This is a genomic window from Cyanobium sp. NIES-981 (assembly GCF_900088535.1).
Taxonomy (GTDB): Bacteria; Cyanobacteriota; Cyanobacteriia; order PCC-6307; family Cyanobiaceae; genus NIES-981.
In genome coordinates this window covers 1,974,077-2,029,702 of sequence record NZ_LT578417.1, presented here as the reverse complement: position 1 = coordinate 2,029,702, position 55,626 = coordinate 1,974,077, and the positions used below count along the sequence as shown (strand labels likewise).

The 55,626-nt window shown below is 71.7% G+C and carries 48 protein-coding genes and 1 pseudogene (2 of these 49 only partly in view); 22 read left to right on the top strand and 27 right to left on the bottom strand.

Annotated elements, in window-relative coordinates; genetic code table 11:
- The 5 genes and pseudogenes from CBM981_RS10320 to CBM981_RS10300 all read right to left on the bottom strand — a co-directional run.
- A protein-coding gene (locus CBM981_RS10320) for an IS3 family transposase (protein WP_369801604.1) occupies positions 1-299 on the bottom strand; the annotation gives its coding sequence in 2 pieces (ribosomal slippage) (positions 1-38 and positions 38-299; 1,116 coding nt in all); it reaches 816 nt to the left of the window's first position.
- A 73-nt stretch (positions 300-372) separates the two neighbouring features.
- A pseudogene (locus tag CBM981_RS15915) lies at positions 373-677 on the bottom strand (transposase); the annotation flags it as partial.
- 328 nt (positions 678-1,005) lie between these two features.
- Positions 1,006-1,740 carry an NYN domain-containing protein gene (locus tag CBM981_RS10310; RefSeq protein WP_087068334.1) on the bottom strand — a complete coding sequence of 245 codons (735 nt, stop codon included), beginning with the start codon at positions 1,738-1,740 and terminating at the stop codon, positions 1,006-1,008.
- Positions 1,737-3,107: a (Fe-S)-binding protein gene (locus CBM981_RS10305; RefSeq protein ID WP_087068333.1), complete on the bottom strand. Its 1,371-nt coding sequence runs from the start codon at positions 3,105-3,107 to the stop codon at positions 1,737-1,739. Before CBM981_RS10305 ends, CBM981_RS10310 begins: the two co-directional genes overlap by 4 nt.
- A gap of 18 nt (positions 3,108-3,125) precedes the next feature.
- Positions 3,126-4,580, bottom strand: a complete 1,455-nt coding sequence (locus CBM981_RS10300; protein WP_087068332.1) for an NADP-dependent isocitrate dehydrogenase — start codon at positions 4,578-4,580, stop codon at positions 3,126-3,128.
- A gap of 68 nt (positions 4,581-4,648) precedes the next feature.
- Between CBM981_RS10300 and CBM981_RS10295 the strand changes: the two genes are divergently transcribed.
- The 5 genes from CBM981_RS10295 to CBM981_RS10275 all read left to right on the top strand — a co-directional run bounded on the left by CBM981_RS10295 (position 4,649) and on the right by CBM981_RS10275 (position 10,702).
- Positions 4,649-5,110, top strand: coding sequence for a hypothetical protein (locus CBM981_RS10295; RefSeq protein ID WP_087068331.1), 462 nt, complete (start codon positions 4,649-4,651; stop codon positions 5,108-5,110).
- 78 nt (positions 5,111-5,188) lie between these two features.
- Entirely contained in the window at positions 5,189-5,902 is a 714-nt protein-coding gene (locus CBM981_RS10290; protein WP_087068330.1) for a heme oxygenase (biliverdin-producing), read from the top strand.
- Positions 5,903-5,998: 96 nt separating this feature from the next.
- The gene (locus CBM981_RS10285; protein ID WP_087068329.1) at positions 5,999-7,018 is read left to right on the top strand and encodes a glycosyltransferase; all 1,020 of its coding nucleotides are present in this window, start codon (positions 5,999-6,001) and stop codon (positions 7,016-7,018) included.
- A 27-nt stretch (positions 7,019-7,045) separates the two neighbouring features.
- Positions 7,046-9,448, top strand: a complete 2,403-nt coding sequence (locus tag CBM981_RS10280) for a UvrD-helicase domain-containing protein (RefSeq protein ID WP_087068328.1) — start codon at positions 7,046-7,048, stop codon at positions 9,446-9,448.
- 9 nt (positions 9,449-9,457) lie between these two features.
- A complete protein-coding gene (locus tag CBM981_RS10275; protein WP_087068327.1) occupies positions 9,458-10,702 on the top strand; it encodes a CCA tRNA nucleotidyltransferase in 1,245 nt (414 codons plus the stop codon).
- Here CBM981_RS10275 and CBM981_RS10270 read toward each other — a convergent pair.
- Genes CBM981_RS10270 through CBM981_RS10250 form a run of 5 tightly spaced genes read right to left on the bottom strand, consistent with a single transcriptional unit; the run spans position 10,699 to position 15,870 of the window.
- On the bottom strand, positions 10,699-11,349 hold the full coding sequence (locus tag CBM981_RS10270) for a HupE/UreJ family protein (protein WP_087068326.1): 651 nt from the start codon (positions 11,347-11,349) through the stop codon (positions 10,699-10,701). The two genes, CBM981_RS10275 and CBM981_RS10270, sit on opposite strands and share 4 nt — an antisense overlap.
- Positions 11,346-11,975 (bottom strand): HupE/UreJ family protein, encoded by a 630-nt coding sequence (locus tag CBM981_RS10265; protein ID WP_087068325.1) that lies wholly within the window; start codon positions 11,973-11,975, stop codon positions 11,346-11,348. Before CBM981_RS10265 ends, CBM981_RS10270 begins: the two co-directional genes overlap by 4 nt.
- Before the next feature lie 3 nt (positions 11,976-11,978).
- Positions 11,979-13,001 carry a HupE/UreJ family protein gene (locus CBM981_RS10260; RefSeq protein ID WP_087068324.1) on the bottom strand — a complete coding sequence of 341 codons (1,023 nt, stop codon included), beginning with the start codon at positions 12,999-13,001 and terminating at the stop codon, positions 11,979-11,981.
- Complete coding sequence (locus tag CBM981_RS10255; RefSeq protein ID WP_087068323.1) at positions 12,998-13,954, bottom strand: peptidyl-prolyl cis-trans isomerase; 957 nt, start codon at positions 13,952-13,954, stop codon at positions 12,998-13,000. The genes CBM981_RS10260 and CBM981_RS10255 overlap by 4 nt, the downstream gene beginning before the upstream one ends.
- Entirely contained in the window at positions 13,954-15,870 is a 1,917-nt protein-coding gene (locus CBM981_RS10250; protein WP_225867345.1) for a DUF3604 domain-containing protein, read from the bottom strand. Before CBM981_RS10250 ends, CBM981_RS10255 begins: the two co-directional genes overlap by 1 nt.
- 447 nt (positions 15,871-16,317) lie before the next feature.
- Between CBM981_RS10250 and CBM981_RS10245 the strand changes: the two genes are divergently transcribed.
- A complete protein-coding gene (locus CBM981_RS10245) occupies positions 16,318-17,715 on the top strand; it encodes a DUF1254 domain-containing protein (RefSeq protein WP_087068321.1) in 1,398 nt (465 codons plus the stop codon).
- A gap of 33 nt (positions 17,716-17,748) precedes the next feature.
- Here the strand turns inward: CBM981_RS10245 and CBM981_RS10240 are convergent, their stop codons facing one another.
- Positions 17,749-19,752: a DUF3604 domain-containing protein gene (locus CBM981_RS10240; RefSeq protein WP_087068320.1), complete on the bottom strand. Its 2,004-nt coding sequence runs from the start codon at positions 19,750-19,752 to the stop codon at positions 17,749-17,751.
- 53 nt (positions 19,753-19,805) lie between these two features.
- Positions 19,806-21,590: a DUF3604 domain-containing protein gene (locus CBM981_RS10235; RefSeq protein ID WP_157665406.1), complete on the bottom strand. Its 1,785-nt coding sequence runs from the start codon at positions 21,588-21,590 to the stop codon at positions 19,806-19,808.
- 272 nt (positions 21,591-21,862) lie between these two features.
- Here CBM981_RS10235 and kdsB point away from each other — a divergent pair, with 272 nt between their 5' ends.
- Positions 21,863-22,663 carry a 3-deoxy-manno-octulosonate cytidylyltransferase gene (gene kdsB, locus CBM981_RS10230; RefSeq protein WP_087069348.1) on the top strand — a complete coding sequence of 267 codons (801 nt, stop codon included), beginning with the start codon at positions 21,863-21,865 and terminating at the stop codon, positions 22,661-22,663.
- A 3-nt stretch (positions 22,664-22,666) separates the two neighbouring features.
- Here the strand turns inward: kdsB and CBM981_RS10225 are convergent, their stop codons facing one another.
- The 8 genes from CBM981_RS10225 to CBM981_RS10190 are packed head-to-tail and all read right to left on the bottom strand — an operon-like array spanning position 22,667 to position 31,887.
- Complete coding sequence (locus CBM981_RS10225) at positions 22,667-23,242, bottom strand: HAD family hydrolase (protein ID WP_087068318.1); 576 nt, start codon at positions 23,240-23,242, stop codon at positions 22,667-22,669.
- Between the two features lie 20 nt (positions 23,243-23,262).
- On the bottom strand, positions 23,263-24,084 hold the full coding sequence (kdsA, locus tag CBM981_RS10220; protein WP_087068317.1) for a 3-deoxy-8-phosphooctulonate synthase: 822 nt from the start codon (positions 24,082-24,084) through the stop codon (positions 23,263-23,265).
- A 34-nt stretch (positions 24,085-24,118) separates the two neighbouring features.
- On the bottom strand, positions 24,119-25,168 hold the full coding sequence (locus tag CBM981_RS10215; RefSeq protein ID WP_172820872.1) for an SIS domain-containing protein: 1,050 nt from the start codon (positions 25,166-25,168) through the stop codon (positions 24,119-24,121).
- A complete protein-coding gene (gene selD / locus CBM981_RS10210) occupies positions 25,165-27,354 on the bottom strand; it encodes a selenide, water dikinase SelD (RefSeq protein ID WP_087068315.1) in 2,190 nt (729 codons plus the stop codon). The genes CBM981_RS10215 and selD overlap by 4 nt, the downstream gene beginning before the upstream one ends.
- 29 nt (positions 27,355-27,383) lie before the next feature.
- Positions 27,384-28,211: a pentapeptide repeat-containing protein gene (locus CBM981_RS10205; RefSeq protein ID WP_087068314.1), complete on the bottom strand. Its 828-nt coding sequence runs from the start codon at positions 28,209-28,211 to the stop codon at positions 27,384-27,386.
- Positions 28,208-30,052: a transglutaminase domain-containing protein gene (locus CBM981_RS10200; protein ID WP_087068313.1), complete on the bottom strand. Its 1,845-nt coding sequence runs from the start codon at positions 30,050-30,052 to the stop codon at positions 28,208-28,210. The genes CBM981_RS10205 and CBM981_RS10200 overlap by 4 nt, the downstream gene beginning before the upstream one ends.
- Positions 30,027-30,962, bottom strand: a complete 936-nt coding sequence (locus tag CBM981_RS10195; RefSeq protein WP_087068312.1) for a hypothetical protein — start codon at positions 30,960-30,962, stop codon at positions 30,027-30,029. The genes CBM981_RS10200 and CBM981_RS10195 overlap by 26 nt, the downstream gene beginning before the upstream one ends.
- Positions 30,949-31,887 carry a MoxR family ATPase gene (locus CBM981_RS10190; protein WP_087068311.1) on the bottom strand — a complete coding sequence of 313 codons (939 nt, stop codon included), beginning with the start codon at positions 31,885-31,887 and terminating at the stop codon, positions 30,949-30,951. The genes CBM981_RS10195 and CBM981_RS10190 overlap by 14 nt, the downstream gene beginning before the upstream one ends.
- Positions 31,888-31,952: 65 nt before the next feature.
- Between CBM981_RS10190 and CBM981_RS10185 the strand changes: the two genes are divergently transcribed.
- Together CBM981_RS10185 and CBM981_RS10180 are read left to right on the top strand one after the other, a co-directional pair.
- Entirely contained in the window at positions 31,953-33,053 is a 1,101-nt protein-coding gene (locus CBM981_RS10185) for an aminotransferase class I/II-fold pyridoxal phosphate-dependent enzyme (RefSeq protein ID WP_087068310.1), read from the top strand.
- On the top strand, positions 33,046-33,987 hold the full coding sequence (locus tag CBM981_RS10180) for a phosphotransferase family protein (RefSeq protein ID WP_087068309.1): 942 nt from the start codon (positions 33,046-33,048) through the stop codon (positions 33,985-33,987). Before CBM981_RS10185 ends, CBM981_RS10180 begins: the two co-directional genes overlap by 8 nt.
- On the opposite strand, the gene CBM981_RS10175 is transcribed toward CBM981_RS10180, so the two are convergent.
- Positions 33,929-35,044 carry a glycosyltransferase gene (locus CBM981_RS10175; protein ID WP_087068308.1) on the bottom strand — a complete coding sequence of 372 codons (1,116 nt, stop codon included), beginning with the start codon at positions 35,042-35,044 and terminating at the stop codon, positions 33,929-33,931. The genes CBM981_RS10180 and CBM981_RS10175 overlap by 59 nt on opposite strands.
- Positions 35,045-35,123: 79 nt before the next feature.
- Here CBM981_RS10175 and CBM981_RS10170 point away from each other — a divergent pair, with 79 nt between their 5' ends.
- Positions 35,124-35,942: a hypothetical protein gene (locus tag CBM981_RS10170; protein ID WP_225867344.1), complete on the top strand. Its 819-nt coding sequence runs from the start codon at positions 35,124-35,126 to the stop codon at positions 35,940-35,942.
- Here the strand turns inward: CBM981_RS10170 and CBM981_RS10165 are convergent.
- Positions 35,932-36,870 (bottom strand): NAD(P)-dependent oxidoreductase, encoded by a 939-nt coding sequence (locus CBM981_RS10165; protein ID WP_087068307.1) that lies wholly within the window; start codon positions 36,868-36,870, stop codon positions 35,932-35,934. The two genes, CBM981_RS10170 and CBM981_RS10165, sit on opposite strands and share 11 nt — an antisense overlap.
- Complete coding sequence (gene pgk, locus CBM981_RS10160; RefSeq protein WP_087068306.1) at positions 36,860-38,065, bottom strand: phosphoglycerate kinase; 1,206 nt, start codon at positions 38,063-38,065, stop codon at positions 36,860-36,862. The genes CBM981_RS10165 and pgk overlap by 11 nt, the downstream gene beginning before the upstream one ends.
- 168 nt (positions 38,066-38,233) lie before the next feature.
- On the opposite strand from pgk, the gene CBM981_RS10155 reads away from it, so the two are divergent.
- Genes CBM981_RS10155 through CBM981_RS10145 form a run of 3 tightly spaced genes read left to right on the top strand, consistent with a single transcriptional unit; the run spans position 38,234 to position 40,580 of the window.
- Positions 38,234-38,605, top strand: a complete 372-nt coding sequence (locus CBM981_RS10155) for a universal stress protein (protein WP_087068305.1) — start codon at positions 38,234-38,236, stop codon at positions 38,603-38,605.
- Positions 38,605-39,618 (top strand): ribosome biogenesis GTPase YlqF, encoded by a 1,014-nt coding sequence (ylqF, locus tag CBM981_RS10150; protein ID WP_225867343.1) that lies wholly within the window; start codon positions 38,605-38,607, stop codon positions 39,616-39,618. The genes CBM981_RS10155 and ylqF overlap by 1 nt, the downstream gene beginning before the upstream one ends.
- Positions 39,618-40,580, top strand: a complete 963-nt coding sequence (locus CBM981_RS10145; RefSeq protein ID WP_087068304.1) for an RluA family pseudouridine synthase — start codon at positions 39,618-39,620, stop codon at positions 40,578-40,580. The genes ylqF and CBM981_RS10145 overlap by 1 nt, the downstream gene beginning before the upstream one ends.
- Here CBM981_RS10145 and CBM981_RS10140 read toward each other — a convergent pair.
- Complete coding sequence (locus CBM981_RS10140; protein ID WP_157665405.1) at positions 40,577-41,329, bottom strand: heparin lyase I family protein; 753 nt, start codon at positions 41,327-41,329, stop codon at positions 40,577-40,579. The genes CBM981_RS10145 and CBM981_RS10140 overlap by 4 nt on opposite strands.
- A gap of 273 nt (positions 41,330-41,602) precedes the next feature.
- Positions 41,603-43,198, bottom strand: coding sequence for an ABC transporter ATP-binding protein (locus CBM981_RS10135; protein WP_087068302.1), 1,596 nt, complete (start codon positions 43,196-43,198; stop codon positions 41,603-41,605).
- Between the two features lie 84 nt (positions 43,199-43,282).
- Here CBM981_RS10135 and CBM981_RS10130 point away from each other — a divergent pair, with 84 nt between their 5' ends.
- Both CBM981_RS10130 and CBM981_RS10125 read left to right on the top strand, forming a co-directional pair.
- A complete protein-coding gene (locus CBM981_RS10130; RefSeq protein WP_157665404.1) occupies positions 43,283-45,691 on the top strand; it encodes a bifunctional (p)ppGpp synthetase/guanosine-3',5'-bis(diphosphate) 3'-pyrophosphohydrolase in 2,409 nt (802 codons plus the stop codon).
- A gap of 162 nt (positions 45,692-45,853) precedes the next feature.
- Entirely contained in the window at positions 45,854-46,042 is a 189-nt protein-coding gene (locus CBM981_RS10125; protein WP_087068301.1) for a hypothetical protein, read from the top strand.
- Positions 46,043-46,045: 3 nt separating this feature from the next.
- On the opposite strand, the gene CBM981_RS10120 is transcribed toward CBM981_RS10125, so the two are convergent.
- Positions 46,046-46,531 carry a DUF2062 domain-containing protein gene (locus tag CBM981_RS10120; protein WP_225867342.1) on the bottom strand — a complete coding sequence of 162 codons (486 nt, stop codon included), beginning with the start codon at positions 46,529-46,531 and terminating at the stop codon, positions 46,046-46,048.
- Between CBM981_RS10120 and mnmE the strand changes: the two genes are divergently transcribed.
- The 5 genes from mnmE to grrM all read left to right on the top strand — a co-directional run bounded on the left by mnmE (position 46,530) and on the right by grrM (position 51,799).
- On the top strand, positions 46,530-48,008 hold the full coding sequence (gene mnmE / locus CBM981_RS10115; RefSeq protein ID WP_225867341.1) for a tRNA uridine-5-carboxymethylaminomethyl(34) synthesis GTPase MnmE: 1,479 nt from the start codon (positions 46,530-46,532) through the stop codon (positions 48,006-48,008). The genes CBM981_RS10120 and mnmE overlap by 2 nt on opposite strands.
- A gap of 83 nt (positions 48,009-48,091) precedes the next feature.
- On the top strand, positions 48,092-48,955 hold the full coding sequence (gene nadC, locus CBM981_RS10110) for a carboxylating nicotinate-nucleotide diphosphorylase (RefSeq protein ID WP_087068300.1): 864 nt from the start codon (positions 48,092-48,094) through the stop codon (positions 48,953-48,955).
- Positions 48,956-49,089: 134 nt separating this feature from the next.
- Positions 49,090-50,034 (top strand): extracellular substrate binding-like orphan protein GrrP, encoded by a 945-nt coding sequence (gene grrP / locus CBM981_RS10105; protein WP_225867340.1) that lies wholly within the window; start codon positions 49,090-49,092, stop codon positions 50,032-50,034.
- A 32-nt stretch (positions 50,035-50,066) separates the two neighbouring features.
- The gene (gene grrA, locus CBM981_RS10100; RefSeq protein WP_087068298.1) at positions 50,067-50,630 is read left to right on the top strand and encodes a GrrA/OscA1 family cyclophane-containing rSAM-modified RiPP; all 564 of its coding nucleotides are present in this window, start codon (positions 50,067-50,069) and stop codon (positions 50,628-50,630) included.
- Positions 50,630-51,799, top strand: a complete 1,170-nt coding sequence (gene grrM / locus CBM981_RS10095) for a cyclophane-forming radical SAM/SPASM peptide maturase GrrM/OscB (protein ID WP_087068297.1) — start codon at positions 50,630-50,632, stop codon at positions 51,797-51,799. Before grrA ends, grrM begins: the two co-directional genes overlap by 1 nt.
- 36 nt (positions 51,800-51,835) lie before the next feature.
- Here grrM and stpA read toward each other — a convergent pair whose 3' ends face one another.
- On the bottom strand, positions 51,836-53,044 hold the full coding sequence (gene stpA / locus CBM981_RS10090; RefSeq protein ID WP_087068296.1) for a glucosylglycerol 3-phosphatase: 1,209 nt from the start codon (positions 53,042-53,044) through the stop codon (positions 51,836-51,838).
- 131 nt (positions 53,045-53,175) lie between these two features.
- Between stpA and glpK the strand changes: the two genes are divergently transcribed.
- Positions 53,176-54,759: a glycerol kinase GlpK gene (gene glpK / locus CBM981_RS10085; protein ID WP_087068295.1), complete on the top strand. Its 1,584-nt coding sequence runs from the start codon at positions 53,176-53,178 to the stop codon at positions 54,757-54,759.
- On the top strand, positions 54,760-55,626 hold the 5' portion of the coding sequence (locus tag CBM981_RS10080) for a glycerol-3-phosphate dehydrogenase/oxidase (protein ID WP_087068294.1). It continues 747 nt past the right edge of the window; the window shows 867 of its 1,614 coding nt (coding positions 1-867); the start codon lies at positions 54,760-54,762; its stop codon lies off the right edge, out of view.

Here is a 55,626-nt window from a genome sequence, read left to right as displayed (position 1 = left end):
CCTGCGACGGCGTTCCGGGCTCAGAAGTTTCCCTCCGCAAGGTCCTTGAGCATCGCCTTCTCCAACTCGGCTTCTGCCAACAACTTCTTGAGCCGGGCGTTCTCCTTCTCCAGCTGCGTCAGCCGGCGGGCCTCCTCGGCCTGCATCCCGCCGTACTGCTGCTTCCAGCGGTGATAGGTCGGCTGTGTCACCTCGATGACGCGGCAGACATCGGCGACGGTCTTGCCCTGGGCAATCAGCTGGTCGGCGGTCTTGAGCTTGCGGATGATCTGCTCCGCTGTGTGCCTGGTGCGTTTCATGGTGAAGTCCCCGGCCCAGTCTGGCCGGCTGAGGACTCTCATTCACCCTGGACCAATTCCCGGGGTCCACGTCAACAGCCCTGCGGCGGCGTTCCGGGCTCAGAAGTTTCCCTCGGCGAGGTCCTTGAGCATCGCCTTCTCCAACTCGGCTTCTGCCAGCAACTTCTTGAGTCGGGCGTTCTCCTTCTCCAGCTGGGTCAGCCGCCGGGCCTCATCGGCCTGCATGCCCCCGTACTGCTGGCGCCAGCGGTGGTACGTCGGCTGCGTCACCTCTATGACACGGCAGACGTCGGCGACGGTCTTGCCCTAGGCGATCAGCTGCTCGGCGGTCTTGAGCTTGCGGATGATCTGCTCCGCTGTGTGCCTGGTGCGTTTCATGGTGGAGTCCCCGGCCCAGTCTGGCCGGCTGAAGACTCTCATTCAACCTGGACCGACTGTTGGGGTCCACGTCACTTCTAAAATGCAGCATTCCTGTTTGTTATGCCCAGTTGGTCATCGGACAGTTCCGTGAACCACTCCCGATCCGGCCTCCCTTTCCGCAAACATCTGCCAGAGGCCCGCGCGTTACCCGTCTGATCCCCGTCCACCACTTCGCTTTCGATGGATCCAGTGAAATCCCAGCGGTGGTTCACGGGTCTGGTATCCACATGTTCATAGTGAACTACTGGCGGTCGATGCATTTACCTTGTGCATAGCGCCCATGGCCTCAGCCCCCGCGCAGCCGCACTGAGAGGTGCATCTGGGAGCTGCCCGGGCTCACCGGCACTTCCTTCACGGTGAGGTAGTTCTGGGCCTTCACCAGTTCGCTCAGTTTGCGGAAGCCGTAGTTGCGGGCATCAAAGGATGGGTCGTTCTTCTGCAGCAGGCTGCCCACCATGCCCAACGGCGCCCAGCCGTCGTCCTGGGTCACGGCCGTGATCGCTTCGCACAGGAACGGCTTCAGCGGCGGTGCGTCGTTGTCGCTCTGGCGGCCGCCGCCGCCTGAGCCGGTGCTGCTGCCCGAGCGTTTGAGGATGTCGGTATAGAGGAAGCGATCGCAGGCGGCCACGAACGCCTTCGGCGTTTTCCGCTCGCCGAAGCCGATCACCAGCAGCCCCTCCTCGCGGATGCGGGTGGCCAGCCGGGTGAAGTCGCTGTCGGAGGACACCAGGCAGAAGCCGTCCACCCGGCCGCCGTGCAGCAGGTCCATCGCATCGATGATCAGGGCTGAATCGGTGGCGTTCTTGCCGCTCGTGTAGCTGAACTGCTGCACCGGCTGGATCGCGTGCACGTTCAGCACCTCCTTCCAGCTGCTCAGCTGTGGCGTGGTCCAGTCGCCATAGGCCCGTTTCACCGTGGCGGTGCCCACCTGGGACACCTCCGCCAGCAGGTCGCTGATCACCGCCGCCTGGGCGTTGTCGGAATCGATCAGCACCGCCAGGTTCGGCGCCTCGCGGCTCATGCTTGCGCTCCGGCCTGCCAGCTTTGATCCAGCAGCTGGATCGGGTGCAGCACCGGCAGCGCCGCGCCTGCCTCGCCATCGAGGTGGCGGCGCAGCTGCATCGTGCAGCCGATGTTGGCGCTGCTCACCAGCTCTGCGCCCGTGCCGGCCAGGTCGGCCGCCTTGATCCGTCCCAGCTCCGCCGCCTCCTCGGGCTGCACCAGGTTGTAGATGCCGGCGCTGCCGCAGCACACCCCCGCCTCCATGGCCTCCACCAACCGCAGGTGGGGGATCGCCCGCAGCAGAGCGCGCGGCTCGGCGCTGATGCCCTGGCCGTGGAGCATGTGGCAGGCGTCGTGGAAGGCCACCGTGAGCGGCCGCTCGGCGCTGGCCGGCGTGCCATTGGGGTGGGCCAGCGGTTGCAGCTGAGCGCGGAAACCCTCGCTGAGCCCCAGCTGCGCCAGAAATTCATGGATGTCGGCCACCGGCGCTGGAAAATCACCGCTGGCCAGCCGCCCGTAGGCCTTCATCGTGTGGCCGCAGCCCGAAGCCGCCACCAGCACCGCATCGAGCGGCTCGGCCCCAGCCGGCCGCTCCGGCCCCAGCACCGCCGTGAAGCTGGCCACCAGGGCATCGGCCAGGGCCCGGGTGTGGGCCTCCTCGCCCTGGTGGTGGGTCACGGCGCCGCAGCAGCCCTGCGCCGGTGGGATCACCACCTCGACGCCGTTGGCGCTCAGCACCCGCACCGCCGCGGCATTCACTTCGGGGTCGAACAGCCGCTGCACGCAGCCCAGCACCAGCCCCACCCGGGCGCGGCGTTCGCCCCGGGCCGGCACCACCACCGGGAAGCCGTCGATGAACGCCTCGGGGGCCAGGGGCGGCAGCAGCCGCTCCATCGCCTCCAGCTGGGGGCCGAGCAGGCGGGTGAGGCCGCTGCGGCGCGCCAGCCCCTGCAGCGGCGTGCCGGCGTAGGCCCGCAGCGGCGTGAGGGCGGCGCGCAGGCGCCGGGGGTAGGGCAGCAGGGCGAACAGCAGCCTGCGGAAGGCGTTCGCCGCCGGGCTGCGCAGCTCCGGCGCGTTGAGCTTGGGGCGGGTGGCCTCGATCAGCTGGTCGTAGCGCACCCCCGAGGGGCAGGCCGTGACGCAGGCCAGGCAGCCCAGGCAGCTGTCGAAGTGCCGGGCCACCGTGGCATCGAGCTCCAGCTCACCGGCCTCGATCGCCTTGAGGGCATGGATGCGGCCCCGCGGCGAATCCATCTCCGTGCCCAGCACCCGGTAGCTGGCGCAGCTGGGCAGACAGAAGCCGCAGTGCACGCAGGGGTCGGTGGCGGAGAGCGCCGCCAGGGGCGGAGCCGCGGGGGAGGGAGCCGGGGAGCCGGTGGCTGTCATCAGGCGAGTCTGCCCCGCTCACCCCCCGAAGTGGCGCACCACGGCCTCGGCGAAGCCCGAACAGCTCACCGGCTCCACCGGCGGTTCCATCAGCCGCGCCAGGTCATAGGTGACCTCCTGATTGGCGATGGCGGCGCTCAGCCCCGCGGTGATCAGGTCGGCGGCCTCCTGCCAGCCCATGTACTCCAGCATCATCACGCCGCTGAGGATCACCGAGCCGGGGTTGATCCGGTCGAGGCCGGCGTGCTTCGGGGCGGTGCCGTGGGTGGCCTCGAAGATGGCGGCGGTGTCGCCGATGTTGGCGCCGGGCGCCATGCCCAGGCCGCCCACCACCGCGGCGGCAGCATCGGAGATGTAGTCGCCGTTGAGGTTGAGGGTGGCCAGCACCGAGTAGTCGGCCGGGCGGGTCTGGATCTGCTGGAAGATGCTGTCGGCGATGCGGTCGTCCACCATCACCATCTGCTTCCACTGGCCGTTGCCGTGGCTGGCGCCGATCGCCTCCAGCACCCCCTGCACCTCGGCGCAGATCGCCTCCTTCTTCTCCGGCGTCAGCGCGTCGTAGCCCGGGTCCACCATGCGGGCGTTGGCCTCGATGCTCAGGCCGGGGTTGCGGTCGGCGTTGTCGAGGATCCAGCTCTCGCGCTCCGTGACGCACTCGCTGCGGAACTCGGTGGTGGCCAGCTCATAGCCCCAGTCGCGGAAGGCTCCTTCCGTGAACTTCATGATGTTGCCCTTGTGCACCAGGGTCACGTGGCGCTTGCCGCCCTCCAGGCGCAGGGCGTGCTGGATCGCCTTGCGGATGTGGCGCTGGCTGCCGTGCTTGCTCACCGGCTTGATGCCGATGCCGGCGCCGGTGGGAATGAGCCGCTTGCCGAGCTTGCCGTTGGCCGGGATCACCACGGTGTTGAGGTGCTCGATCAGCTCCACGCACACCGGATCGGTGGCTTCCCACTCGATCCCCATGTAGATGTCCTCGGTGTTCTCCCGGTACACGATCACGTCCAGATCCTGCGGACGCTTGTGGGGGCTGGGGGTGCCGGCGTAGTAGCGGCAGGGCCGCACGCAGCAGTACAGATCGAAGATCTGGCGCAGGGCCACGTTCAGCGAGCGGATGCCGCCGCCGATTGGCGTGGTGAGGGGCCCCTTGATCGCCACCCCGTAGGTGCGGATGGCGGTGAGGGTGTCCTCCGGCAGGTACTGGTAGGTGCCGTAGAGGTCGCAGGCCTCGTCGCCGGCGTACACCTTGAACCACTCGATGCGGCGCTCGCCGCCGTAGGCCCTGGCCACCGCCGCATCCAGCACCCGCTGGGTGGCGGGCCAGATGTCCACACCCGTGCCGTCGCCGCGGATGAAGGGGATGATCGGGTCGTTCGGCACCACCGGCAGGCCGTCCTCGAAGCGGATGGCGGTACCGCTGCTGGGGGGGGTGAGCTTCTCGAAGCTCACAGGCGCGGTCACGGGGCTGGTAGCCATTCCTGCGGCACTGGAGGTGCGGCGAGCCTAGGTTTTGACTCAGTGCGGTTCTGCTCAGGGGAAACGGCATGAACGCCGCCGACCAGGCCAGAAATCTGGAACTGGCCCAGGCGATCGCCTCGGCGGCGGCCCTGTTCCGGGCCCAGTTCCCCGATGCCCGCGCCAACCTCACGCCCTGGCGCGACGATCCCTGCACCCGCGAGTTCGCCGACACCGAGAGCGTGGACCTCTCCTTCCACCTGCCCGGCTGGAGCCCCCGCAGCCAGTGCCGCTCGTTTCTGGTGCAGCTGCGGCTCGACTGCGCGCCGGTCCGCCACGGCTCCGGCGCGGGGGCGGCCGGGCGGCCGCGGCTGCTCGGCGTGCTGATCCGCGGCCTCACCTATGAATCGGAGCGCTGGCGGCTCGCCACCGTGGGCGACTGGCACCCCACCGGCAGCCATCTGCCCGACGCCGCCGCGGTGGCCAAGCTGCAGCAGTTCTGCCGCGACCTCTTCGATCTGTTCGAGGTGAACGGCGCCTGCGCCGCGTAACCCTTCGCAATCTTGACAGCGCCGCAGCAAACGCCACGCCTACGGTGGCCCCTGCCCGTGTCGCGCTGCCGCCAGGTCATGTCCGTTGCTCTCGCCTCCCAGTTGCGTGAAGGCACCAAGAAGGCCCACACCATGGCCGAGAACACCGGCTTCGTGAGCTGCTTCCTCAAGGGGGTGGTGGACAAGGCCAGCTACCGCACCCTGGTGGCCGACCTCTACTTCGTGTACTCCGCCATGGAGGAGGAGTTCGCCAGGCTGCGCAGCCACCCGGTGGTGGGTCCGGTGGCCTTCCCCGAGCTCAACCGCCGCGAGAGCCTCGAGCAGGATCTCGCCTTCTACTTCGGCCCCGACTGGCGCAGTGCCGTGAAGGCCACCCCCGCCGCCCAGGAGTACGTGGCGCGGCTGCACCAGGTGGCCAGCGAGAGCCCCGAGCTGCTGGTGGGCCACCACTACACCCGCTACATCGGCGATCTCTCCGGCGGCCAGATCCTCAAGAACATCGCCCAGAAGGCGATGAACCTCGGCGATCACGATGGCCTGCGCTTCTACGAGTTCGATGCCATTCCGGATGAGAAGGCCTTCAAGGTGAACTACCGGGCCACGCTCGACCAGCTGCCGATCGACCAGGCCACGGCCGACCGGATCGTGGCGGAGGCCAACCATGCCTTCCACCTGAACATGAAGATGTTCCAGGAGCTGGAAGGCAACCTGATCGCCGCCATCGGCAAGGTGCTCTTCGGCTTCCTCACCCGCCGCCAGCGCACCGGCAGCACCGAGGCCGTGGCGGCCTGAGCCCGTCCATCTGACAGGGTCCACCTGACAGCGTTCCAGGCTGCGTCAGAGTCGGGTGGCGTGTGCCCCCGGCCCTTGCGACCGCTTCGTGTTCTCGTGCCCGGCACCGGCGGCCGCCTGCGCGGCGGCGGCCTGCTGGTGGAGCTGCAGACAGCCCGGCTGCTGCAGCAGCTGGTGCCCACCGAGGTGGTCACCTACCGGCGGCGGGAGCCGGAGCACCCCTTCCTGGCCGATCTGCTGCGGGCCGAGCCGCGGCGGGATCCCGCCGCCGCCCGGGCGCTCTGGATCGTGAGCTGGGGCTTCGATGTGCCGCGCCAGCTGCGGGCCCTGCGCGGCCGCCCCGTGGCCTACCACGCCCACAGCAGCGGCTACGGCTTCGCCCTGCCGGCCGGCGTGCCGGTGCTGGCGGTGAGCCGCAACACCCTCGGCTACTGGGGCCAGTGGGCCAGCCGCAACCCCCTGGCCCTGGTGCCCAATGCCCTCGATCCGAAGTGGCTCGAGCGGGGCCGCCGCGACGGCTCCGGCGAGCGGCCCATCGACGTGCTGGTGCAGCAGCGCAAGAGCAGCGCCTACCTGCTGGAGGTGCTGGTGCCGGCCCTGCGGCGCCGGGGCCTGCGGGTGGAGGTGCAGGCCGGCTGGGTCGACGACCTGGTGGACCTGTTCAACAGCGCCGCCGTGGTGCTCTACGACTCGGCTGACCACTGGCGGGGGAGCGGCGTGAGCGAGGGCTTCGGCCTGCCGCCCCTGGAGGCGCTGGCCTGCGGCTGCGTGGTGTTCAGCAGCCTCAACCACGCCCTGGCCGACAGCCTCGACCCCGGCCGCCTCGGCCACCAGCTCGGCGCCGGCACCCTCAGCGCCGACCTGGAGCGGATCAGCGCCGCCGTGGCCGCTCCGGCCGCCTGGCGCGCCCCGGCCGCCGAGCTGGATGCCCTGCTGGCGGCCAGCAGCGAGGCGGCCCAGCTGGAGCGCTGGCGCCAGGCCCTCACCCGCGTGAACGACCACTGGGACCGCCTGCTGGCCGGGGAGCCGCCGCTGCAGGCCCCGCCGCTGTGGCGGCTGCGGGCCCGGCGCTGGTGCAGGCGGCTGCAGCGGGTGCTGGCGCGGCGCGGTGCCTAGGGTGCAAAGCGCATTCCTGGCCCGTGGATGAGCGCCTTCCTGGCCGGCCTCAATGAAGCCCAGCGCAAGGCGGTGGACCACCACACCGGTCCGCTGCTGGTGGTGGCCGGGGCCGGCAGCGGCAAGACGCGGGCCCTCACCCACCGCATCGCCCACCTGATCGGCCACCACGGCGCCGATCCGGCCGAGCTGCTGGCCGTGACCTTCACCAACAAGGCCGCCCGGGAGATGAAGGAGCGGCTGGAGCTGCTGCTGGCCCAGAAGCTGGCCCAGAGCCAGTTCGGCCAGCCCTGGAGCACCCTGCCGCTGCTGGAGCAGCGCCAGCTGCGCAGCCGCATCTACCGCGAGGTCATCAAGGACCTCTGGATCGGCACCTTCCACGCCCTGTTCGCCCGGCTGCTGCGCTTCGACATCGACAAGTTCCGCGACCCCGAGGGCCTGAGCTGGACGCGGCAGTTCTCCATCTACGACGAGGGCGACGCCCAGAGCCTGGTGAAGGAGATCGTGACCCAGGAGCTGGGCCTCGACCCCAAGCGCTTCGAGCCCAAGAAGGTGCGCTGGGCGATCAGCAACGCCAAGAACCAGGGCTGGATGCCCGAGCAGCTGGAAGCCGACGCCGGCGGCCAGCGGGGCAGGCTGATGGCCGAAACCTACCGGCGCTACCGCCGCGCCCTGGCCGCCAACAACGCCCTCGACTTCGACGACCTGCTGCTGCTGCCCGTGCAGCTGCTGCGCCAGAACGACCAGATCCGCCACTACTGGCACCGCCGCTTCCGCCACGTGCTGGTGGACGAGTACCAGGACACCAACCGCACCCAGTACGAGCTGATCAAGCTGCTGGTGACCGACGGCCAGGATCCCGAGGCCTATGACAACTGGAGTGGCCGCTCGGTGTTCGTGGTGGGCGACGCCGACCAGAGCATCTACAGCTTCCGGGCGGCCGACTTCACGATCCTGATGGGCTTCCAGGACGACTTCGGCGACGGCGCCGCCGATGAGGCCACCCGCACGATGGTGAAGCTGGAGGAGAACTACCGCTCCACCGCCACGATCCTGGAGGCGGCCAACGCCCTGATCGCCCACAACACCGAGCGCATCGACAAGGTGCTGCGTCCCACCCGGGGCGAAGGTGAGCCCATCACCCTCACCCGCTGCGACGACGAGATCGCCGAGGCCGAGGCGGTGGTGCACCGCATGCGCATGCTCGAGGCCGCCCACGGCGAACTGCGCTGGGGCGACATGGCGGTGCTTTACCGCACCAATGCCCAGAGCCGCGCCATGGAGGAATCGCTGGTGCGCTGGGGCATTCCCTACATCGTGGTGGGCGGCCTGCGCTTCTACGACCGGCGCGAGATCAAGGACATGCTCGCCTACCTGAAGCTGCTGGTGAATCCGGCCGACACGGTGAGCCTGCTGCGGGTGCTGAACACGCCCAAGCGGGGCATCGGCAAGACCACGATCGAGCGCCTCACCGACGCGGCCAACCAGCTGGGCATCCCGCTCTGGGAGGTGGTGAGCGATGCCGAAGCCGTGCGCTCCCTGGGGGGCCGCTCGGCCAAGGGGCTGCTGCAGTTCCGTGAGTTGCTCGGTGATCTGCAGGCCCGCAGCCAGGACGCCCCCCCTTCGGAGCTGGTGCAGCGGGTGATGGAGCAGAGCGGCTACCTGGCCGAGCTGATCGCCGACGGCACCGACGAGGCCGAAGACCGTCGCCGCAACCTCAACGAGCTGGTGAACGCCGCCCTGCAGTACCAGGAGGAGAACGAGGAGGGTTCGCTCGAGGATTTCCTCGCCTCCGCCGCCCTGGCGAGCGATGCCGACAGCAAGGACACCGAGCAGGACCGGGTGACCCTGATGACCCTGCACGCCAGCAAGGGGTTGGAGTTTCCGGTGGTGTTCCTGGTGGGGATGGAGCAGGGGCTGTTCCCCAGCTACCGCTCCCTGGAGGATCCGGCCGCCATGGAGGAGGAGCGGCGCCTCTGCTACGTGGGCATCACCCGCGCCAAGGAGCGCCTGTTCCTCTCCCACGCCAGCGAGCGGCGGCTGTGGGGCGGCATGCGTGAACCGGCAGTGCCGTCGGTGTTCCTCGGCGAGCTGCCCGAGGAGCTGGTGCAGGGGGACATCCCCCGCAGCGGCGGTGCCGCCATCCGGCGGGAGCAGCGGCTCGACCGGCTCACCCGGGTGGATCGGGAGGACAGCCGGCGCGTGGCGGCGGGGGGGGTGGGCGGCGCGCCTGCCAACGCCGTGCGCCGCCGGGGTGCCGGTGCCGCCAGGACCTGGGCGGTGGGGGATCGCCTGCGCCACAGCGCCTTCGGCGAAGGCCATGTGACCCACCTGTTCGGCAGCGGCGAGAAGATCTCGATCGCCGTGAAGTTCGAGGGCATGGGCCCCAAGATCCTCGATCCGCGCCTGGCGCCGATCGAGCCGCTCTGAGGCGGCGGCTTGGACGTTCCCGGCGTTCCCCCGGCCCTCTCGGCCGCCCTGGTGGCGGCGGCGCGCGCTGGCGGCCCGGCCCAGCGGCTGGCCCTGGTGGGCGGGGCCGTGCGCGATCTGCTGCTGCACCGGGTGCACAACGATCCCTGGCGCGGGGTGCCCGATCTGGATCTGGTGGCGGATGACTCCGCCATCGCCCTGGTGCGACGGCTGGAGGCGCTGCTGCCACCGGGGTCGCTGCGGAGCGCCCAGGAGCACGGGGCCTACGGCACCGTGGAGGTGGAGCTGCGGATCGACGGGCAGACGGTGCTGCTGGATGTGGCCACCGCCCGCCGCGAGACCTATCCGCAGCCGGGCGAGAACCCGAAGGTGGTGCCGGGCGTTCTCGCGGATGATCTGGCCCGCCGCGACTTCACCATCAATGCCATCGCCCTGGATCTGGCCAGTGGCGAGCTGCTCGATCCCCACGGCGGCCAGGCCGACCTGCAGCGGCGGGAGCTGCGGCTGCTGCATCCCCACAGCCTGCGCGACGATCCCAGCCGCCTGGTGCGCGGTGCCCGCTACGCGGCCCGGCTCGGCTTCCGGCTGGAGCCCGGCAGCCGCGAGCAGGCCCGCCGCACCCTGGCAGCCTGGCCCTGGGCCTGGCACTCCGGCGAGCGGCCGGGCCAGGCGCCGGCGGCCCTGGGCACCCGGCTGCGGATGGAGTTCGAGCTGCTGCTGTTGCGGGAGCCCTGGCCGGTGGCGCTGGCGATCCTGCAGGAGTGGGGCGGCCTGGCCCTGCTGGATGCCCGCCTTCAGGCTGATCGCCACTGGCGCCGCCGCCTGCGCTGGGCCCAGCGGTCCGGCCTGCCCCTGCTGGTGGCCCTGGTGGCGGGAGCCGCCGATCCCCTCGCCCTGGCGGAGCGGCTGCAGCTGCCCCATCGCCAGCACCGCCTGCTGGCCCAGTGGCTGGAGCTGCGGGACCGGCTGGCTGGCCTGAAGGCCGGGGCCGGGAACGATGCCGAGCCCCCCTCAGTGGCGGCCTGGTGCGGAGCCCTGGAGGCCCCGGGTGGTTCGCCGGAAGCGGTGCTGCTGGCCCTGATCACCGGCAGCGGTCCGCGCCGGCCGCTGCTGCGCTGGTGGCTGCGCTGGCGCCACCTGCAGGCCCCGGAGGCGGCGGCCGACCTGATCGCCCGGGGGGTGCGGCCCGGTCCGGCCCTGGGGGCAGAGCTGCGGCGCCTGCGGGAGGTGCGGCTGGGGCAGGAGCGCCCTTAGCCCCGGGCCGCCCAGCCCAGCATCAGCATCCCGGCCGCCGCGATCCAGCTGCCGAGCACCCGTTGGCCGATCGCCAGCCAGGGGCGCTGGATCGTGAGCAGCTGGCCGCAGAGCAGCGCCAGGATCACGGCCACCCCGGACGCCGCGCCGGCCAGGGCGAGCAGGCCCCCGCCGTGGCTCATCGTGGCGCCGTTGGTGCTGCCCTGCAGCAGGCTCAGGACGCCCGCCACGCCCAGCCACCCCTGCGGGTGCAGGCGCACCCGCAGGGCCACCAGCAGCCCGCAGACCATGAAGCCCAGGTTGGCCACCAGCGCCATGTCGCCCGTTTCCGGCAGCCCCAGGCCGATCCATCCCCCCAGGAGCCAGGCCCCGGGCACCACGGCCAGCGCCCACCGGCAGGCCGCGGGCCCCTGCTGCACGGCCCACAGGCCCAGGGCCAGCACCAGCAGCAGATCGGCCGGGGTGAGCACCAGATGCGCCAGCCCGTCGTAATAGCCGCCGAAACCGGTCTCCGCCAGGTGCGCCTGCGCCGGCGCAGGCGCAAGCAGCAGCGCGGCCAGCGGGGCGGCCACCAGCGCGGCCAGCAGCCGTGTGGCGATCAGGCCCCGCCGGAGCCCGGCCCGTGCGGCCCTCCCCACGCTGCTCATGCCACCGCCCGCACCAGAAACATCAGGCCGGTGAGGGCCACGCCGGCGCCGGCGGCCTGCACCAGGCGCCGCCCCCCTGGCCAGCGGCGCAGTTCCCCCAGCAGGATGCCGAGCAGGTGGAGCAGCCCCGTGGCCACCACGAATCCCAGGCTGTAGAGCAGGGCATTGCCGCCAGCCGGCAGCTCGGTGCCATGGGCGTGGCCGTGGAACACCGCGAACACCGCCACGATCGTGGCGGCGAGCCAGAGCGGCGGCCGCTGCTCCAGCAGCACCATCAGCCCCATCACCACCCCGGACACGGCGATGCCCACCTCCACAGCGGGCACGGGCACGCCCAGCAGACCGAGCAGGCCTCCGAAGGCCATCACCAGCGGGAAGGCCACCGGCAGCACCCAGATCGCCGGCGGGCCCAGCACGGCCCCCCAGAGCCCCACCGCCACCATCGCCACCATGTGATCGGGCCCCGACAGGGGGTGGAGCAGCCCGGCGGCAAGGCCGCTGGCCTGGCCCCCTTCCACATGGGCTTGGGCGGCCTGGGGCAGCAGGGCCATGGCCAGCACCAGCCAGGGCACCGCGGCGGTGAGGAAGGAGCGGCGACGCAGGGAGCGAGGGGGGATCGGGGGCATGGCTCAGAATGGGAACAGCAGCCCTGAGGTGTATTTCAGCGTCCAGTAGGCCCCGGCGGTGCCCACGGCCGTGCCCGGCAGATGGCGCGCCCAGAGGGGGAAGGGAATGGCGAGCTGCGTGAACGCGCGCTTCAGGGCCAGCACCAGCAGCACGAAGAGGTCCTGGCCGATCTCGATGCCGATGTTGAACATCAGCAGCGCCACCATCAGCTCGCCGCGGGGCAGGCCCAGCACCGAGAGGCCGCTGGCATAGCCGAAGCCGTGCAGCAGCCCGAAGACGAAGGCGATCACCCAGGGCCGGCGGATCGTGAAGCTCGTTTCACCGCGCCACGATCTGGCGATCTCCAGCCCCATGAACAGGATCGAGAGCGCGATGGCCACATTCAGCGGCGGGCCCGGCACCCTCACGACACCGAGCGCCGCGGCCGTGAGCGTGAGGCTGTTCGCGATGGTGAAGGCCAGCACGGTTTTCAGTAGCGTCCAGCCGTCCTGCACGATCAGCAGCAGACCGAGCACGAAGAGCAGGTGGTCGACCCCCAGCAGGATGTGTTCGATGCCGAGCCGCAGGTAGGCGAGGGCGCCGCGGGGACCACCGTCGCGGGCACCGAGCACCACCGAGGGCTGCTCGGCTTTGAGCAGGTGGGTCTCCAGCTCGGCGCCGAGGGGCTGGAAGCGCACCAGCACATCGGTGTCCACCGCCTCGAGGCCATCGACGGCCAGGGGCTGCCCCACCAACGGCGGGGAGCAGGTGAGGGTGGAGCGGTAGATCCAGGCCGTGGCCTGCCGTTCGCTGCCCAGCTGCCCCTGCTGGCGGCAGCCCTCGGGGAAGCGGGGTGCGATCGGCAGCTGCACGCCCTGCTGCAGCGGCAGCTTCCAGAGCACCGCATAGCTGGCGGAGCCGTTGCCGGAGGTCTGCTCGGTGAGCTCCAGGTAGCCCGGCAGCAGTTCATGGGCGTGCAGGGCCTGGGGGAGCACCAGGGCCAGGCCGCACAGCACGGCCGCCAGGACGGCTCGGAGGCGCCTCATGGCGCCTGGGGGCCGGCGCCCGGAAGCTCGGGCCGCGACACCCGGTATTTGCCGAGAAGCTGGCGGTAGAGGGCCTGCTGCCGTTCCTGGCTGCGGGCGGCCCGCCACTCCCGCTCCACCTGCTGCCGGATCTGCTCGAGCGGCGGCAGCGCGCCGGGCTCCAGCGTGTCCACCCTCACCAGATGCTGGCCATAGCCCGACGGAATCGGCCCCACCCAGCGGCCCCGGGCCTGCTTCACCAGGGCGTCGGCGAAGTCGGTGCCGAACAGGCCGGCCACCTCGCCCTTCGGCATGGCTGTCACCTGCGTGGGCTGGAGCAGCAGGGGATCGCCGAGGGAGGCCCCATCCGCTGGCGGCTCCGGCCCATTCAGGCGCTCCAGGAGCCGCTGGGCGTCGGCGGCCAGGCCCTCACCGCGCCTCTGCGGATCCAGGAAGATCTGACGGAAGCCGATCTGGGGCTCGATGCGGAACCGCTCCGGATGGGCCTTCAGGAACGCCCGCAGCTCCTGGTCGCTCGGCTGGCCCTGGGAGGTCTGGTCGTCGGCGAAGAACTCCATCTTCTGCCGCAGCCGGCGGCGGATGATCGTGTCGTCGCGGTCGAGGCCGAGGGCCTGGGCTTCCCGCACCAGCACCTCGGTGCGGATGTGATCCTCGATCAGTGCCTCCAGCTCGCTGCGGCTGGGGGGGCGCTGCCAGGTGCGGGTGAAGGCGGCGGCCAGGGCCCCGGCCCGGGCCTCGCTCACCACGAGCTCGCCCCCCGGCGCCGCGCCCGGCGGACGCATCAGGCCATGGAGCAGGAAGATCGCCCCGCCGAGCGCCAGGAACCGCACGAGCGGCTCCCGCGCGGCCCTGCGCACGGGATCGGGCAGCTGGCCTGTCGAGCGGCCGAGGCGCCGGCGCAGATCCTGCAGCCGCCCCTGGAGTGGGGTCTGGTCTCCGCTGGTGCTGGTCATCAGCTGGGGGAATACCAGATCGGCGAGGTGTAGGCCCGCTCCTGCAGGCTGGCGGGCACATCCTTGGGCAGCGCCACACCGAAGAACCTGGCGTCGTAGGTGGTCCAGCGGGGGGTGGGAATCTCGAGCACCCGCACGTAGTAGAAGGCCTTCTGCTTCGGATCAAAGGCCGGATCCGTCCAGGCGGTGGCGAGGTAGGGCGCCCCGATGGCATTGCTGTAGCTCGCCTCCTTCACGTTCACGGTGTTGCCCACCGGCGGCAGCTTGCCGCCGGGCCCAGGCTTGCGGCTTCCGGACCAGGCCGCGTCGAACACCTGCTCCTTGGGCGTGCCGGAGGCATCGAGCCAGCCCTTCACGATCTGGAGGCGATCGAGATTGGCCCCATCGGGATCCCGCAGCGCCACCACCAGCAGCGTGGGCGCCTTGCCGGCCGGTGAGGCCTTCAGGTCGCCGCCCATGGGCACCCCCTTGGCATAGCCGTGGGCGGCGAAGTCGGAGCGGCTGAGATCGGAGCGGCTGAAGCCGTAGCCGGCGAACACCCTCACCCGCATCCGCGTGCCGGTGGTGGCGTACACCTCCTTGCGGGCCATGGCGTCCCAGATCGCCTCGCGGGTGTTCTCGCGGGCCCAGACAGCGGCCAGGCCGGAGGCGCTGGTCTGGCGGGCATAGATCTGATGGCCCTTCGGGGCGGGTCTGCCGGCGATCACCTCCTCGAAGCGGATCGGATCGGCGGATGGCTCCAGCACCGTCACTTTGCCGAAGAAGTTGTTCTCCTGGGTGGTGGAGAGGGAGGTGTGGGAATCGCTCGAGCCGATCATGCCGAACTTGAACGGATTCACCCCTAGCGCCGCCTCATAGGCCAGGCCCCGTTGCAAGGCCTGACGGGCGTACTCCTTCGGCAGCATCGCCGTGGTCTTGGGCTGGGGGCCGAAGCTGGCCTTGTCCCAGGTCTCGAAGTCGGCGAATTCATCGCGGCTGGAGAGGAGGGGATGGGTTTCGCCATCGCCCTTCATCTGCGTCACCTCGAAGAGCGGTTCCCATCGCTGGCGGCGGCTGGCGTAATCCCGGTCGAACGGCTGGCGTGAGGTGAGGGTCACGTCATCGAACATCAGGCCGTTCGAGAGGTTGCCGTTGTGGGGGATCGCCAGCAGTCGGCCGCCGCTGCGACGTTCGTAGGTGTCCATCCAGGCCCAGAGATCCTCCGGATCCACGCTGTCGTACTGCGAGAAGGGCACGATCGTGTCGGCCCTGGCCTTGCCGTCGCGGAACACCACATTGCGGTGCAGATTGTTTCCGTCGGGGTTGGAGGTCCACTCGAAACCGATCAGAGCCGTGAACCGGCCCGGAGCATTGAACTGCTCCGCCGCCGCGGTGAGCTGCTGCCACATCGTGCGGGCCAGCGCCGTCTGCTCCTTGAGGGGGTCCGTGCGGGCTCCCATCTGGGCCATCCAGTTGTCGTAGGCCTTGGTCACCGACGCAATGTCCCCCTTCTGCACCAGGTCGTGCTCCATGCGCCCCCAGGGGTTCTTCAGGAGTTCCGGATTGGAGGCGGCAATCGCCGGCGCCAGCCCGAGGTTCTCGGCATGGTCGGCGATCACCAGAAAGTCGAGGGGGCGGGCCAGGCGGGCCTTCACGCCTGTGCTCGAGGTCACGGTTTCGCCGCGGGCAAAGCGGTAGGCCGCCTCGGGTCCCAGCCGGTTGCCGATCATGCCGGCGTCGGTCGAATAGGAGGTGTGCAGGTGGGTGTCGCCGAAGAGCACCTGGTTGGGAAAGGTCTGCGCCGGATAGGGGGAGTAACGGCGGTTGCCGGGCGGCGTTGAGGGGATGTCGGAGATCTGCGCCGAGGCGGTGGAAACGGCCAGCAAACCCACCACGGCGCCGAGGGCTGAGGCTCGCCAGGAGGGGACTCGTGCCATGGATGCAGTCACGCTCCTCTCATCCCTAGCCATGGCGGACGCGGGATGCTGGGAATCGCCAAGGAACTCAGGGGTTGAGGGGATCTGTCACAGGTAATGGACACAGGCCCCATGCGGCAGGGGTCGGTGCGGTGCACGACGCTTCATGCAGGGGATTCCTGGGGTTTGAGTTCCTGTCGTGGGCTTGTGAACCTGCTCTGGCAACACCATTCCCTCGGACTGATCGGCAAGCACCCCCGTGAACGGAACTGACCCCGATCATTCCTGCTAGGGAGCTATAGGCCTGGGATGTCCTGGGAGGAGGGCTTTGATGCACGATCTGCTTTACAGACTCTTCTGTGACATTCTGCTGCCTGGTGTTGCAATGTAATGCGCCTGATGGTTGGTGTGCTCAAGGGGATGGGAGCTGATTAGTCTGAGGGTCGGTCATGCAGGTGAGAGTGAGAGATGAACAACAGCAACAGCAACATCAACATCAACATCAACAGCAGCATCAACGACACTGCCAACGGCAGTGTGCATGGTGCTCAAGGGGAAGAGTTGGCCGAGATCGCCGTTGAGGCTTACACCTATCTCTTTCCCCTGGCGCTGATGGACGTGACACGGCGCGTCACCACGAACGTACCGGCAGGGGCCAAGCCAGGCTTCGGGCCGGCCAACCTCTTCACCCATCTGCGGTCCTTCCCGCCAGGCAACTTCAAGGAGGTGGTCCGCCCCAACTTCGACACCCTCTATTCGATTCTCTGGTTCGATCTCCGCGCTGAACCCGTGGTGATCTCGGCGCCGGACACGCAGGGCCGGTACTACATGCTGCCGATGCTCGACATGTGGACCGACGTGTTCGCGGTTGTGGGCTCACGCACGACGGGAACGCAGGCCGGTCACTACGCGCTTGTCGGTCCAGGCTGGAGCGGTGATCTGCCTGCCGGACTCGAGCGCATCGAGGCACCGACACCGATCGGCTGGATCATCGGTAGAACCCAGACCAACGGCCCGGCGGACTACGCCAGTGTGAACGCCCTGCAGGACGGCTTCCTCGCCACGCCACTGTCGCAGTGGCCAGGCCCGGCGAAAACCCCGGCGCCGGCCCTGGACCCCAGTGTCGCCATGGGCACCGCCCCGCTGGATCAGGTGCTGGCCATGGCCGGGGCAGACTTCTTCGCCTACGGGGCCGAGCTGATGGGCACCCATCCGCCCCACCTCGTCGACCAGCCCATCCTGGCGCGCATGGCACGCCTGGGGGTGAAGCCGGGCCAGCCGTTCCTTGCCGCCGAGTTGGATGCCGATGCCGCGGCAGCTGTGGCGGCGGCTCCGGCCGCAGCCCTGGCGCACTTCCGGGAGGTCGAGCCCCGGCTCAATCCGGTTGTGAATGGGTGGGGTATGGCCCGATCCGGCATCGGGGTCTACGGAACCAACTATCTGTTCCGCGCCGTGATCGCCAAGATCGGTCTCGGGGCCAATCTTCCCGAGGATGCGATCTATCCGGTCGCCTACCGCGATGGGGATGGGGTGATTCCCAACGGCAGCAACAACTACGTCCTGCACTTCGATGCCGATGCCCTGCCACCGGCCGACGCGTTCTGGTCGTTGACGATGTACGACGGAGAGGGATTCCCTGTTCCCAACAACTTGGAGCGCTACGCGATCGGGGATCGCTCCCCGCTTCGCTACAACGACGATGGCTCGCTGGATCTTTACATCCAGCACAGCGATCCTGGTGAGGACCGACGGGCCAACTGGCTCCCCAGCCCTCAGGGTCCGATCGGGGTCACGATGCGGCTGTATGGGCCTCGGCCTGCCGTGCTCGACGGCGGCTGGAGTCCGCCGCCGCTGGTGAGGGCCTGACGGAAGGTTGAGCGCGCTCCCCCCCGACTTCATTCACGACGGTGAATACCAGATGGGTGAAGTCCAGGCGCGCTCCTGGTGTTTCATCGGCACCTCCGGCGCCATGGTGATCCCGAAGCGGTAGGCGTCGTAGGCCGTCCAGCGGGGGGTGGGGATTTCGATCACCCGGGCGTAATACACGGCCCGCTGGGAGGGATCGAACTGGGGATCGCGCCAGACGGCAGCCAGCTCCGGAGCGCCGATCGTGTTCGTCCAGCTGGCGGTGGCCACGTCCACGGTGTCGCCCACCGGCGGCAGCTTGCCATCGGCACCGGGCCGCCGGTCGCCCGCCCAGACCACATCGAAGATGCGTTCCTGGGGTTTGCCGCTGCGGTCGCTCCAGATCTTGATCACCTGGATACGATCGAGGTTGGCGCCGATCGGATCCTTCAGGGCAGCCACCAGGAAGGTGGGGGCGCTGCCGGGATCCCTGCCGGCCTGGGCCAGATCACCGCCCATGGGCACGCCCTTGCGGTAGCCCGCATCAGCCAGGGTGCGGCTGCGGGCATCCTCGGGTTTGAAGGCCCAGCCGCCGAAGAAGCGCACGGTCATGCGGGTGCCGGAGGTGGCATAGGTTTCGCGGCGCTTCATCGCGTCCCAGAGGGCCTCGCGGCTGTTGGCGGTGGCCCACACCGCCGCATAGCCGGCCGCCTCGTACTGCCAGGTGTAGCGGGTCTTGCCGAACCCCTGCTTCGACACATGCTTCCAGCGATCAGGACGGGGTTCCTGGTTCACGTGCTTGCCAAAGAAGTTCTCCTCCTCGATCGCCGTGAGCGAGTTGTGCACATCGGTGCCGCCGATGAAGCCGAACCTGAACGGATTCACCCCCAGCTTCTGCTCCTGGAGCAGCCCCTGGGCCAGACCACCGCGCAGGTACATGAAGGGCCGCATCTCGGGGGATTCCGGCTTGTCTTCGAGGGTGAGATTGCCGTACTCCCAGCCGGCGATGCCGAAGTTGGCGAATTCGTCGTTGGGCGAGAGGGACGGATGGGTTTCGCTGGATCCCTTGGTCTGCATCATCTCCTGCAGGGGTTCCCAGCGGGAGCGCCGCTCGGCATAGCCGCGGCTGAGGGGCGCTCCACCGAAATCCACCAGCTCGAACATACGGCCATTGGAGAGATTGCCGTTGTGGGGAATCGCCAGCAACCTGCCGCCGGTTTTCGCTTCGTAGCGGGCCATCCAGTCCCAGAGTTTCTCGGGGTCTTCGCTCTGCCAGGCCGAGAAGGGCAGGACCTGATCGGCGCGGGCCTTGCCGTCGCGAAAGAGCACATTGCGGTGCAGGTTGTTGCCGCCCGGCACCGAGGTCCACTCGTAGCCGATCATCGCGGTGAAGCGGCCCGGCTCGTTGTAACGCTCGGCCGTGGCGGTGTAGGCCTGCCACACCGAGCGCATGATCGGCACCACCACCGCCGGATCCTTCACCGGCGGCGGCAGCGTGCCCTGGGCCTGGGCCGACACCAGCTCGTTCATGGCGTCCTGCTGCGGCTTGCCGCCGGCCTTGAGGGCCTCACCCCAGCGCTTGAGGGTGGGATCAGCACTGAGGGCCGGGTTGCCCGCCGCCACCTGCTCGATCACCCCAAGCCCCTCGGCGTGGTCGGAGATCACCAGAAAATCGAGCGGCCGCGAGAGTTTCACCGGCAGCCCCGTCGACGACACCACCTCCTCGCCGCGGGCGAAGCGGTAGGCCTGCTCGGGGGTGAGCCGGTTGCCGCCCATGAAGGCGTCGCCGGAGTTGGAGGTGTGGTGGTGCGTGTCGCCGAAGTACACCCGAGTGGGAGTGGTTCGGCCGGCATAGGGCGAATAGCCCTTGGCCTTGGCGCCGGGCCGGGCCTCAGGCGCCCCCTCTCCCTGGGCCCCGTCCAGCGTGTCGGTGTGATCCACCAAGCCGCGCACCGGGATCGCCTCCTCGGTCTGCGCGCCGCTGCCCGCCAGGGCCGCGGCCCCCACCAGCGTGGCGCCCAGCGCCAGGGTGATCCAGGAGAGGGGTCGGTTGGCCATCGAGAAACGGGGCGAACTAGGGAACAAAAAACGGGGGAGGGGTGCTCGGCGGATCAGCTTCGCTGCGGCGCCGGAGCCAGCCAGATCGGTGAACTCCAGGCGCGCTCCTGCACGGTGGCGGGCACCCCCTGCAGCAGCGGCAGCCCGGCGCGCACGGCGTCGTAGGTGCTCCAGCGGGGGGTGGGAATCTCCAGCACCCGCACGTAATAGAGGGCCCGCACGGATGGGTCGAAATTCGGATCCCGCCAGGTGGCCGCCAGCACCGGGGCTCCGAGGCTGTTGGTGTAGCTGGCCCGCTTCAGATCCACCGTGCTGCCGATCGCCGGCACGCGGCCATCGGCGCCCGGGCTGCGCTGGCCGGCCCAGGCCACGTCGTGGATGCGCTCGTGGGTGTTCCCCTGGGCATCCACCCAGCCCTTGATGATCTGGATCCGATCGAGATGGGCGCCATCGGGATCCTTCAACGCCCAGACCAGAAACGTGGGCGAGCCCGCTCCCCGGCCTTTGGCGGCCGGCAGATCCCCACCCATCGGCACCCCCTGGCGGTAGGCCAGCTCGACCATGTCGCGACGCTCGTCCAGATCCCGGGGATAGCTCCAGCCGGCGAAGAAGCGCACCTTGAGGCGGGTGCCACTGGTGGCGAAGGTCTCCCGGCGCTGCATCGCATCCCAGATGGCGCCGCGGGTGTTGGCGGCGGCCCACACGCCGGTGAGCGCACCGGGGTTGAGATCGCGGCCCTTGATCCAGCCGCCCACCTCGCCATCGCGGCGCCGGGCCACCGTGCCGTCGGCGGCCCCATGGCTGCCGGCCATGAAGTTGTCCTCGGCGGTGTTGCCGGGGGTGCCGTTGTGGCTGTCGGTGCCGCCGACGAAGCCGTACTTGAAGGGGTTCACCCCCAGCCGCTGCTCCTGGGCCAGGCCCTGGATCACCCCGTCGCGCACGAAGTTGCCCTTGCTGAAGGTGCGGCCGCTGTAGTCCTGAATCGAATCGGCATTCTCGAAGCCGGCGAATTCATCCGCCCCCCAGAAGGCACGGTGCACCTCGGAGTTGCCCTTGATCTGCATCATCTCGATCAGGGGCTCGAAATGGCTGCGGAGGTCGGCGTAGGCGCTGTCGATCGGTGCCCCATCGGGCTTGGTGGCCGCGAACATCGTGCCCTTGCTGGCATTGGAGTTGTGGGGAATGGCGAGCACCCGCATCCCCTGCCGCTCCAGCCCCTGGAACCAGGCCCAGAGCCCGGTTTCCCGGTTGATGTCGATGTAGCTCATCACTTTGTCGGGCACGTTCATGTCCCGGAAAAAGACATTGCGGTGGAGGTTGCCGCCGCCGGGGGCGGCGCTCCACTCGTAGGCCGGGATGGTGGTGAAGCGGCCGGGGCTGTAGTGCCGCTCGGTGGCGGCGAGGATCTCCTGCCAGCCGCTGCGCTCGGTGGCCTCACCGGCATAGAAGGGCGGATGGCTGGGGGTGCTGCCGCGGTTGCTCTTGACCACCATCTCCAGGAACCAGTTCTCCCGCTCCTCGTAGGTCTGCAGGGCCCGCAGTTGCTGGATCAGGGGCTGGTTGTGGCCGGGCGCGCCAGGAACGAGCGTGCTGTACATCTCACCGATGTATTCGGCGTGGTCGGTCACGGCGGCCCAGTCGAGCGGACGCTTGAGGCGGAAGCGCTGGCCGCTCACCTCTACCATCTCCCCCTTGGCGAAGCGATAGGCGCCGTCGGGCGTGAGCCGCGCACCGCCGATGTAGGCATCGAGGGAATAGGCGGTATGGAGATGGCTCTCGCCGAAGTAGGCGTTCTTCGGCAGCGGAGCCGAGGTCTTGGCTGCGGCGGGGCCTTGCAACAGGGGAATGGGCGCCAGCGCCAGCCCGAGGGCCAGCGAAGCCCCTCCGAAGCGCTGGAGGGCTGCGGAACGCTGCCCACGTGGCCGCTGTGGTGGGCAGGCCCACGAAGAACACTTCGGCATGGCCAGCCTCAGCAAGATCCATCTTCAGTTTGTGATGCGGCAGGGAATGGCAGGCCGCCCGCTTCCCATTTCGTTGAGGGCCCTTCCGAAATCTGCACATGCGCGAGGATCCGCCCAGCGCTGCCCAGCCCTTGACCGAAGCCCGCCCGATGGACCCAGTCCTGGCTGCCTCTGGCTCCCCTTCTCGCGTGGTGGTGGCCGTGCCGGCGCGGCTGGCCTCCTCCCGCCTGCCCGGCAAGGTGCTGGCCGACATCGCCGGCCGGCCGATGCTGCAGCACGTGGTGGAGCGGTGCCGGCTGGCGCGGGGGGTGGATGCGCTGGTGGTCTGCACCGACAGCCCCGAGGTGGCGGCGGCGGCCGGCGGCTGGGGCGTGCAGGTTCTGATCACGCCGGCCAGCTGCAGCAGCGGCAGTGAGCGGCTGGCGGCGGTGATCCCGGCCCTGCTGGAGGCTGGTGGGGGCGCTGCCGACCAGACGCTCGTGATCAACGTGCAGGGCGATCAGCCGCTGCTGGATCCGGCGATCATCGAGGCGATGGTGGAGCGCTTCGCCGCCCTGGGCCGGCCGGCGGTGCTCACCCCGGTGTACGCCCTGCCCGCCGGAAAAGTGCACGATCCCAATGTGGTGAAGGTGCTCCTGGCTGCTGACGGCCGGGCGATCACCTTCTCGCGCAGCGCCCTGCCCCACGTGCGCGATCTGGCCCCGGAGCTCTGGACCACCCGCACCACCTACTGGGGCCACGTGGGCCTCTATGGCTACCGGGGGGATGTGCTGGCGGGCTGGCACAGCCTGCCCCACTCCTCCCTGGAGGATCTGGAGAAGCTGGAGCAGCTGCGCCTGATCGACGCGGGCGTGCCGATCACCACCTTCGTGGTGGAGGGCGACTCCCTCTCGGTGGACACCCCGGAGCAGCTGGAGCAGGCCCGTCGCCTGGTGGCGGCCGCGGCCTGATCCTCAGCCGTTGCCCTCGCGCCAGCCGCCGCTGTGCAGCGCCGCCAGGGCTCCCCGGCTCTGCAGCAGAGCCTCCGCCAGTTCCCGCACGGCGCCATGGCCGCCCGGGCTGCGCAGCACCCAGTCGGCCCGGCGGCGCAGGGCCCGGGCGGCATCCGCCGGGGCCACCAGCAGGGCCGTGGCCGGCCGCACCGCCAGGTCGTTGAGGTCGTCGCCGATGAAGGCGGTGTGGGCGGGCGTGGCGCCCACCTCGGTCTGCAGCTGCTGCAGCCCCGCCAGCTTGTCGCCCACCCCCACCCGGCAGTGCTGGATGTGGAGGTGGTGGGCCCGCTGCTCGATGGCGCCGCTGCGGCCGCCGCTGAGCAGGGCCACCTCGATGCCGGCGCGCTGCAGCATCCGGATCGCCAGCCCGTCACGCACGTTGAAGCGTTTCACCACCTGGCCGGCGGCGTCGTAGTGGAGGCCGCCGTCGGTGAGCACGCCGTCCACGTCGCACACCAGCAGCTGCACCGCCGCCAGCCGGCGGCCGGCGGCCAGGCGCTGCAGCCGTGAGCGCAGCGCGGGGAAGGGGGCAGCCATGGCGCTAGCTCCTGCCCATCTCAGAGGGTGCTCACGGCCAGGCCATGCTCCACCACGGCCCGCAGCGCCATCAGCTGGCGCAGCAGGGCCTCCAGCCGGTGCAGCGGCACCATGTTCGGCCCGTCGCTGAGGGCCACGGTGGGATCGGGGTGCACCTCCATGAACAGTCCGTCGGCCCCCACCGCCACGGCCGCCCGCGCCAGGGGCGCCACGAATTCCCGCTGGCCCCCCGAGGTGGTTCCCTGCCCGCCCGGCTGCTGCACGGCGTGGGTGGCATCGAAGATCACCGGACAGCCCAGCGCCTGCATCTGGGGCAGGCCGCGGTAATCCACCACCAGGGTGTTGTAACCGAAGCTCGAGCCCCGCTCGGTGAGCCAGAGGCGGCCGCTTTCCGGTTCCAGGCCGCATTCCCGCAGCTTGTTCACCACCTGGGCCATGTCCCAGGGTGCCAGGAACTGGCCCTTTTTCACGTTCACCACCTTGTCGGTGCCGGCCACGGCCCGGGCGGCGGCCTCCACCAGGTCGGTCTGGCGGCAGAGGAAGGCCGGGATCTGCAGCACGTCCACCGCTTCAGCGGCCGCGGCGGCCTGGTGGCTTTCGTGGATGTCGGTGAGCACGGGGATGCCCAGTTGCTCGCGCACCTCCTGCAGGATGCGCAAGCCCTCGTCGGGGCCCGGCCCCCGGAACGACTTGCCGGAGCTGCGGTTGGCCTTGTCGAAGCTGGCCTTGAACACATAAGTGATGCCCAGCTCACGGCACAGGCCGCTCACCCGCTCCGCCACCTGCAGCACCAGATCGCGGCTCTCGATCACGCAGGGTCCGGCGATCAGGCGGAAGGTCATGGGGGGGATGTCAGGGGGGCTGGGGAGAATCGGCTCAGCTGGGGGAGGCCACCGAGGCGCTGAAGCCGGCCTGCACCAGATCATGCAGGCGCAGCAGCCCCTCCAGCCGCAGGGGGTCGTCCGGCGACACCACCGGCATCACCGAGATCGCCTGGCGGCGGTTGCGCTCCATCAGCTCCAGCGCCTCGGCGGCGAGCACATCGGGGGTCACGGTGATCGGATCGGCGGTGGCCATCTCGGCGGCGGTGATCCGGTCCCAGTCGCCCGGCCCATGGCGCTGCAGGGTGCGGCGCAGGTCGCCGTCGGTGATCAGCCCGGCCAGCTGGGAGGGATCGCTGCCGTGCACCCAGCTGGCGCCGAGGCTGCCGCGGCCGGGGCTGCCCTGGGTGAGGTGGGCGATCACCACCGGCAGGCGGGCCTCGGGGTGGAGCGGTTCGATCTCGCCGGCGGGCACCATCAGATCCCCCACGGTGAGGGTGAGGCGGCGGCCGAGGGAACCGGCGGGGTGGTTGATGGCGAAATCGAAGGGGGAGATGCCGGCCCGCTCCATCCACACCGCCGCCAGGGCATCCCCGATCGCCATCGCCACCGCGGTGCTGGCGGTGGGGGCCAGGTTGAGCGGACACACCTCCCGGTCCACGGCGGCGTCGAGCACCAGGTCGCAGCCGCGGGCCAGGCTCGAATCCACCCGGCCCACCAGGGCGATGCGGCTGGTGCCGCGCCGCTTCAGGTGGGGAAGGATGGCGAGCAGCTCCTCGGTCTCGCCGCTGTTGGAGAGCAGCAGCGTCACGTCGTCGGCAGCCACGATGCCCAGGTCGCCGTGCAGGGCGTCCACGGGGTTGAGAAACACCGCCGTGAGGCCGATCGAGGAAAAGGTGGCGGCGATCTTGCGCGCCACGATGCCGCTCTTGCCCACGCCGGTCACCACCAGCTTGGCGCGCCGCTGCCGGCAGCTCTCCAGCAGTTCCAGGGAGGCTTCCACCTGCTGGGGATCGAGGCGTTCGGCGGCCGCGGCGATGGCGGAGGCCTCCTCCTGCAGGCAGCGGGTGAGGGCGGACAAGGGCAGCACCGGGAGTGGCGTCATTCTTCCAGCCCCTCCCCGGCCCGCACCCGTGCCACCAGGGCGGCCCTGGTGAAGCCGGCCCGGTGCAGGCTGGACAGGGCCGCGGGGGCGGCCGCGGCAGGCACCGCAGCCAGCAGGGGGCCGCAGGTCTGCGGGTCGATCAACAGACCCGGAAGCGGGCTGGCCGCCGTGCCCGCCAGCCGGATCGGTCCTTCCAGCAGGGCCAGGGCCGCGGCATTGGCGGGGGCCAGGCTGCTGGCGTGGCCAGCGGCCAGCAGCCGCAGTGCTCCGGGCAGGGCGGGAATGGCGGCCGCATCGAGTTCAACCTCGAGCCCTGGGGAGCTCGCGGCGACCATCTCGCCCAGGTGGCCGAGCAGCCCGAAGCCCGTCACGTCGGTGCAGGCCGTGCAGCCGTGCCGCTGCAGCAGGGGCACCAGCGGCGCCTGGCTCTGCTGCATCTGGGCGAGGGCCTGATCGAGCCACCGGGCTTCCGCCGCCGCGGCCATGGCCGCGGCGAACAGCACCCCCGTGCCCAGCGGCCGGCTGAGCAGCAGGGCGTCCCCCGGCCGCAGCGGGCCCTTCGGCCAGTGCTGCTGCGGTGCCACCACCCCGTTGACGCTGAGGGTCACCACCAGGCCACCACCATCCCGGCCTTCCAGCGTGTGGCCCCCGAGCAGCGGGGCGCCGTGGGCGTCCAGCACCGAGCGGATCCCGGCCAGGGTCTGGTGCAGCAGGTCCTGCTGCAGCGCCGCCGCCGCCTCGGGCACGGTGACGACCGCCAGGGCGCTGTGCAGCCGGGCGCCGCTGGCCCACAGGTCGCTGCAGGCGTGCAGGGCGGTGAGGCGGGCATTGAGCCAGGGATCGTCCACCAGGGCGGGAAAGCCATCCACGCTCTGCAGCAGCAGGACGCCGCCCTCCATCGGACCCACCAGGGCGGCGTCCTCGGCGCCGGCGCTCTGGCCGCTGGCGCTCAGCGCCGCAAGCAGGGGGCTGGCGGGCAGCTTGGCGGCGCAGCCCCGGCAGGCCATCGGGCGGCCGCCCGCCCCACCGCCGCCTGCCCCAGCGCCTCCCGCAGCGGGCCGCTGGGCTGCGGCCATTGCGGCGCCGGGCTGGAAGCGCCGCATGAAGCGCCGGTCGATGTGGTCTTTCCAGCGCCACAGCAGCCGGCTGGGTCCCAGAGCCAGCGGGCCCCACAGGGCGATCGCCCGTGGGGGGCCGGGAGCCCCGCTGCCCGTGCCGGCATCGCCCAGCAGCTGCAGCGCCCACCGCTGCGGCCGCCAGGGGAGCAGCCGGCGGGGCACCCCCGCCGGACCGGCCTCCAGGCAGCGCTCCAGGTTGACGGCGAGGGTGGGCGCGGCCCGCACCGCCCAGACGCCGGAAGGGGGACGGGGAGCCTCGGCGATCACGCCGCAGTCGCCGCAGGCGAACAGCTGGGGATGCCCGCGCACCTGCAGGCTCGTCTCGGTGAGAACACGGCCCCGTGGATCAGCGGGCAACCCGGCGGCCGCCAGCCAGGCGGGGGCGCGGCTGCCGGTGCAGGCCAGATCGGCCCGTTCGTCGCCGCGCACCCCGCGGTGCACCTCCACCCCGGCGGCCTGGAGCAGGGATTCACCGGCGCGGTTGGCGGCGGTCGAGCCCAGGTGCAGCCGCTCGCCCCGCAGCAGAAGGCTCACCGCCACAGCGCGGCGGCGCAGGGCCAGGGCCAGTTCCACCGCCGCGGCGCCACCCCCCCGGATCCGGACGGGAGCCCCGCGCAGGGAGGCGCCGTCGAGCTGCTCTGCCCAGGCCAGGAAGGGTTCGAGGGGCTTCACGGCCAGGGCCTGGGGCGCCCCGGCCGGAGGGTCGGGGGTGGCGGTGACCGATCCCACATCCAGGCTCAGCCAGTCCCAGTGCAGGGACGGCCTCCCCTCCAGCAGCAGCGTGCGCTTCCCGGCATCGAGCCCCACGATCTCCGCCCGGATGAATCCCACACCGGCGCGCAGGCAGAGCTGCCGCAGGTCGATGGCGGCCTCGTGCTCGCCGTAGAGCCCGGCCACCAGGCCCGGCACCATGCCGGAGTAGAGGGCCGTGCTGTGGCGGCTCACCAGACTCACCTCGCCCGGGCGGGGGCGCCGGCCCCGGCCCATCGCCAAGCGGTACAGCAGCAGGGCATGGGTATGGCCTCCACCGGCGAGCACAAGATGGCCGGCGGGGCCTGGGTTCGGCATGGCAGGGGGAGGCGGCCGCAGGCAGCGGCCTAGAAGGGCAGGGGCATGAAGGCCTTGGCCGCCAGCGGCAGCAGGAACTGCAGCGCCCCCAGGGCGCCACCCACCACCGCTGAGCCGATGCCGCTGCCCCCGCCCTGGGGGTCGTTGGGGGCCGCACTCACCTGCTGGGCCGCCTGGCGCAGCTGGGCGGCCTGGGCCTCTTCGCCGCCGGCGGCATAGAGGCTTGCGGCGTAGTCGAAGTCGCTGGCGGCCTGCTGGGTCTGGCCCAGCTCGCTCCTGGTGAGGCCCCGGGCCACCCAGCTCACCGCGGCGGTGGGCTGGCGGCGGATGGCCGAACTGAAGTAGGCCTCCGCCTCGGGATAGCGCCCCTGCTGGGCGGCCAGCACCCCGGCGTTGTGCAGTTCCCCGAAGCTGAGCTGGCCATGGTCGACACCCCGCGCCCCCTGCCAGTGGGCCCGGGACAGGGCACCGGGATCGAGCAGGGCTCCGGCCAGATCGGCCTGGCGCAGGTCGGTGCCCTCCAGCCTGGCGCCGCGCAGATCGGCGCCGCGCAGGGAGGCGCCCTGCAGGGTGGTGAAGCTGAGGTCGGCGCCGCTCAGCCGGGCGCCATCCAGCCGCGCCTGCCCCAGGTTGGCCCGCTGCAGGCGGGCCTGGCGCAGGTCCACATCTTCCAGCTTCGCGTGCACCAGATCGGCGCCGGCGAGATCGCAGCGGGGGCACTGCCGCTGCTCCATCAGCCGCAGCAGATCGTCGTAGGAGGTGGCAGCGGCGGGCAGGCCGGCGGCGCTGGTGCCCAGAACGGCAACGCCGGCGGCGGCAAGGACCACACGGGGATTCCACAACCGGGGGTGCGTCATGGCGTGGACCTTCCTGGCTGCCTTATAGCGCCCCTGGAGGAGCGCTTCAGCTGCCGCAGGGCCAGCTTCCACAGCTGCCGGGCCCGCCCGGCTCCCCTCCCCCCGGCCGGCAGGGCCGCGAAGCGCAGCAGGCTGTGCTGGGCGGCCAGGTTTCGCAGCGGCTCGGCCAGTCCGGGCCGCTGGACGGCGGCCCGCGTGCAGAGGTCGCTCAGGCTCTCGCCCGGCAATGGCGTGATCCCGTGGCGCCGCAGCACCCGCAGCACCGTCTCCAGGTCGTGGCCCAGCCAGTCCTGGCCTGCCGTCGCCCCGGCACTGCGCCGCAGCAGCGCCAGGCCCAGCGCCAGGGCCGCGGCCAGCGCGACGAGCACCACCGCACCGAGCCAGCCGCGCTGGTCGGCGAACAGCCGTTGCAGCAGGGCCTCCTGGCCCGCCTGGTCGAAGCCCAGCCACCAGCGCCTCCAGGCCACGTCCATGCCCCACCACTGGCGCTGCAGCCATTGCGCCAGGTTCTGCCGGGCCCGGGCTTCCGCCGCCGTGGCCTCGGAGCCGGGGCTCCCCACCGCCCAGCTGCTCGGGTCCACCCGTTGCCAGCCTGCACCCGGCAGCCACACCTCGCTCCAGGCATGGGCATCGCTCTGGCGCACCTCCAGAAACGGGGTGCCCCCCAGCGGCACCACCCATTCGCCCCCCAGGTAGCCCGTCACCACCCGGGCCGGCACCCCGGCGGCGCGCATCAGGGCCGAGAAGGCGCTGGCGTAGTGCCCGCAGAACCCCGTGCGGGTTTCGAAGAGAAACGCGTCCAGCCCATCCCGCTCGGGCAGCTGGCCCGGCCGGGTGTCGTAGCGGAAGCCGCCGGCCAGGAACCAGGCCCGGGCCGCCTCCAGCCGCTGACGTGGCTCCGGCAGCGCGGCCCAGCCCCGGGCCAGGGCCCGCAGACGGGGGTGTCCCGCCGCGGGCAGCAGCAGATCATCGAGGCTGGGCGGCTGGCTGGGCCAGGCGGGCTCGCCCCGCCCAGGGCCGAGCTGGTAGGCCCGGGTCTGGCCCGCGGGCCGGTTCTCCAGCAGCTCGCCGCGGGCATCGCTGCGCAGCTGCCCACTCAGGGGGAAGCTGCGGCCATCCCAGGGAACGGCCTGGAAGCGGCTGGGCTCCACCAGCCACAGCTGCCCAGCCCGCGCGGCCCGCGGCCCGGCGGGCAGCTCGCCGAAGCTCTGCTCTTCGTGGTTCCAGCGGCGGCCGTCAAAGTTGGGATGCACCAGCACCCGCCAGTAGCGCTCCCCGACGGATGGCGGCCGGTCGTCCGTGAATGCCACCCGGGCCGCCGCGGCGTCGTCGGAGGCCAGTTCGGCGATGCTGCCCGGATCCAGGCTGCCGCTCAGCCCCGTGCTGGCGCGCGGGCCCTGCCGCCCGTCCGCCTGGCCGAAGGGCCCCAGGCGCGGCACCAGCAGGAACAGCACCAGGGCGAAGGGCAGGCTGGCCGCCAGCACCCTCAGGCTGCGGCCCAGCAGCTGGCCCCAGGGCAGCTCCAGGTCCGCCTCCAGGCTGAGCAGGCCGGCCAGGGCCAGCACCGTGGTTACCAACTGCTGCAGGCTGGGCAGCAGGCCGGGCTGCTGGGCGGCCAGCAGGCCGCAGGCGATCAGCTGCACCAGGGCCACCAGGCGCCGGCTGGGCCGGCTGCGCGCCTCCAGGAGCTTGAGGGCCCCCGCCAGCACCAGGGCGAGGGTGAACCAGCTCAGCAACCAGCCGGGATCCAGCCCGATGCAGCCCAGGGCCAGGCTGGCCTGGGCCCACCACTGCAGCCGGCGGGGGGCAGGCGGTTCATGGAGCCAGGGCCAGGGCCTCAAGACAGCGGTCGCGCTGCTGGCGGCCCTGCCCAGGGGGGATCCGCACGTGGGGCAGCACCAGGCCGTAGGTCTCGCCCCGCTGGCTGCCCTGCCAGACGCGGTGGCTCAGGTGCTGGAGCGCCCGCTCCTTGTCCACCTCCGGCGCCGGCCTGAGCAGGTGGGGATCACCGCCGGGATCGCGGAACACCTTGCTCAGGCGGCCGCGGCCCTGGGCCAGGGCCTTCCAGGCCAGCCGCGCCTGGCCGTCCTCGGGCCGGTGGGGGCGCAGGTCGTGCCAGGCGGCGCTGCCCTCGGCCCCGCTGTCCGCCGCAGCGGCCCGGGGATCCTCCCCGGGGCTGCCGGCGGCCCACGCCACCGGCCCCGCCAGCCGCGTGGGATAGATGAGCTGCGGCACCGGCGGATCCCAGAGGGTCCAGCACACGAACAACCCCAGCGGGGCCGTGCTGCTGAGCAGCAGCCGGCCCGGGGTGTGGCTCCCCCGCTGCCGGGGCGTCCAGAGCAGCTCCAGGCGGGCGCTGCCTGCCGGGATCCGCCGGGGCTCGGCCCCAGGCTCCCCGCAGGACTCCCCGCGGGCGCCGTTCAGCCGCTGCAGCGTGATCCCTTCCCGCGGGAGTGTGCTGAGGGCGTGGATGGGGTAGCGCAGCCGCTGGCCGGCGAAGCCCGGTGCCGGCCTGCCGCAACGCAGTTCCAGGCCCTGCAGGTTGAAGTGGGTGAGCAGCAGCGCCAGCAGCAGCAGCGCCAGCATCACGTGGCTGAGCAGCAGGGGGCCGTTGCGCAGGGTCTGGATCCCCACCGCGTACAGCAGAGCCGTGCCGGTCAGCCACAGCCAGCCGAAACGGGTGGGGAGGATGTAGAGGTTCCCCAGCCCCAGCTGCAGCTGCTCGCCCCGCTGGGCCCTACCGAAGCGCATTCACCTGCTCCAGCAGCCGCTCGCTCAGGCCTCCGGCACTGCTCGGTTCGAGGCGGTGTTCCGCCACGGAGGGAAACACGGCCTGCACGTCGGCGGGGGTCACGAAGGCGCGGCCCTCCAGCAGCGACCAGGCCCGTGCCGCCGCCACCAGGCCCTGGGAGGCCCGGGGGGAGAGGGGGGCACCGGGTTGATCCCCCCGGCGGCTGAGGGCCACCAGGTCGAGCACGTAGTCGAACAGGGCGGGGGAACAGTGCTGCCGGCTGCAGCGCTGCTGCAGCGCAGGCAGGTGGAGCCCGGGCAGGTTCATCGGCCCCTGGGCGCCGAGAAAGGTGTCGAGCCCCAGGGCCTCGCCGGCCAGCAGGGCCCGCTCGGCGGCCCGCTCGGGGAAGCCGAGGGAGAGGCGCATCAGGAAGCGGTCGAGCTGGGACTCGGGCAGGGGTGCGGTGCCGATCTGGTCCAGGCCGTTCTGGGTGGCGATCACCACGAAGGGGCGCGGCAGGTCGTGGCTGGTGCCGTCGATGCTCACCCGCCCCGCGGCCATGGCCTCCAGCAGGGCGCTCTGGGTGCGGGGGCTGGCCCGGTTGATCTCGTCGGCCAGCAGGACCTGGGTGAAGAGAGGCCCGCCCTGGAAGCGGAAGGTGCCGGAGCCAGGATCGAGCACATTGATGCCGGTGAGGTCGGCGGGCAGAAGGTCGCTGGTGAAGCTCACCCGCTTGAACCCCAGACCGAAGCCCCGCGCCAGGGCCTCCGCCAGCGTGGTCTTGCCGGTGCCCGGCAGATCCTCCAGCAACAGGTGGCCGCGGGCCAGCAGGCCCGCCACCGCGAGGCGGATCTGGTGCTCCTTGCCGAGCAGCACCCTGCCGATCGCGGCGATCAGGCCGGCCAGGGCCCCATCAGCCTCCAGCTGCCCCGCCGGGCTCGTCATCGGTGCGTCTCCGGTCCTCTGGATTCTGGCGGTGTCGGTGCTGATCCCACACCTAGGGTTCGCCCATGCGGAGGGTGGAATCGGGCGAGCGTCACGGGGGCAATCTCGCCGCGGCGGCCGAGCGTCTGGGCTGCCCACCGCAGCGCCTGCTCGATGCGAGTGCTTCGCTGGTGCCGTTCGGGCCGCCCTGGGCCCTGCGGCGTGCGCTGCTGGAGGCGGTGTTCTCCCCGGCGTTGCGGGCCTATCCGGATCGGGGCTGGGCCCGCCTGCGGCGCGTGCTGGCCCGGCGCCACGGCCTCGAGCACAGCCAGGTGCTGCCGGGCAACGGGGCCGCCGAGCTGTTCACCTGGGCGGCGCGGGATGCGGCGGCGGCGGGGGTGAGCCTGCTGCCGGCGCCCGGCTTCGCCGACTACGCCCGGGCTCTGGCCTGCTGGCAGGCCGCCCATGTGCTCGGCCCGCTGCCCCTGCAGTGGGGCCCGGCCTTCCCCCAGCCCTTCCCGGCGACGCTGCCCGCCGAGGTGCTCTGGCTCTGCAACCCCCACAACCCCACGGGGCAGCTCTGGAGCCGGGCTTCGCTGGAGCCGCTGCTGGAGCGCTTCGCCCTGGTGGTGTGCGATGAGGCCTTCCTGCCGCTGGTGCCCGGTGGCGAGGCCCAGTCGCTGGTGCCGCTGCTGGCCCGCCACCCCAACCTGGTGGTGATCCGCAGCCTCACCAAGCTGCTGGCCTGTGCGGGGCTGCGCCTCGGCTATGCCCTGGGGGACGCCGAGCGGTTGCGGCGCTGGGCGGCCTGGCGCGATCCCTGGCCGGTGAACGGGCTCGCCCTGGCGGCGGCCGAGCGGCTGCTGGCCGACGAGGCCGGCTTCGGGCGCTGGATCGGGCGGGTGCAGGCCTGGGTGGCCCGGGAAGAGCCCTGGCTGCGGCGGCGGCTCGCACAGTGGCCCCAGCTCACCCCCATGCCTTCGGCGGCCAACTTCCTGCTGGTGCGCAGCGAGGCCAGCCTGGTGCCGCTGCGGCAAGCGCTGGAGCGGCGTCACGGCATCCTGGTGCGCGACTGCCGCTCGTTCGTGGGCCTGGGGGAGTGCTGGTTGCGGATCGGGCTGCAGCACCGCCGCGGCCATCGCCGGCTGCTGGCGGCCCTCGCCCGGGAGCTGCCCCCCCATGGCTGAGCGGCTGCCGGCCTGGCTCGAGACCCTGGCCTCTTCCCCGGCGCCAGCGCCGCAGGCCCGGGTTCTGGCTGGCGGGCGCAACAACCAGGGTGTGGTGCTGCACCGCCTGCTGGCCGGCGGGGAGGGCACACCCCGGCTCGTGATCGAGAAGCGCAGCCGCCATCGGGCGGAGGCGCGGCTGTACCGCCGGCTGCTGCGCTGGCAGCAGCGGCATCCGGAAGCCGGCCTGCTGCCGCGGGTGTACGGGGTGCTGCCCGACGGAGCGCAGGGCTGGCGGCTGTTTCAGGCCTACGTGCCCGAGGCCATGCCGGCCCCGGAGGATCCATGCCAGGCCGGCCGGCTGCTGGCGGATCTGGCCTTCCGTTTCCACGGCACCATGGCCGCGGTGATCCCCGGGCCGCCGCCGCCGCTGCCCGCCCTGCTGCAGCGTCAGCGGCGCCGCCTCGATGCTGCCGGCGATGCCGAGGGCCTGGACCCCCCGGCGGTCACCGACCTGGTGGAGCGGCTGGCGCTCCGCCTTGCTGCGCAGCGTCCGGTGCTCGCCCACAACGACCTGCACTGGAGCAACATCAGGCTCCCGGCCGGTGGCGTCCCGGCCGGCCAGCAGCTGATCGACCTGGGCCGGGCCGGCTGGAACCTGGCCGGCGCCGAGTTCCACGGGGCGCTGCGCCAGTCGCTGCTGGGCGGCGGCGGCCCGCCCGTATGGCAGCACGCCATCGATCACTACGCCACCCTGAGCGGCGACGACCCGCTCAGCCTGCGGCTGGGCTGTCTCTGGTTCGCCCTGGTGCACTCCGCCGGTCTCTGGCGGCAGGTGAGGCTGCAGGAACCGGCGCTGCCACGGCGGCGGGAGGGGCGGCTGCTGCGCCGCCTGCTCAGCCGGCTCCGCGCCGCGCTGGATGTTGCCCCATCGCCTCCTCCGCCAGCCGGATGAGCAGGGCCGCCAGCTGGCGATCCGCATCGGGCACCGCCAGCCGGGCCATGCCCGCGCCCATGGCCACCAGGGGATCCGCCTCGGGGGGGGCCTGGCGCAGGCGGGGCCCGAGCAGCCGCCACACGCAGCGGGCCAGCGTGGGCGCGGTGGGGGGGTGCTGCTCCACGATCACGGCGGCCCCGAGGCTGGCGGCCGCCTGGGCATTGGCGTCCTGGTGCCGGTCGGCCGCCGCGGGGTAGGGAACGAGGATGGCCGGGGTGCCGCAGGCGGCCAGCTCACTCAGGGCTCCCGCCCCGGAGCGGCTGATCGCCAGGGCTGCCGCCTGCAGCAGGGCCGGCATCTCGTCGCTGAAGGGGCGCTCCACCACACCGGCGGGCAGCACGCCACCGGCTTCAGGGTCGTTGTGGCCCGTGAGGTGCACCACCCGGATCCCCGCGGCGCCCAGCTCGCCCAGCAGGGGCCGCACCATGCGGTTGAGACCCAGGGCCCCCTGGCTTCCCCCCATCACCAGCAGCAGGGGGCCGTCCCCTGGCGGCAGCCAGTCGGGAGGAGCGGCGGTGGTGAGGAACTCCGGACGCACCGGTGTGCCGGTCACCAGGGTGGAGTGCCGCGGCAGCCGCTTGAGGGCCTGGGGCAGCCCCACCGCCAGCCGGGTGCAGAAGCGACCCAGCAGGCGGGTGACCCGGCCGGGGATGGCGTTGCTGTCGTGCAGCACCACGGGCACCCCACACCAGCGGGCCGCCAGGATCGCCGGGGCGGCGATGTAGCCGCCGCTGCTGAACACCACATCGATCCGCTCGCGCCGGATCAGCCGCCGCACGCTGCCGATGGCCAGCACCAGGTGCAGCAGGTTGAGCAACCTGCGCAGGCCCCTGCCCTGCAATCCCCCCGCCCGCACCGTGTGGAGGGGATAGCGGCGCGGCACCAGCTCCCGCTCCAGCCGGTCCGGCACGCCGAGCCAGCACACGTCCCAGCTGGAGGGCAGGGCCTCGGCCACGGCCAGCGCCGGGAACAGGTGCCCACCTGTGCCACTGGCGGCGATCAGGAGCCTGGGCATGGCCGATCCCGGAATCGGTGCCTAACTTAAAAGCCACTCCAGCTCCGGCATGCTCTTGTCCAGGCCCCGTTCCCGGCCGTTGACCCGGCCCAGTACCCGGCCGCGGCCCAGGCTCCAGCGCCCTGCCGCGGGCGCTGGGCGGCGCCTGCTGCTGGCGTCCCTGCTCTCCGCGGCAGCCCTGCTGCCGGCGCTGTCGATCAGCGGTGCCGGTGTCCTGGCGGTGCAGGCCGCCGAGCCCAGCCGCGGCCAGCTGCAGAGCCTGGAGGCGGCCCTGAACGGCAAGGGCGACCTGGCGTCGATCCTCAGCCAGGGCCCCGGTCTGGATCCGGCCCTGGTGATGCGGCGGCGCACCACCCTGCTGCGTCAGTTTCCTGACGCGCGCTGGCAGCTGTCCGCGGGCGAAACCCTGCGCGACGGCCGCAGCACCGTGAAGCTGCAGGTGACCGGCACACGTCAGGACGGGCCCACCACCTACCGGCTGAAGGCCGAACAGCAGCTCGCCCTCGAGAGTGATGGCCGCCGCATCACCGGTCAGACCGTGATCCGTGAGCAGTCGGTGCTGCGCAGCGGCGAAACCGAGCTGCCCGTGAGCCTGCTCATCCCCGATGCCGTGCTCACCGGCCAGCGCTACGACGTGGACGTGATCTTCGACAATCCGCTGGATGGGGCCATCGCCGCCGGCGGCATCGTGGCCCTCAGCGGCGATCAGGTGGCCGCCCTGGACAACCCGGAGCTGCAGCTGGGAGCCCTCGGCGGTGGCGGCCTGTTCAAGACCGTCCAGGCCCCCTTCAGCCCTGGCGAGCAGACCTGGGCGGTGCTGCTGGTGCATCCCGAGGGCATCGTGAGCGCCACCAAGCGGGTGCGCGTGGTGGCGGACAAGGGCCAGCTCAGGCTCTGAACCAGCGCGCCAGCGCCGACACGTCCTCATCGCCATGGCCCGCGGCGATGAGGCTGTCCTCCAGGGCCGCCACCTGGCTGGTGATCGGCAGGGTCAGCTGCACGGCCCCGGCGGTCTGCAGCGCGATGGCCAGATCCTTGCGGTGCAGCGCCAGCCGGAAGCCGAGCGGGTAGCGGTTCTCCAGCATCTGCTGGGCGCGGTGCTCCAGCGCCCAGGATCCGGCCGCACCCGCCTTGAGGGCCTCCACCACCTGCTCCATCGGCAGGCCCAGCCGGCTGCCCAGGGCCATCGCCTCCGCCACGGCGGCGTAACTGCCGGCCACCAGCACCTGGTTCACGGCCTTGGCTTCCTGGCCCGCCCCCACGGGCCCCAGGTGGGTGATCCGGCTGCCCACCACCTCCAGGTGACGGCGCGCCCTGGCCACGGCGGCGGCCTCTCCCCCCACCAGCACCGAGAGGGTGCCGCGGCGGGCGCCTTCCGTGCCGCCGGTCACCGGGGCATCGATGTAGTCGAGCCCCCGGGCGTGCAGGGTTGCGGCGAGGTGCCGGCTGGTGGCCGGGGCGATCGTGGAGAAGTCCACCACCAGACCGCCCCTGGGCATGGCGTCGATCACGCCGGCCTCCACCACCGCGCGTACGGCGCGGTCGTCGCTGAGGCAGAGGCAGACCACCTCGGCCCCGGCCACGGCGGCCGCCGGGTCGGAGGTCGCCTCCAGGGGCTCGGACCCGCCGCCGGGATCGCTTCCGGCCAGGGCCGCCACGGCGGCGTCCCGGCCCGGGGAGCGGTTGTAGAGGCTGAGGGGAAAGCCGGCCTGCAGCAGGTTGGCCGCCATCGGGGCCCCCAGAGCCCCGAGGCCGAGAAAGGCCGTGCGGGGCAGGGGGCCGCTGGGGGGATCAGCGCCCCTGGGGGGCCTGGATTCAGGCCTCATCCAGCGCGGCCACGCCGGGCAGCACCTTGCCCTCGAGCAGCTCGAGGCTGGCGCCGCCGCCGGTGGAGATGTGGCTCATCTTGTCGGCCACGCCCACCTTCTCCACAGCGGCCACGGAGTCACCGCCGCCGATGATCGTGCAGCAGCCCTTGGCGCTCAGGTCGGCAAGGGTGTGGGCGATGCCGTTGGTGCCGGCGGCGAACTTGTCGAACTCGAACACGCCCATGGGGCCGTTCCAGATCACGGTCTTGCAGTCGGCCAGGGCCGCCTGGAAGGCCTTGACCGAATCGGGGCCGATGTCGAGGCCCATCCAGCCGTCGGGGATCACATTCACCGACGTGGTCAGGGTCTTGGCGTCGGGGGCGAAGTTGTCGGCCAGCACCACATCGGTGGGCAGCAGCAGTTCCACGCCCTTGGCCTTGGCCTTGGCCTCCAGTTCCCGGGCCAGGTCGAGCTTGTCTTCCTCCACCAGGCTCTTGCCCACGGCCAGGCCCCGGGCCTTGTAGAAGGTGAAGATCATGCCCCCGCCGATCAGCACCTTGTCGCACTTGTCGATCAGGGCTTCGAGCACACCGATCTTGGAACTCACCTTGGAGCCGCCCACGATCGCCGCCAGGGGCCGCTTGGGTTCGTCCACGGCGCCCTGCAGATACTGCAGTTCCTTCTCCATCAGGTAGCCGGCCACGCTGGGGCTGAGGGCCTTGGTCACGCCCTCGGTGGAGGCGTGGGCGCGGTGGGCGGCGCCGAAGGCGTCGTTCACATACACGTCGGCCAGGGCGGCGAGCTTGGCGGCGAAGGCGGGGTCGTTCTTCTCCTCCTCGGCGAAGAAGCGCACGTTCTCGAGCAGCACCACATCGCCGTCGGCCATCGCGCCCACCTTGGCCTCGGCGTCGGGGCCGATGCAGCTCTCGGTCTTCACCACGCTCTTGCCGAGCAGCTCACCCAGGCGCGCGGCCACCGGGGTGAGGCGCATGCCCTCGTTCACCTGGCCCTTCGGCCGGCCGAAGTGGGCCGCCAGGATCACGCGGGCCCCCTTGCCCACCAGATCGTTGATGGTGGGCAGGGCGGCACGGATGCGGGTGTCGTCGGTGATGGCGCCGGCCTCATCGAGCGGTACGTTGAAGTCGACCCGCACCAGCACGCGCTTGCCGCGCAGTTCGTCGGCGGAAAGGCTGGCCAGGGATCGCTTCGCCATGGAGTGCGCTCGTGGTGGTGGATAAACGGGCGGGAGCTTAGCTCCCCGCGTTCTCTACCACCTCCCGGGCCCGCCCCCGGAGCGGATCTCTGCCATGGGCCCGCCCCCGGGAGTTCTGGCCAGTGGCATCACCGCGATTCAGACTGCCCTTACAGGGGACCCCGACCCATGTTCGACACCGTTCTCTTCCCGATCGATCGCAGCCGCCAGGCCCTCGACACCGCTGCCGTGGCGCTGCGGCTGGTGCAGCAGCACGGCAGCCGGCTGGTGCTGCTCTCGGTGGTGGAAGCGGAGGACGACCCGGCTGCCGTGGCCCAGCTGCTGGAGGAGGCCAGGGGCAGCTTCGAGCAGGCCGGGGTGAGCTGCCAGGTGATCGAGCGGGAGGGCAAGCCCGCCTTCGTGATCGGCGATGTGGCCGACGAGATCAACGCCGATGTGATCGTGATGGGCACCCGTGGCATCGCCCTCGAGAGCGATCAGCAGAGCACCGCGGCCCGGGTGATTCAGCTGGCGCCGTGCCCGGTGCTGGTGGTGCCCTGATGCCGCCATCCACCACCGGTGCCGCCTCCGCCCAGACGATCCAGCTCAGCGTCAACGCCCCAGCCATTCAGTGGTATCCGGGCCACATCGCCAAGGCGGAGAAGGCGCTCAGTGCCGCCCTCGCCAAGGTGGATCTGGTGATCGAGGTGCGCGATGCCCGCATCCCCCTGGCCACGGGCCATCCCCGCCTGCAGCGCTGGATCGGCAGCAAGCCCCACCTGCTGGCCCTCAACCGGGTGGACATGATCCCCCGGGAGGCGCGGGAGGCCTGGAGCACCTGGTTCAAGCAGCAGGGCCAGGTGGTGTGGTGGTGCGACGCCAAGGCCGGCACCGGGGTGAAGCAGCTGCAGCAGGCGGCGATCCGGGCGGGCGCCGCCCTCAACCAGCGCCGCACCGGCCGCGGCATGCGGCCCCGGCCGGTGCGGGCGCTGATGCTGGGCTTTCCCAACGTGGGCAAGTCGGCCCTGATCAACCGGCTGGTGCGCCAGAAGGTGGTGGACAGCGCCCGTCGGGCCGGCGTGACCCGCAGCCTGCGCTGGGTGCGGCTGGGGCAGGACCTCGACCTGCTCGATGCTCCCGGGGTGCTGCCGCCCCGGCTCGACGACCAGCAGGCCGCCCTGCGGCTGGCCCTCTGCGATGACATCGGCCAGGCCGCCTACGACAACGAAGCCGCCGCCGTGGCGTTCCTGCAGCTGCTGCTGCTGTTGCAGGCCGTTCCGGCTGCTGGGGTGCCGGGCGATCTGCTCGAGCGCCGCTACGGGCTGGCGCTGGGGCGGCTTGCGGACGGCGCACCGGACGGGGAGGGTTGGCTGCAGGCCGCCTCGGAGCGCCACACCAGCGGCGACACCCTGCGGATGGCCACCAAGCTGCTGGATGATTTCCGCTGTTCACGGCTCGGGGTGCTGGCGCTGGAGCTGCCCCAGCTGCCTGCCTCGCCACTGCCTGCCACGCCACCACGGCCTGCCACGCCACCACGGCCTGCCACGCCACGGCCTGTGCCCGGGGTCGGGTGATGGCGGGATTCGGCGAGGGCGAGGGCGAGTTGCTGCGGCTCACCTACCCGAAGCCGCTGCCGATGCGGCTGGACCGCTGGCTGGTGGCCCAGCGGCCGGAGCAGAGCCGGGCCCGGATCCAGAAGTTCATCGATGCCGGCTACGTGCGGGTGAATGGCGTCACCGGCCGAGCCAAGACGCCCCTGCGCCAGGGCGATCAGGTGGAGCTGTGGATGCCGCCGCCGGAACCCCTGCCCTATCTGGTGCCCCAGGCGATGCCCCTCGATGTGCTCTTCGAGGACGCCCACCTGATCGTGCTCAACAAGCCGGCGGGGCTCACCGTGCATCCGGCGCCCGGCAACAAGGACGGCACGCTGGTCAATGGTCTGTTGCACCACTGTCCCGATCTGCCGGGCATCGGCGGTGAGCTGCGCCCCGGCATCGTGCATCGCCTCGACAAGGACACCACCGGCTGCATCGTGGTGGCCAAGAGCCAGGAGGCGCTGGTGAAGCTGCAGGTGCAGATCCAGAAGCGCATCGCTTCCCGCGACTATCTCGGGGTGGTGCACGGCCAGCCCGGTGCCGATCACGGCACGGTGATCGGCGCGATCGGCCGGCATCCGGCCGATCGCAAGAAGTACGCCGTGGTGAGTGATGCCAGCGGCCGCCATGCCTGCACCCACTGGCAGGTGCAGGAGCGCCTCGGCGACTTCGCCCTGCTGCGCTACAAACTCGACACGGGCCGCACCCACCAGATCCGGGTGCACAGCGCCCACATGGGCCATCCGATCGTGGGGGATCCGGTGTACTCCCGGTGCCGGCGTCTGCCCCTGGCCCTGCCTGGCCAAGCCCTGCATGCGATGCGGCTCGGGCTGGATCATCCGATCACGGGCGAGCGCCTGGTGCTGGAGGCGCCCCTGCCGGCGGTGTTGGAAGCCCTTCTGCAGCGGCTGCGCACCAGGGTGGCGAAGGTCGGCGCCTAGAGGTGCCCCACCACCATGTCATCGAAGTGGGCGCTGAAGGCGCCCGCCGCCGGTTCGTTGCGCTTGTAGATGCCGAACTTGAAGCGGTAGTAGGGCGTGGGGCCGCGGTTGGGAATGGGCTGAACAGGGGCGGTGCCTGCCTTGCCGGACCAGCTGGCCAGCTGCCGGCCGTCGGCGACCACCGTCATGCGGCTATCCCCGCCTGGCCTGAAGGTGAAGCGCATCGCGAAGCTGTGCCACTGGCCTGGAGTGAGCTCGAAGTTCGCCAGCCTGTTGAGTCTTCGGCCATTGCCACTCACATTCTTTGTGATGAAATCAACCTTGTGGGATTCGTTCCGGCGCATGCGGATGCCGGCAAAGGGATTCTTTCCTCCCAGTTGCCACAACTGCATCAGGTAGAAGGAATTGTTGGAGATGGCGCTGCCCTCCGGGATGCGGAGCCTGAAATTGGCCTGCAGCACCTTTCCGGCTTTGTAGTAGCCCTTCTGGGTGAGTTCGGCCCGGTCCTTGGCCCCGGGCCCGCTGCCGGCCACCGAGAAGCTCAGAAACCGGTTGCCGGGCTCCTCACCGATGCGCAGTGGAATGAAGGCCCCCTGGTATTTGCCGAGCAGATCGCCGGAACCCTCCTCCACGTAGTTGCCACCACTGCCGAGCCGGGCGCTGGGCCCACCGCCCACCCTTGTGAAGGTGGGGTTGTAATCGAGAATGCTCCCCTCGCCCGTGACCCGGATGGTGGCCGCCTTGGGCACGCGGATGCGACGGGTGGCCCGCCATGTGCCGATTCTGCGCTTGCTCTGTCTGAGCCCCATGGTCCCGCTCTGAGGTTGGATCGGCCGCTGAATGCCCGGGCCTGCTCCTGAGGAGAAGGCCCGAAGCGCTTTTGTATCAGGGCCAGGCCATGGGGCAACCCGGGGATGGTCACTTCCACCGCCGTGGCCTTTCCCGCTGGGCCTCTGCCTCTGGGCCCCCCAGCTGCACGGTTGCTGCGAGGCCCCGGCGGGCCGGATTCGGGCTGGTTGGACTCACTCCGGCAGTCGGGGACACGCCTCCACCAGGGCGCGGGTGATCGCTGCCTGGGGATGGCGCAGCAGTTCCCGGCCCGGGCCCTCCTCCACCACCTGGCCACCCTCCAGCACGAGCACCCGGTGGCAGAAGCCGCCGGCCACGGCCAGGTCGTGGGTCACGAACAGCATCCCCAGCCCCAGCCGCTCCTGCAGCCGGCGCAGCAGGGCCAGCACATCGGCCTGCACCTCCGCGTCCAGCATGCTCACGCTCTCATCGCAGAGCAGCAGCTGCGGCTCGAGGATCAGCGCCCGGGCGATCGCCACCCGCTGCTGCTGGCCGCCCGAGAGCTGCCGGGGCAGGCGTTGCTCAAACGCCTCCGGGGGCGTGAGCCCCACGGCGTCGAGCAGGGCGCGGGCCCGCTGGCGCGCCTCCGCCCGGCTGGCCAGGCCATGGATCCGCAGCGGATCGGCCACGGCGTCGCCCACGCGCATCTGGGGGTTCAGGCAGGCCAGCGGGTCCTGGAACACCATCTGGAGGCCCCGTCGCGCCTGGCGCAGGCTTGCTCCGCGCAGCTGCTGCAGGTCAACGCCGTTCAGCCGCACGGCACCGCCCCGCACGGGCGTCAGCCCCATCAGGGCCCGGCAGAGGGTGCTCTTGCCGCAGCCCGAGGCCCCCACGATCCCCACCGTCTCGCCGCGGTGCACCTGCAGGCTCACGCCGTCCACGGCCTTGAGGAAGCGTGGCCGCCAGGGGGGGGACGGCAGCGGGTGCCAGCAGCGCAGGGCGTCGATCTCGAGCAGGGGCTCCTGCTGCTGCGGCGGCGGCCCGCCGCTGGCTTCCCGCTCCCTGGCGCGGGCCACCAGCCGCTGGGCCAGCGGTGAGCGCGGCGTGAGCAGCAGCTGGCGGGCCGGTGCCTGCTCGATCAGCCGGCCCTGATCCAGCACGGCGATCTGATCGCACCAGCGGCCGGCCATGGCCAGGTCGTGGCTGATCAGCAGCAGGGCGCTGCCCACCTCCCGGCAGAGGTCACTGAGCTCGGCCATCACCTGGCCCGCCACCGCCACGTCCAGACTGGTGGTGGGTTCGTCGGCGATCACCAGCGGTGGCCGCAGTGCCATGGCCAGGGCGATGGCCAGCCGCTGCCGCATGCCGCCGCTGAACTCATGGGGGTAGCTGCCGAAGCGCTCCGCCGTGATCCCCACCCGCGCCAGCAGATCCAGGGCCCGCGCCCGCAGCTGGGGCCGACGCCAGCGCGGGCGGTGGGCCTGCAGGGTGTCGGTGAGGTGGGCGCCCACCGTCAGCAGGGGATTGAGGCGGGTCATCGGGTCCTGGAACACCAGACCCACCGCCTCGCCGCGCAGGCGTCGCAGGGCCGGGCGGCTCAGGAGGCGGGGATCGGAGCCCCCCAGCAGCAGGCCCCCGGCGCAGACGCTCCCCGCCGGCAGCAGCTGCAGCGCCGCCCGGGCCACGGTGCTCTTGCCACAGCCCGAAGGGCCCACCAGCGCCAGCGTTTCCCCCGCCCTGAGCTCCAGGTTGAGCCCGTCGAGGGTGGGGCCCTCGGCCTGGGGGTAGCGGACCACCAGGTCCGTGAGGCGCAGCACGGGATCAGTCATGACGGCCAGCTTGGGTCCGCAGGCGCCGACAACGGCCCCTTGGTTGCCGTGCCTGCATACGATTGGGTGACTCCGCAGGGATGCATGCTCCGCGCGGTCTCCGATCCGAACCCATCGCTGCTGGACCCGGTGCTCCAGGGTGCCGCGGCAGGGAGGCCCGTGCCCAGCACCCCCGAGCAGCCGGCTGAGGCGGCCGCCGCGGTGGCCCCGGAGCCGCCGTCCCCCACCCGGCGGCCGATTCACAGCCCCGCCGACTACGGCGTGCCGCTGCCCGAATGGTTGCAGCGCTGCATCGAGCATGTTCCCCCCGGCGCTGGCGAGAGCTGCCCCACCGACGCCGAGGCCCTGCTGGCCTCGGCGTTTGACTTTGCCTACCAGCTGCACGAGGGCCAGTACCGCGCCAGCGGCGAGCCCTACATCGTGCATCCGGTGGCGGTGGCCGATCTGCTGCGCGACATCGGGGCCAGCGCCAGCGTGATCGCGGCCGGTTTCCTCCACGACGTGGTGGAGGACACCGAGGTGACCCCGGAGGAGCTGGAGCAGCACTTCGGCGCCGAGGTGCGGGCGCTGGTGGAGGGCGTGACCAAGCTCGGCGGCATCCACTTCACCAACAAGACCGAAGCCCAGGCGGAGAACCTGCGGCGGATGTTCCTGGCCATGGCCAGCGACATCCGGGTGGTGCTGGTGAAGCTGGCCGACCGGCTGCACAACATGCGCACCCTGGCGGCGCTCAAGCCCGAGAAGCAGCTGCGCATCGCCCGCGAGACCCGCGAGATCTACGCCCCCCTGGCCAACCGGCTCGGCATCGGCCGGCTGAAGTGGGAACTGGAGGATCTGGCCTTCAAGATCCTCGAGCCGGAGGCCTACCGCGACGTGCAGCAGCAGGTGGCCACCAAGCGCAGTGAGCGGGAGGAGCGGCTGGGGGTCACCGTGCAGCTGCTGCGGGAGCGCCTGGCGGCGGTGGGCCTGGGGGCCTGTGAGGTGAGCGGCCGGCCGAAGCACCTCTACGGCATCTGGAGCAAGATGCAGCGCCAGCAGAAGGCCTTCCACGAGATCTACGACGTGGCGGCCCTGCGCATCCTCTGCCCCAGCCTCGATGGCTGCTACCGCTCGCTGGCGGTGGTGCACGACACCTTCCGGCCGATTCCGGGCCGCTTCAAGGACTACATCGGCCTGCCCAAGCCCAACGGCTACCAGTCGCTGCACACGGCGGTGATCGGCCGGCACCGGCCGATCGAGGTGCAGATCCGCACGCCGGAGATGCACCAGGTGGCGGAATACGGCATCGCCGCCCACTGGAAATACAAGGAGGGGGGTTCGCCGGCGGCGGTGGGCAACGATGCCGAGCGCTTCAACTGGCTGCGCCAGCTGGTGGACTGGCAGAAGGACGGCGGCTCCCAGGACAGCAACGACTACCTCGCCTCGATCAAGGAGGACCTCTTCGATGAGGAGGTGTTCGTGTTCACCCCCAACGGCGATGTGGTGGGGCTGCGCAAGGGCTCCACGGCGGTGGATTTCGCCTACCGCATCCACTCGGAGGTGGGGAACCACTGCCAGGGCGTGCGCATCAACGACCGCCTCTGTCCCCTGGCCACGCCGCTGCAGAACGGCGACTTCGTGCAGATCATCACCGCCAAGACTGCCCATCCGAGCCTCGACTGGCTCAACTTCGTGGCCACCCCCACGGCCCGCAACCGGATCCGTTCCTGGTACAAGAAGAGCCACCGCGAGGCCAACATCCAGCGCGGCACCGAGATGCTGGAACGCGAGCTGGGCCGCGACGGCTTCGACGCCCTGCTCAACGGTGAGGCGATGGCCAAGGTGGCCCGCCGCTGCAACCTGGTCGGCACCGACGATCTGCTGGCCTCGCTGGGGTTCGGCGGGGTGACGCTGCACCAGGTGCTGAACCGCCTCCGCGAGGAACTGCGGCTGGCCAACAGCGCCGCCACCCCCGTGCTCAGCAACGAGGAGCTGGCCCGCAACGTGTCGGCCCAGGGGGAACAGGCCAGCGCCCCGCCGCTCCCCACCGGCCACGGCGCCGCCAGTGCCATCCTAGGCCTCGAGGGGCTGGATTACCGCCTTGGAGGCTGCTGCAGCCCCCTGCCGGGTGAGCCGATCCTGGCCGCGGTGGCCCTCGGCAACCACGGCATCACGATTCACCGGCAGGACTGCGCCAATGTGGAGCAGGTGCCGGCCGAACGCCGCCTGCCGGTGCGCTGGAATGGGGCCCCCAGCGCACCGGAGAAACGCCGCTACCCCGTGCAGCTGCGGATCGAGGTGCTCGATCGGGTGGGGGTGCTCAAGGACATCCTGATGCGCCTCTCCGACCACCGCATCAACGTGAGCGACGCCCGCGTGCGCACCACCCCCGGCAAACCGGCCCGGATCGACCTGCGGGTGGAACTCACCAGCGCCGCCCAGCTCACCAGCACCATCAACCAGATCCGCTCGATGGCGGATGTGCTCGACATCTGCCGCACCGGCATCGGCTGAGCCCCGGCAGTGGGCGGCGGTGTGCATCCGCGCACAGCGGCCTGGAGCGGGTGTCGGCCGCTACAGCTCGCCAGGGATGAGCTGACTACAACGCCACCACCCAGGGCTTCTCTCCCAAGGAACGGAGCCCCTTGCTGTAGATGCTCCATCGCGCCCCATGCCATGACCTCCGAACAGGCCGCCCAGCTGATCGACAACACCCTTGATCTGGTGCACCAGCGCCTGCAGGACCTGCAGGCCCAGTGCCTCAGCCAGGAGCACAGCGCCCTGGCCGCCGAGTTCCGGGAGTGGCGCCATCCCACCGGTGGCCATATCGACCTGATGGTGTTCCCCGGGCTCGCCAATTCCTGAGGCTCACTCCTGCTCGGGCTGGGCGCCATGGCCGTGCAGCAGCCAGCGCCAGTAGAGCCAGCCGAGGACCGGTCCGGTGGCCAGCCCCACCAGCAGGGATCCCAGCAGGATCCGGCTGGTGAAGGACCAGCCCAGCTGCCACACCGCCTCGCTGCGGAGGGTGTCGAGCCCCGGCCAGCCCATGCCAGGGCCCAGCAGCATCGAGCCCAGTTTGAAGTTGAACCAGTAGAGGGGCAGATAGGTGAAGGGGTTGCTGATCCAGGTGCCGGCCGCCGCCAGCAGGTGATTGCCCCGCACCACGCTGGCCAGGGCCACGCCGAGCAGGGTCTGGAGCCCGAAAAAGGGAAAACAGCCGCAGAACACCCCGGCCGCCAGGCCGCGGGCCCGCTGGCCGGGATTCCCTTCCTGATGCCAGAGCCACTGGATGGCCCGCCGGAGGGGCCGCACCACGGGAGCCTGCAGTCGAGACTGGAACGGATGCAGCGCCATGGGGTGGGTGAGAGGCGAGCGGGAGCTGGGGAAGGGCGAAGCGGGGCAGGCCTCCCGGGCCACGATCGCGTCGGACGCGGATGGGTCTGACACGATCGCCGCCGTGGCCACGGCGATTGCGCCGGGTCAGGGGAGTGTGGCGATCGTAAGAATTTCCGGGCCCCAGGCCGAGGCCATCGGCGCCCGCCTGTTCCGGGCCCCGGGCCAGCAGGTGTGGGAGAGCCACCGCGTGCTCTACGGCCACGTGGTGGACCCGGCCACCGGAGAGCCGGTGGATGAGGCCCTGCTGCTGCTGATGCGGGCCCCCCGCAGCTTCACCCGGGAAACCGTGGTGGAACTGCACGGCCACGGCGGCCTGGTGGCGGTGCAGCGGGTGCTGGAGCTGGTGCTGGCGGCGGGAGCCCGGCGGGCCCTGCCGGGGGAGTTCAGCCAGCGGGCCTTTCTCAACGGCCGGCTCGACCTCACCCGGGCCGAGGCGATCAGCGAGCTGGTGACGGCTCGCAGCCGCCGCGCCGCCCAGCTGGCCATGGCCGGACTGGATGGCGGTCTGCATCGCCGCATCGCCGCCCTGCGCGGCCAGCTGCTGGATCAGCTCGCCGAACTGGAGGCCCGGGTGGACTTCGAGGAGGATCTCCCCCCCCTGGATGGCGCTGGGGTGGTGGCGGCCCTCACGGCGGTGCGCCAGGAGCTGGAGCAGCTGGTGGCCGAGGCGCGTCAGGGGGCCTTGCTGCGCGAGGGGTTGCGGGTGGCGATCGTGGGCCGCCCCAACGTGGGCAAGAGCAGCCTGCTCAACCGGCTCAGCCGCCGCGAGCGGGCGATCGTGACCGACCTGCCCGGCACTACCCGCGATCTGCTCGAGAGCGAGCTGGTGCTCGAGGGGGTGCCGCTCACCCTGCTCGACACCGCCGGCATCCGCCCCACCGACGACGCGGTGGAGCAGCTCGGCATCGCCCGCAGCCGCGAGGCCCTGGCCGCGGCCGACGCCGTGGTGCTGGTGTTCGATCTGGTGGCCGGCTGGACCGCCGCCGACGCCGAACTGCGTGCCCTGGTGCCCGAGGGGGTGCCGCTGCTGCTGGTGGGCAACAAGGCGGACCTGGTGGAGAACCTGGACGCTGCTGACGTGGCTGCGGACGTGGCTGCGGGCCCTGATGGTCCCGCTGTCCCACGGCCCGATGTGGCGATCAGCGCCCTCACCGGCGCCGGCAGCGACGCCTTGGTGCAGGCGCTGCTGCGGCGTTGCGGCGCCGCCGACGTGCAGGGGGTGCAGGTGGCCCTCAATGCCCGCCAGCGCGACCTGGCCGCCCGGGCCGCCGCCGCCCTGGGCGGCAGCCTCGAGGCCGCCGCCCAGCAGTTGCCCTGGGACTTCTGGACCATCGACCTGCGCGCCGCGGTGCGCTGCCTCGGGGAGATCACCGGCGAGGAGGTGAGCGAGGCGGTGCTGGATCGGGTGTTCGCCCGCTTCTGCATCGGCAAGTGAGGGCGGATCGGCCCGTGAGGGTTGTGGCCGGGCACGGGCGGCCTGCTGCTGCGATCGTGCTCTGATCCCGGCCCCGCCCCGCCATGCCGTCGTTGTTTCCCCTGCAGCTGGAGCCGATGCTGCGTGCCTGGCTGGCGGAGGATCTGGGCCGCGGCGACCTCACCCTGCCGGCCCTGGCCGGAGCCCAGGGGCGCGCCCACTGGCTCACCCGCCAGGCCGGGGTGTTCTGCGGCGGCGGGCTGGTGGAGCCCCTGTTCCGCCTGCTGGATCCCGCCGTGCAGGTGCGGCTGCTGGTGGCCGATGGCGAGGCGGTGCAGCCGGACCAGCGGCTGCTGGACCTCGAGGGTCCGGCGGCGGCCCTGGTGGCGGGGGAGCGCACCGCCCTCAACCTTGCCATGCGCCTCAGCGGCATTGCCACGGCCACGGCGGCTCTGGTGGCGGAGCTGGAGGGCACGGGCGTGCGGCTGGCGGACACCCGCAAGACCACGCCCGGGCTGCGCACGCTGGAGAAGTACGCCGTGCGCTGCGGCGGTGGGCTGAACCACCGCCTCGGCCTCGACGACGCCGCCATGCTCAAGGAGAACCACCTGGCCTGGGCCGGCGGCGTGGCGGCGGCGGTGGCGGCGGTGCGTGCCGAGGCGCCCTGGCCGGCCAGGGTGATCGTGGAGGCCGAAACCGCCGCCGAGGCGGAGGCGGCCGTGCAGGCCGGCGCCGATGCGGTGCTGCTGGATGGCTTCGTGCCGGAGGCCCTGGCGGCGGTGGTGCCGGCCCTGCGGCAGCTGGCGTTCCAGCGCGGCCAGGCCGTGGTGCTGGAGGCCTCGGGGGTGCAGCCGCAGCAGCTGCGGGCCTATGCCGCCACGGGCATCGATCTGATCTCCAGCAGTGCCCCGGTCACCCGCAGTCCCTGGCTGGACCTGAGCATGCGCTTCGATCCGGGCTGGGTCTGAGCCCGCTGCGGGACGGCGCCAGCCGATGAAGAATCCCCTCCGCCGGCGCGGTTCGCAGTGGTGCGCAGCGGCCGGCGTTGCCAGAGTTCGCCCAGCATCCGCCGCCTGCCGTGTTGCCCTTGTCCCCCGGACCGTTGCGTGATCGCCTCCGCGGGGCCTGCGGGAGCCTGCTGGGCCTGGGCCTGCTGTTCACAGCTGCGGCCGGCAGTCCGGCCTGGGCCGCTGGCGTGGTGGAGCGGGTGGCCGGCACCGGGGAGCTGGTGCTGGTGGGGCCGGCCACCATCCCGCCGCTGCTCAGCCGTGAGGGAGAGGGTCCGCCGCAGGGCTATGCGGTGCTGGTGGCCGAGCGCATCGCCGCCGCCCTGGCCGAGGCGGTGGGCCGCCCCGTGAAGCTTCGCTTCGAGGAGGAGCCCGATCTCGCCACCACCGGCGGCCGGGTGGTGGCCGGCACGGCCGACCTGGCCTGCGGCTTCCCCTTCAGCTGGGAAGCGGACATGACGGCGGATTTCTCCCTGCCGATCGGCGTGTCGGGCCTGCGCCTGCTCACGCCGGCGGGACGTTTCGACGGCGATCCCGCAGGGCTGGCCGGCCACCGCCTCGCCGTGGTGCGGGGCTCCCTGGCGGCAAGCGAACTGCAGGGCTTTCAGCCCCGGGCCGTTCCCGTGCCCGTGAACACGCTCCGTGATGGCCTCGACGCGCTGCAGGCCGGTCGTGTGGAGGGGGTGATCGGCGACTCCAACCTTCTGGCCGCCCTGGCCAGCCGCCGCGGGCTCGGCGACCTTCGCCTGGTGCCGGAGGTGCCCTACGAGAGCTATGCGATCGCCTGCCTGCTGCCGGAGAACGATTCGGCCTTCCGCAACCTGGTGGATCTCGCGATCGCCCGGTTGCTGCAGGGCTACGTGGATGGCCGGCCGGAGGACGTGGCGGCGGTGGACCGCTGGATCGGTCCGGGCAGCGCGGCCGACCTCTCCCAGGAGCTGATCCGTGACCAGTTCCAGGCCCTGCTGATGGCCCGGGAGGCGATCCGTCCGCTGCCGCCTGCTGGCCGCAGGGCCCCTGCCGCCAGGCCAGCGATCTGAGTTCTCCGGCGCCGCCGTTCCCCATCACCCCCATGGCCTTCCTCACCCGCTCCCGCCTCTTCGGCCTGCTGCTGCTGGCCTCGATGCCGCTGGACTGCGCCGCCGCCCTGGCCACCTCGGCGGCCCAGCACCTGGGCTCGGACCTGGGCACGGACCGCCCTCCCAGCCTCGATCGCCCCGCCAGCATCGAGGAGAGGCTGCGGCGCATCGCGACCGAGGTGCGGCTGCGCGAGTCGGAGCAGGCGCAGGAGCCCGGGGTCCAGGGGGAGGGCGGCTTCGCCGAGGGGAGCGCCGTCCGGAGCGACGACGGGAGTGATGGGGGCCGGCTCGCCTACGTGTTCGTGAATGCCCCTGCCCTGGGCTGGGGCAACGGTGGCTTCCGCAATGGTGGCTTCTACAACGGCGGCTTCCGCAACGGCGGCTTCCGCAACGGCGGCTTCTACAACGGTGGTTTTCGCAACGGCGGTTTCTACAACGGCGGCTTCCGCAATGGCGGCGGCTTCCGCAACGGGGGCTTCCGCAATGGTGGGTTCCGCAACGGGGGCGGCTGGCGCAATGGCGGCTTCCGCAACGGCGGCTTCCGCAATTTCCGCTGATGGATCCGGCGGTGGCGGGATTCGGGCCGGTGCGGCTGCTGGTGCTGCAGCCCACCCCCTTCTGCAACCTCGACTGCGACTACTGCTACCTGCCCGATCGGGGCGACCGCACCCGCCTGAGCTTCGAGCTGCTGGAGGCCGCCCTGGAGCGGGTGCTGGAGAGTCCCTTCTTCGATGGAGGCTTCACCCTGCTCTGGCACGCAGGGGAGCCGCTCACCGTGCCGATCCGCTTCTACGACGAGGCCACCGCACGGATCCGGGGCGTTCTGGCGCGCCACGGGCTGCCGCCCACCACGGTGGTGCAGTCGCTGCAGACCAACGCCACGGTGATCACCGAGGCCTGGTGCGAGTGCTTCGCCCGCAACGACATTCACGTGGGGGTGAGCCTCGACGGCCCTGCCTTCCTGCATGACGCCCACCGGGTGACCCGCACCGGCCTGCCCACCCATGCGGCGGCCATGCGGGGCGTGGGCTGGCTGCAGCGCTGCGGCATCCCCTTCGAGGTGATCAGCGTGCTCACCGCCGATGGGCTCGACCACGCCGACGCCATCGCCGCTTTCTTCCTGGAGCACGGCATCGCCGACGTGGGCTTCAACATGGAGGAAACCGAGGGGGCCAACGCCCATTCGAGCCTCGAGACCGGCGCCGCTGAGCGTCCGGCCCTGGAGGGGCGCTACCGGCGGTTCATGGAGCGGATCTGGCAGCGCTGCCGCGAGTATCCCGGCGCCCTGCGCATCCGTGAGTTCGAGGGGATCACCAGCCTGGCCTGCAGTGATGGGCGCCTGGATCACACCGACATGAACACCCCCTTCGTGATCGTGAACGTGGATGCCCGGGGCCATGTGTCCACCTTCGACCCCGAGCTGCTGTCGGTGCACACCGAGCGCTTCGGCACGTTCGCCTTCGGCCATGTGCAGCACGACCGCCTGGTGGACCTGGCGGCCAGCGACAAGTTTCAGCAGGTGCACCGGGAGATCCGTGCCGGCGTGGAGCGCTGCCGGGCCAGCTGCGACTACTTCGGGCTGTGCGGCGGCGGCGCCGGCAGCAACAAGTACTGGGAGCACGGCCGCTTCGATGCCACCACCACCGAGCACTGCCGTTTCCGCATCCAGCTGGTGGCTGATGTGGTGCTCGCTGGCATGGAGCGGGAGCTCGGGCTCGCCGGCTGAGCGGCGGCCCCAGCTCCACGGGTCCAGCCAGGAGGGTCAGCTCCTGCGCTCCGCCAGTTCCTGGAACAGCGCCACGTACTGGCGCGGCCCGCCGGGGAGGCTGGCGTCGATCCGCAGGGGATCCTGCGGGTCGGTGAGGCCGGCCAGATCGCCACCGGCGTGGCAGGGGCGGTCCACGGCGCCGCCGCTGCTGTCCACCAGCACCACCCGGTTGGCGGTGCCGAACACCTCCCCCAGCTCCTGCAGCAGGGTGAGGAAGCCGCGGTCGCTGCCGCCCCGCAGCCAGCCGCCGCCGGGTGCCGGCACCGAGGTGATCGTGTCGCCCACCCCCACCAGCCGCGGCATCAGGGCCGGCGGGATGGCCGAGCGGGCCAGCTCCAGCAGGCTGGGGTGGTCATGGGGGGCGGTGCGCACGTTGAAGGCGGCGCCGAGGGGAGCGGTGCCGCTGCGGCGCCCGATCGCCTGGTTGAGCAGCACCAGCAGGCCCACCTCCTTGAGGGCGCCGCGCAGCATCAGCTGGAAGTCGGTGGTGCCGGTGCCGGCCTCGCCGGCGGGCTTGAGCTGCTCGCGGCCGTCGCGGCTGCCCAGGTTCGGAGCCAGGTGGAGGAAGAACGCGTCGCCCAGCCCTGCGCCGGCGGCCCGCTCCAGCAGTTGCCCCATCACCTCCAGCGCCAGCTGCTGCAGGTCCTGCTGACGGCCCACGTCACCCTCCACAGCGGCGAACAGGCCGTTGAGGTTGAGGCTCGGGGAGAGGGGGTTGTCGAGCACGGCCGCCTCCACCAGGGCGGCGCGCCGCTCGGCCCCGAGCCGCGGCAGCAGGGCCGGCAGCCGCTCCAGCAGGCGGCGCTGCAGCTGCTCGGGCACCGCGGCGAGAAAGGCGATCTCGCCGGCGCTCACCCCCGGGTGGCTCACCCGCGCGAAGCGGTCCTGCAGCTGCACGCCGCCCGCCGCCAGCCCGGGCAGGTAAAGCCCCTCGGCGGCGGGATCGGCCTGGCCCGCCAGGGCCGCCTCCACCACCCGGTTCACCCCCCGGCTGCCCTCGTGCTCGCCGTTGGTGAGCACGGCGAACTGCCCCTCCAGCCTGCGGGCAGCCCGCAGGTAGGCCGGATCCATCCGCCGCTGGCGCGGGTCGTGCACCAGCTCCATGCACACCCCATCGAGGTCCTGCACGACCAGCAGCTCGCCCGGATGGGCCAGGTCGTCGAGCAGAGCGTCCGGGCTCAGGGCATGGGGAGAGAGGGGCATGGGATCCGGGGATGTGGCCCCAGGCTGGAGCATCGGGCCGGGGCTTGAGCAGCTTTCGATTTCTTTCTTTTTGCTTGTTCAGGGCTTCAGGCCGGCTCTTCTGTGTTACCAAACTCAAAAGAAACGACTGCATGGGTTCAGCGCTCTTCCTCAGCATCGACCAGGGCACCACCAGTTCCCGCGCCGCCCTCTACGACAGCTCCGGCCGCCAGGTGGCCTGCTGCGGGGCCCCGCTGGAGTGCCGCTATCCCGCCGATGGCTGGGTGGAGCAGGACCCCGAGGCGATCTGGCGCAGCCAGCTCGCCGCCCTGCAGGAGCTGGAGCGCGCCATCAGCGAGGAGCAGCGCCGGGCGGTGGCGGCCTGCGGCATCGCCAACCAGCGCGAAACCACGGTGCTCTGGCGCCGCGGCAGCGGCGAGCCGCTGGCGCCGGCGATCGTGTGGCAGGACGGCCGCACCGCCTCCCTCTGCGCCGAGTGGAAGCGACAGGGCCTGGAGGCCACCCTGCGGCAGCGCACCGGCCTGCTGGTGGACCCCTACTTCAGTGCCAGCAAGATCGTGTGGTCGCTGCGGGAGCGGCCGGCCGTGGCCGCCGCGGCGGCCGCCGGGGAGCTGTGCTTCGGCACCGTGGACAGCTGGCTGCTGTGGCACCTGTGCGGCCGCCATGCCACCGACTGCAGCAACGCCAGCCGCACCCTGCTGATGGATCTGGAGCGGCTCCAGTGGGCGGGCGACCTCGCCGCTGCCCTGGGGGTGCCGGAGCAGGCGCTGCCGGAACTGCTCCCCTGCCGGGCGGCCTTCGGCAGCATCGCCGCCGGTCTGCCCTTCGCCGGCGTGCCGATCACGGCGATGCTGGGCGACCAGCAGGCCGCCACCCTGGGCCAGAGCTGTCTGGCGGTGGGGGAGGGCAAGTGCACCTACGGCACCGGCGCCTTCCTGGTGATCAACACCGGTGCCACGATCCAGCGCTCCTCCGCCGGCCTGCTCAGCACCGTGGGCTGGACCGACGCCGACGGCCGGCCCACCTACTGCCTCGAGGGCAGCCTGTTCAACGCCGGTACGGCGATCCAGTGGCTGCGCGATGGCCTGCGCCTGATCGAGCGCTCGGATCAGGTGAATGGCCTGGCGGCGGGCTGCAGCAGCAGCGGCGGCGTGATGCTGGTGCCCGCCTTCACCGGCTGGGGCACGCCCCACTGGGACCCCTACGCGCGGGGGCTGCTGATCGGCCTCACCCGCGACACCGGACCGGCCCAGATCGCCCGCGCCACCCTCGAGGGCATCGCCCTGGCGGTGGCCACCCTGGTGGAGCTGGCCGAGCAGGCCCTGGGCGCCCCTCTGCAGGACCTCGCCGCCGACGGCGGGGCCGCGGCGGCCGATCTGCTGCTGCAGGCCCAGGCGGATGCCACCGGGGTGCCGGTGCGGCGCCGCGCCGACCTGGAGAGCACCAGCCGCGGGGTGGCCCTGCTGGCCGGGGTGCAGGCCGGCCTGCTGCCGGGGCTCGAGGCCTGGAGTGGCCTGGCCGAGGCGCCCGGGGCACGCCGTTTCGAACCCGCCCTGGGGGTGGAGCAGCGCCAGGCCTGGCGCCGGCGCTGGCGGCAGGCGGTGGAGCGCAGCCTGCACTGGCAGACCGAGGACAGCGCCCCTGACGCCGCCGGCCCGCCGCGGCAGAGCACCACGACGACGACGACCACCACCACCCTCACCGGAGCTGCCTGAATGACCGTGGATCTGCTTGTGATCGGCGGTGGCGCCACCGGCGCCACCGTGGCGCTCGAGGCCGTGCGCCGGGGGCTCTCGGTGACCCTGGTGGAGGCGGGCGACATCGCCCTCGGCACCAGCAGCCGCAGCACCAAGCTGCTGCACGGCGGCGTGCGCTATCTCGAGCTGGCCTTCAAGCGGCTCGACTGGCGCCAGCTGCAGCTGGTGCGGGAGGCCCTGGGGGAACGGGGGTTCTGGCTGGAGGCGGTGCCGTTCCTGGCCCAGCGCCTGGAACTGCTGCTGCCCACGGCCGGCTTCCTGCAGCAGGCCTATTACGGCATGGGCCTGAGTCTCTACGACCTGCTGGCCGGCCGCCGCGGCATCGGCGCCAGCCGCTGGCTGGGCCGGCAGGCGGTGCGGCGGCAGTTGCCCGAGCTGGCGCCGGGCTTCAGCGGCGTGGCCTACAGCGACGGCCAGTTCGACGATGCCCGGCTGAATCTGCTGATCGCCCGCACCGCCCAGGCTCTGGGCGTGACCGTGCACACCCGCACCCGGGTGGTGGAGCTGCTGCGCCAGGGCGATCGCCTCGCCGGCGCGGTGGTGGAGGACGCCCGCAGCGGCGAGCGCCGCGAGCTGCCGGCGCGGGTGGTGCTCAACGCCACCGGCATCGGCGCCGACGCGATCCGCCGCCTGGCCGATCCCGAGCAGCCACCGCGGCTGCAGGCCAGCCGCGGCATGCACGTGGTGCTCAAGGCCAACCTCTGCCCCGGCGGCACCGGCCTGCTCATCCCCTCCACCGCGGATGGGCGGGTGCTGTTCATGCTGCCCTTCTTCGGCCGCACCCTGGTGGGCACCACCGACACGCCCTGCCCGCTGGCGGAGGCC

What these genes read in the sequence shown, in the direction of transcription:
- CBM981_RS10310 (WP_087068334.1), bottom strand. Translation starts at nt 1,740, where the DNA reads ATGAGCCGCGAGGCGCCGAACCTGGCGGTGCTGATCGATTCCGACAAC.
- CBM981_RS10305 (WP_087068333.1), bottom strand. Translation starts at nt 3,107, where the DNA reads ATGACAGCCACCGGCTCCCCGGCTCCCTCCCCCGCGGCTCCGCCCCTG.
- CBM981_RS10300 (WP_087068332.1), bottom strand. Translation starts at nt 4,580, where the DNA reads ATGGCTACCAGCCCCGTGACCGCGCCTGTGAGCTTCGAGAAGCTCACC.
- CBM981_RS10295 (WP_087068331.1), top strand. Translation starts at nt 4,649, where the DNA reads ATGAACGCCGCCGACCAGGCCAGAAATCTGGAACTGGCCCAGGCGATC.
- CBM981_RS10290 (WP_087068330.1), top strand. Translation starts at nt 5,189, where the DNA reads ATGTCCGTTGCTCTCGCCTCCCAGTTGCGTGAAGGCACCAAGAAGGCC.
- CBM981_RS10280 (WP_087068328.1), top strand. Translation starts at nt 7,046, where the DNA reads ATGAGCGCCTTCCTGGCCGGCCTCAATGAAGCCCAGCGCAAGGCGGTG.
- CBM981_RS10270 (WP_087068326.1), bottom strand. Translation starts at nt 11,349, where the DNA reads ATGAGCAGCGTGGGGAGGGCCGCACGGGCCGGGCTCCGGCGGGGCCTG.
- CBM981_RS10265 (WP_087068325.1), bottom strand. Translation starts at nt 11,975, where the DNA reads ATGCCCCCGATCCCCCCTCGCTCCCTGCGTCGCCGCTCCTTCCTCACC.
- CBM981_RS10260 (WP_087068324.1), bottom strand. Translation starts at nt 13,001, where the DNA reads ATGAGGCGCCTCCGAGCCGTCCTGGCGGCCGTGCTGTGCGGCCTGGCC.
- CBM981_RS10255 (WP_087068323.1), bottom strand. Translation starts at nt 13,954, where the DNA reads ATGACCAGCACCAGCGGAGACCAGACCCCACTCCAGGGGCGGCTGCAG.
- CBM981_RS10250 (WP_225867345.1), bottom strand. Translation starts at nt 15,870, where the DNA reads ATGGCACGAGTCCCCTCCTGGCGAGCCTCAGCCCTCGGCGCCGTGGTG.
- CBM981_RS10245 (WP_087068321.1), top strand. Translation starts at nt 16,318, where the DNA reads ATGAACAACAGCAACAGCAACATCAACATCAACATCAACAGCAGCATC.
- CBM981_RS10240 (WP_087068320.1), bottom strand. Translation starts at nt 19,752, where the DNA reads ATGGCCAACCGACCCCTCTCCTGGATCACCCTGGCGCTGGGCGCCACG.
- kdsB (WP_087069348.1), top strand. Translation starts at nt 21,863, where the DNA reads ATGGACCCAGTCCTGGCTGCCTCTGGCTCCCCTTCTCGCGTGGTGGTG.
- CBM981_RS10225 (WP_087068318.1), bottom strand. Translation starts at nt 23,242, where the DNA reads ATGGCTGCCCCCTTCCCCGCGCTGCGCTCACGGCTGCAGCGCCTGGCC.
- kdsA (WP_087068317.1), bottom strand. Translation starts at nt 24,084, where the DNA reads ATGACCTTCCGCCTGATCGCCGGACCCTGCGTGATCGAGAGCCGCGAT.
- CBM981_RS10215 (WP_172820872.1), bottom strand. Translation starts at nt 25,168, where the DNA reads ATGACGCCACTCCCGGTGCTGCCCTTGTCCGCCCTCACCCGCTGCCTG.
- selD (WP_087068315.1), bottom strand. Translation starts at nt 27,354, where the DNA reads ATGCCGAACCCAGGCCCCGCCGGCCATCTTGTGCTCGCCGGTGGAGGC.
- CBM981_RS10205 (WP_087068314.1), bottom strand. Translation starts at nt 28,211, where the DNA reads ATGACGCACCCCCGGTTGTGGAATCCCCGTGTGGTCCTTGCCGCCGCC.
- CBM981_RS10195 (WP_087068312.1), bottom strand. Translation starts at nt 30,962, where the DNA reads ATGCGCTTCGGTAGGGCCCAGCGGGGCGAGCAGCTGCAGCTGGGGCTG.
- CBM981_RS10190 (WP_087068311.1), bottom strand. Translation starts at nt 31,887, where the DNA reads ATGACGAGCCCGGCGGGGCAGCTGGAGGCTGATGGGGCCCTGGCCGGC.
- CBM981_RS10185 (WP_087068310.1), top strand. Translation starts at nt 31,953, where the DNA reads ATGCGGAGGGTGGAATCGGGCGAGCGTCACGGGGGCAATCTCGCCGCG.
- CBM981_RS10180 (WP_087068309.1), top strand. Translation starts at nt 33,046, where the DNA reads ATGGCTGAGCGGCTGCCGGCCTGGCTCGAGACCCTGGCCTCTTCCCCG.
- CBM981_RS10175 (WP_087068308.1), bottom strand. Translation starts at nt 35,044, where the DNA reads ATGCCCAGGCTCCTGATCGCCGCCAGTGGCACAGGTGGGCACCTGTTC.
- CBM981_RS10165 (WP_087068307.1), bottom strand. Translation starts at nt 36,870, where the DNA reads ATGAGGCCTGAATCCAGGCCCCCCAGGGGCGCTGATCCCCCCAGCGGC.
- pgk (WP_087068306.1), bottom strand. Translation starts at nt 38,065, where the DNA reads ATGGCGAAGCGATCCCTGGCCAGCCTTTCCGCCGACGAACTGCGCGGC.
- CBM981_RS10155 (WP_087068305.1), top strand. Translation starts at nt 38,234, where the DNA reads ATGTTCGACACCGTTCTCTTCCCGATCGATCGCAGCCGCCAGGCCCTC.
- ylqF (WP_225867343.1), top strand. Translation starts at nt 38,605, where the DNA reads ATGCCGCCATCCACCACCGGTGCCGCCTCCGCCCAGACGATCCAGCTC.
- CBM981_RS10145 (WP_087068304.1), top strand. Translation starts at nt 39,618, where the DNA reads ATGGCGGGATTCGGCGAGGGCGAGGGCGAGTTGCTGCGGCTCACCTAC.
- CBM981_RS10135 (WP_087068302.1), bottom strand. Translation starts at nt 43,198, where the DNA reads ATGACTGATCCCGTGCTGCGCCTCACGGACCTGGTGGTCCGCTACCCC.
- CBM981_RS10130 (WP_157665404.1), top strand. Translation starts at nt 43,283, where the DNA reads ATGCTCCGCGCGGTCTCCGATCCGAACCCATCGCTGCTGGACCCGGTG.
- CBM981_RS10125 (WP_087068301.1), top strand. Translation starts at nt 45,854, where the DNA reads ATGACCTCCGAACAGGCCGCCCAGCTGATCGACAACACCCTTGATCTG.
- mnmE (WP_225867341.1), top strand. Translation starts at nt 46,530, where the DNA reads ATGGGGTGGGTGAGAGGCGAGCGGGAGCTGGGGAAGGGCGAAGCGGGG.
- CBM981_RS10120 (WP_225867342.1), bottom strand. Translation starts at nt 46,531, where the DNA reads ATGGCGCTGCATCCGTTCCAGTCTCGACTGCAGGCTCCCGTGGTGCGG.
- nadC (WP_087068300.1), top strand. Translation starts at nt 48,092, where the DNA reads ATGCCGTCGTTGTTTCCCCTGCAGCTGGAGCCGATGCTGCGTGCCTGG.
- grrA (WP_087068298.1), top strand. Translation starts at nt 50,067, where the DNA reads ATGGCCTTCCTCACCCGCTCCCGCCTCTTCGGCCTGCTGCTGCTGGCC.
- grrM (WP_087068297.1), top strand. Translation starts at nt 50,630, where the DNA reads ATGGATCCGGCGGTGGCGGGATTCGGGCCGGTGCGGCTGCTGGTGCTG.
- stpA (WP_087068296.1), bottom strand. Translation starts at nt 53,044, where the DNA reads ATGCCCCTCTCTCCCCATGCCCTGAGCCCGGACGCTCTGCTCGACGAC.
- glpK (WP_087068295.1), top strand. Translation starts at nt 53,176, where the DNA reads ATGGGTTCAGCGCTCTTCCTCAGCATCGACCAGGGCACCACCAGTTCC.